This is a genomic window from Halarcobacter sp. (assembly GCF_963675975.1).
Taxonomy (GTDB): Bacteria; Campylobacterota; Campylobacteria; order Campylobacterales; family Arcobacteraceae; genus Halarcobacter.
This window is the reverse complement of sequence record NZ_OY780939.1, coordinates 2,883,576-2,941,246: the sequence shown is the minus strand read 5'-3', so window position 1 is coordinate 2,941,246 and position 57,671 is coordinate 2,883,576. Positions and strand designations below refer to the sequence as shown.

Annotated in this window: 51 protein-coding genes and 1 pseudogene (1 of these 52 only partly in view); 43 read left to right on the top strand and 9 right to left on the bottom strand. The window is 27.3% G+C overall.

The window, feature by feature from the left end; translation table 11 throughout:
* The 8 genes in view from ACKU3H_RS14560 to ACKU3H_RS14525 are tightly spaced (at most 52 nt apart) and all read right to left on the bottom strand, a layout consistent with a single transcriptional unit that may run on beyond the window.
* Nucleotides 1–868: the 5' portion of a glycosyltransferase gene (locus tag ACKU3H_RS14560; RefSeq protein WP_320034596.1), read on the bottom strand. Its footprint begins 725 nt before the window's first position; only the first 868 of its 1,593 coding nucleotides appear in the window; its start codon is at nucleotides 866–868; its stop codon lies off the left edge, out of view.
* 9 nt (nucleotides 869–877) lie between these two features.
* The gene (locus ACKU3H_RS14555; protein ID WP_320034595.1) at nucleotides 878–1,804 is read right to left on the bottom strand and encodes a hypothetical protein; all 927 of its coding nucleotides are present in this window, start codon (nucleotides 1,802–1,804) and stop codon (nucleotides 878–880) included.
* Nucleotides 1,805–1,810: 6 nt separating this feature from the next.
* Nucleotides 1,811–2,869: a dTDP-glucose 4,6-dehydratase gene (gene rfbB, locus ACKU3H_RS14550; protein ID WP_320034594.1), complete on the bottom strand. Its 1,059-nt coding sequence runs from the start codon at nucleotides 2,867–2,869 to the stop codon at nucleotides 1,811–1,813.
* Nucleotides 2,866–3,657, bottom strand: a complete 792-nt coding sequence (locus ACKU3H_RS14545; RefSeq protein ID WP_320034593.1) for a hypothetical protein — start codon at nucleotides 3,655–3,657, stop codon at nucleotides 2,866–2,868. The genes rfbB and ACKU3H_RS14545 overlap by 4 nt, the downstream gene beginning before the upstream one ends.
* The gene (rfbD, locus tag ACKU3H_RS14540) at nucleotides 3,657–4,523 is read right to left on the bottom strand and encodes a dTDP-4-dehydrorhamnose reductase (protein WP_320034592.1); all 867 of its coding nucleotides are present in this window, start codon (nucleotides 4,521–4,523) and stop codon (nucleotides 3,657–3,659) included. Before rfbD ends, ACKU3H_RS14545 begins: the two co-directional genes overlap by 1 nt.
* A 52-nt stretch (nucleotides 4,524–4,575) precedes the next feature.
* Complete coding sequence (rfbC, locus tag ACKU3H_RS14535) at nucleotides 4,576–5,154, bottom strand: dTDP-4-dehydrorhamnose 3,5-epimerase (protein ID WP_320034591.1); 579 nt, start codon at nucleotides 5,152–5,154, stop codon at nucleotides 4,576–4,578.
* Entirely contained in the window at nucleotides 5,151–6,041 is an 891-nt protein-coding gene (gene rfbA / locus ACKU3H_RS14530) for a glucose-1-phosphate thymidylyltransferase RfbA (RefSeq protein WP_320034590.1), read from the bottom strand. The genes rfbC and rfbA overlap by 4 nt, the downstream gene beginning before the upstream one ends.
* Nucleotides 6,041–6,889 carry a glycosyltransferase gene (locus ACKU3H_RS14525; protein ID WP_320034589.1) on the bottom strand — a complete coding sequence of 283 codons (849 nt, stop codon included), beginning with the start codon at nucleotides 6,887–6,889 and terminating at the stop codon, nucleotides 6,041–6,043. Before ACKU3H_RS14525 ends, rfbA begins: the two co-directional genes overlap by 1 nt.
* 77 nt (nucleotides 6,890–6,966) lie before the next feature.
* Here ACKU3H_RS14525 and ACKU3H_RS14520 point away from each other — a divergent pair, with 77 nt between their 5' ends.
* The 39 genes and pseudogenes from ACKU3H_RS14520 (at nucleotide 6,967) to ACKU3H_RS14330 (ending at nucleotide 53,791) form a co-directional block, all read left to right on the top strand.
* A complete protein-coding gene (locus ACKU3H_RS14520; RefSeq protein WP_320034588.1) occupies nucleotides 6,967–7,875 on the top strand; it encodes a glycosyltransferase family 2 protein in 909 nt (302 codons plus the stop codon).
* Entirely contained in the window at nucleotides 7,868–8,602 is a 735-nt protein-coding gene (locus ACKU3H_RS14515; RefSeq protein ID WP_320034587.1) for a hypothetical protein, read from the top strand. The genes ACKU3H_RS14520 and ACKU3H_RS14515 overlap by 8 nt, the downstream gene beginning before the upstream one ends.
* Nucleotides 8,595–9,266 carry a GDSL-type esterase/lipase family protein gene (locus ACKU3H_RS14510; protein ID WP_320034586.1) on the top strand — a complete coding sequence of 224 codons (672 nt, stop codon included), beginning with the start codon at nucleotides 8,595–8,597 and terminating at the stop codon, nucleotides 9,264–9,266. The genes ACKU3H_RS14515 and ACKU3H_RS14510 overlap by 8 nt, the downstream gene beginning before the upstream one ends.
* The gene (locus tag ACKU3H_RS14505; protein ID WP_320034585.1) at nucleotides 9,267–10,025 is read left to right on the top strand and encodes a glycosyltransferase family 2 protein; all 759 of its coding nucleotides are present in this window, start codon (nucleotides 9,267–9,269) and stop codon (nucleotides 10,023–10,025) included. It begins immediately after the preceding gene.
* A complete protein-coding gene (locus ACKU3H_RS14500) occupies nucleotides 10,022–10,942 on the top strand; it encodes a glycosyltransferase family 9 protein (RefSeq protein WP_320034584.1) in 921 nt (306 codons plus the stop codon). Before ACKU3H_RS14505 ends, ACKU3H_RS14500 begins: the two co-directional genes overlap by 4 nt.
* Nucleotides 10,935–11,996 carry a hypothetical protein gene (locus ACKU3H_RS14495; protein WP_320034583.1) on the top strand — a complete coding sequence of 354 codons (1,062 nt, stop codon included), beginning with the start codon at nucleotides 10,935–10,937 and terminating at the stop codon, nucleotides 11,994–11,996. Before ACKU3H_RS14500 ends, ACKU3H_RS14495 begins: the two co-directional genes overlap by 8 nt.
* Entirely contained in the window at nucleotides 11,989–12,948 is a 960-nt protein-coding gene (gene waaF / locus ACKU3H_RS14490; RefSeq protein WP_320034582.1) for a lipopolysaccharide heptosyltransferase II, read from the top strand. The genes ACKU3H_RS14495 and waaF overlap by 8 nt, the downstream gene beginning before the upstream one ends.
* Nucleotides 12,926–14,143, top strand: a complete 1,218-nt coding sequence (locus tag ACKU3H_RS14485; RefSeq protein WP_320034581.1) for a nucleotide sugar dehydrogenase — start codon at nucleotides 12,926–12,928, stop codon at nucleotides 14,141–14,143. Before waaF ends, ACKU3H_RS14485 begins: the two co-directional genes overlap by 23 nt.
* Before the next feature lie 111 nt (nucleotides 14,144–14,254).
* Entirely contained in the window at nucleotides 14,255–15,964 is a 1,710-nt protein-coding gene (locus ACKU3H_RS14480) for an SLC13 family permease (RefSeq protein WP_320034580.1), read from the top strand.
* Nucleotides 15,965–16,049: 85 nt separating this feature from the next.
* Nucleotides 16,050–16,670: an adenylyl-sulfate kinase gene (cysC, locus tag ACKU3H_RS14475; protein WP_320036486.1), complete on the top strand. Its 621-nt coding sequence runs from the start codon at nucleotides 16,050–16,052 to the stop codon at nucleotides 16,668–16,670.
* Nucleotides 16,648–17,418, top strand: coding sequence for a 3'(2'),5'-bisphosphate nucleotidase CysQ (cysQ, locus tag ACKU3H_RS14470; protein WP_320034579.1), 771 nt, complete (start codon nucleotides 16,648–16,650; stop codon nucleotides 17,416–17,418). Before cysC ends, cysQ begins: the two co-directional genes overlap by 23 nt.
* Nucleotides 17,419–17,435: 17 nt before the next feature.
* A complete protein-coding gene (locus ACKU3H_RS14465) occupies nucleotides 17,436–18,815 on the top strand; it encodes a phosphomannomutase/phosphoglucomutase (RefSeq protein WP_320034578.1) in 1,380 nt (459 codons plus the stop codon).
* Between the two features lie 95 nt (nucleotides 18,816–18,910).
* Complete coding sequence (locus ACKU3H_RS14460; protein WP_320034577.1) at nucleotides 18,911–20,281, top strand: mannose-1-phosphate guanylyltransferase/mannose-6-phosphate isomerase; 1,371 nt, start codon at nucleotides 18,911–18,913, stop codon at nucleotides 20,279–20,281.
* 8 nt (nucleotides 20,282–20,289) lie between these two features.
* Nucleotides 20,290–21,327: a hypothetical protein gene (locus ACKU3H_RS14455; RefSeq protein WP_320034576.1), complete on the top strand. Its 1,038-nt coding sequence runs from the start codon at nucleotides 20,290–20,292 to the stop codon at nucleotides 21,325–21,327.
* Nucleotides 21,328–21,386: 59 nt separating this feature from the next.
* Complete coding sequence (locus ACKU3H_RS14450) at nucleotides 21,387–23,564, top strand: glycosyltransferase (RefSeq protein ID WP_320034575.1); 2,178 nt, start codon at nucleotides 21,387–21,389, stop codon at nucleotides 23,562–23,564.
* A gap of 7 nt (nucleotides 23,565–23,571) precedes the next feature.
* Nucleotides 23,572–24,426 carry a polysialyltransferase family glycosyltransferase gene (locus ACKU3H_RS14445; RefSeq protein ID WP_320034574.1) on the top strand — a complete coding sequence of 285 codons (855 nt, stop codon included), beginning with the start codon at nucleotides 23,572–23,574 and terminating at the stop codon, nucleotides 24,424–24,426.
* 2 nt (nucleotides 24,427–24,428) lie between these two features.
* On the top strand, nucleotides 24,429–25,580 hold the full coding sequence (locus ACKU3H_RS14440) for a glycosyltransferase (RefSeq protein ID WP_320034573.1): 1,152 nt from the start codon (nucleotides 24,429–24,431) through the stop codon (nucleotides 25,578–25,580).
* On the top strand, nucleotides 25,577–26,608 hold the full coding sequence (locus tag ACKU3H_RS14435) for a glycosyltransferase family 1 protein (RefSeq protein WP_320034572.1): 1,032 nt from the start codon (nucleotides 25,577–25,579) through the stop codon (nucleotides 26,606–26,608). The genes ACKU3H_RS14440 and ACKU3H_RS14435 overlap by 4 nt, the downstream gene beginning before the upstream one ends.
* The gene (locus ACKU3H_RS14430; protein WP_320034571.1) at nucleotides 26,598–27,371 is read left to right on the top strand and encodes an ABC transporter permease; all 774 of its coding nucleotides are present in this window, start codon (nucleotides 26,598–26,600) and stop codon (nucleotides 27,369–27,371) included. The genes ACKU3H_RS14435 and ACKU3H_RS14430 overlap by 11 nt, the downstream gene beginning before the upstream one ends.
* Complete coding sequence (locus ACKU3H_RS14425) at nucleotides 27,371–28,588, top strand: ABC transporter ATP-binding protein (RefSeq protein ID WP_320034570.1); 1,218 nt, start codon at nucleotides 27,371–27,373, stop codon at nucleotides 28,586–28,588. The genes ACKU3H_RS14430 and ACKU3H_RS14425 overlap by 1 nt, the downstream gene beginning before the upstream one ends.
* A gap of 292 nt (nucleotides 28,589–28,880) precedes the next feature.
* Nucleotides 28,881–28,997, top strand: a pseudogene (locus ACKU3H_RS14420) (DapH/DapD/GlmU-related protein); the annotation flags it as partial.
* A gap of 74 nt (nucleotides 28,998–29,071) precedes the next feature.
* Nucleotides 29,072–31,180: a glycosyltransferase gene (locus ACKU3H_RS14415; protein WP_320034568.1), complete on the top strand. Its 2,109-nt coding sequence runs from the start codon at nucleotides 29,072–29,074 to the stop codon at nucleotides 31,178–31,180.
* Nucleotides 31,181–31,496: 316 nt separating this feature from the next.
* Nucleotides 31,497–34,892, top strand: coding sequence for a DUF4214 domain-containing protein (locus tag ACKU3H_RS14410; protein ID WP_320034567.1), 3,396 nt, complete (start codon nucleotides 31,497–31,499; stop codon nucleotides 34,890–34,892).
* 130 nt (nucleotides 34,893–35,022) lie between these two features.
* Nucleotides 35,023–36,729 carry a sulfotransferase gene (locus tag ACKU3H_RS14405; RefSeq protein WP_320034566.1) on the top strand — a complete coding sequence of 569 codons (1,707 nt, stop codon included), beginning with the start codon at nucleotides 35,023–35,025 and terminating at the stop codon, nucleotides 36,727–36,729.
* A gap of 126 nt (nucleotides 36,730–36,855) precedes the next feature.
* Nucleotides 36,856–38,064: a trypsin-like serine protease gene (locus ACKU3H_RS14400; protein ID WP_320034565.1), complete on the top strand. Its 1,209-nt coding sequence runs from the start codon at nucleotides 36,856–36,858 to the stop codon at nucleotides 38,062–38,064.
* A 118-nt stretch (nucleotides 38,065–38,182) separates the two neighbouring features.
* Nucleotides 38,183–39,553 (top strand): SapC family protein, encoded by a 1,371-nt coding sequence (locus ACKU3H_RS14395; protein WP_320034564.1) that lies wholly within the window; start codon nucleotides 38,183–38,185, stop codon nucleotides 39,551–39,553.
* 11 nt (nucleotides 39,554–39,564) lie between these two features.
* Nucleotides 39,565–41,334, top strand: a complete 1,770-nt coding sequence (locus ACKU3H_RS14390) for a type I secretion system permease/ATPase (RefSeq protein ID WP_320034563.1) — start codon at nucleotides 39,565–39,567, stop codon at nucleotides 41,332–41,334.
* Nucleotides 41,335–41,336: 2 nt separating this feature from the next.
* Nucleotides 41,337–42,629: an HlyD family type I secretion periplasmic adaptor subunit gene (locus ACKU3H_RS14385; RefSeq protein WP_320034562.1), complete on the top strand. Its 1,293-nt coding sequence runs from the start codon at nucleotides 41,337–41,339 to the stop codon at nucleotides 42,627–42,629.
* Complete coding sequence (locus ACKU3H_RS14380) at nucleotides 42,619–43,920, top strand: TolC family protein (protein WP_320034561.1); 1,302 nt, start codon at nucleotides 42,619–42,621, stop codon at nucleotides 43,918–43,920. The genes ACKU3H_RS14385 and ACKU3H_RS14380 overlap by 11 nt, the downstream gene beginning before the upstream one ends.
* Nucleotides 43,921–43,931: 11 nt before the next feature.
* Nucleotides 43,932–45,023 (top strand): glycosyltransferase, encoded by a 1,092-nt coding sequence (locus tag ACKU3H_RS14375; RefSeq protein WP_320034560.1) that lies wholly within the window; start codon nucleotides 43,932–43,934, stop codon nucleotides 45,021–45,023.
* 25 nt (nucleotides 45,024–45,048) lie between these two features.
* Nucleotides 45,049–46,386, top strand: a complete 1,338-nt coding sequence (locus ACKU3H_RS14370; RefSeq protein ID WP_320034559.1) for a sugar transferase — start codon at nucleotides 45,049–45,051, stop codon at nucleotides 46,384–46,386.
* 72 nt (nucleotides 46,387–46,458) lie between these two features.
* Complete coding sequence (locus ACKU3H_RS14365) at nucleotides 46,459–46,941, top strand: hypothetical protein (protein ID WP_320034558.1); 483 nt, start codon at nucleotides 46,459–46,461, stop codon at nucleotides 46,939–46,941.
* Entirely contained in the window at nucleotides 46,938–47,228 is a 291-nt protein-coding gene (locus ACKU3H_RS14360) for a nucleotidyltransferase domain-containing protein (RefSeq protein ID WP_320034557.1), read from the top strand. Before ACKU3H_RS14365 ends, ACKU3H_RS14360 begins: the two co-directional genes overlap by 4 nt.
* Nucleotides 47,229–47,424: 196 nt before the next feature.
* Complete coding sequence (gene rfaD / locus ACKU3H_RS14355; protein WP_320034556.1) at nucleotides 47,425–48,438, top strand: ADP-glyceromanno-heptose 6-epimerase; 1,014 nt, start codon at nucleotides 47,425–47,427, stop codon at nucleotides 48,436–48,438.
* 66 nt (nucleotides 48,439–48,504) lie between these two features.
* A complete protein-coding gene (gene rfaE1, locus ACKU3H_RS14350; protein WP_320036485.1) occupies nucleotides 48,505–49,878 on the top strand; it encodes a D-glycero-beta-D-manno-heptose-7-phosphate kinase in 1,374 nt (457 codons plus the stop codon).
* A 26-nt stretch (nucleotides 49,879–49,904) separates the two neighbouring features.
* Nucleotides 49,905–51,359, top strand: coding sequence for an MBOAT family O-acyltransferase (locus ACKU3H_RS14345; protein ID WP_320034555.1), 1,455 nt, complete (start codon nucleotides 49,905–49,907; stop codon nucleotides 51,357–51,359).
* 9 nt (nucleotides 51,360–51,368) lie between these two features.
* Nucleotides 51,369–52,355, top strand: coding sequence for a hypothetical protein (locus tag ACKU3H_RS14340; RefSeq protein ID WP_320034554.1), 987 nt, complete (start codon nucleotides 51,369–51,371; stop codon nucleotides 52,353–52,355).
* Nucleotides 52,356–52,922, top strand: coding sequence for a D-sedoheptulose 7-phosphate isomerase (gmhA, locus tag ACKU3H_RS14335; RefSeq protein WP_320034553.1), 567 nt, complete (start codon nucleotides 52,356–52,358; stop codon nucleotides 52,920–52,922).
* Nucleotides 52,923–52,924: 2 nt separating this feature from the next.
* Nucleotides 52,925–53,791 (top strand): glycosyltransferase family 4 protein, encoded by an 867-nt coding sequence (locus tag ACKU3H_RS14330; RefSeq protein WP_320034552.1) that lies wholly within the window; start codon nucleotides 52,925–52,927, stop codon nucleotides 53,789–53,791.
* Here the strand turns inward: ACKU3H_RS14330 and ACKU3H_RS14325 are convergent.
* Entirely contained in the window at nucleotides 53,788–54,588 is an 801-nt protein-coding gene (locus ACKU3H_RS14325; RefSeq protein WP_320034551.1) for a DNA ligase, read from the bottom strand. The two genes, ACKU3H_RS14330 and ACKU3H_RS14325, sit on opposite strands and share 4 nt — an antisense overlap.
* Nucleotides 54,589–54,740: 152 nt before the next feature.
* Here ACKU3H_RS14325 and rpmB point away from each other — a divergent pair, with 152 nt between their 5' ends.
* The 4 genes from rpmB to ACKU3H_RS14305 all read left to right on the top strand — a co-directional run bounded on the left by rpmB (nucleotide 54,741) and on the right by ACKU3H_RS14305 (nucleotide 57,638).
* Nucleotides 54,741–54,929 (top strand): 50S ribosomal protein L28, encoded by a 189-nt coding sequence (gene rpmB / locus ACKU3H_RS14320; protein WP_320034550.1) that lies wholly within the window; start codon nucleotides 54,741–54,743, stop codon nucleotides 54,927–54,929.
* A gap of 27 nt (nucleotides 54,930–54,956) precedes the next feature.
* Nucleotides 54,957–56,078 (top strand): TrkA C-terminal domain-containing protein, encoded by a 1,122-nt coding sequence (locus ACKU3H_RS14315; RefSeq protein WP_320034549.1) that lies wholly within the window; start codon nucleotides 54,957–54,959, stop codon nucleotides 56,076–56,078.
* A 12-nt stretch (nucleotides 56,079–56,090) separates the two neighbouring features.
* The gene (gene argJ / locus ACKU3H_RS14310; protein ID WP_320034548.1) at nucleotides 56,091–57,272 is read left to right on the top strand and encodes a bifunctional glutamate N-acetyltransferase/amino-acid acetyltransferase ArgJ; all 1,182 of its coding nucleotides are present in this window, start codon (nucleotides 56,091–56,093) and stop codon (nucleotides 57,270–57,272) included.
* Nucleotides 57,273–57,416: 144 nt separating this feature from the next.
* Nucleotides 57,417–57,638, top strand: coding sequence for a DUF465 domain-containing protein (locus ACKU3H_RS14305; RefSeq protein WP_320034547.1), 222 nt, complete (start codon nucleotides 57,417–57,419; stop codon nucleotides 57,636–57,638).
* Nucleotides 57,639–57,671 lie beyond the last annotated feature (33 nt).

Below are 57,671 nucleotides of genomic sequence, written 5' to 3'. Positions count from 1 at the left end.
CTATAAATTTTATTCTTGAATCTTTTTGTTCAAATATTTCCATTTGTCTAAAAGTTTCTTTCTCTTTACTATTATTTGAAATACCAATTATTTCAAAATTCTCATAGCTAGATAAGTTAATAATAGAATTAAGACAAGTTTGAAGCAGTTTTCCTTGGTCTTTAAAGGGGATTATTATTGAAATTAGGGGTTTGTTTTTTATTAAATATTTAAGATGATATGAATTAGCTACTAACCCTTCTTTAATTTCTACATCAATCTTAGTTCTATTTATCATGTTTTCTAAAACTAAATTGTTCTCACTATTATGATTCTTTTTTAAATCTAAATTTTGATGAAACAAAACAGAATCAATAAAATGTATATTTGTTGTTGATTCAATAGCTTTTAAAACTAGATCATAAAATAGACTTTCAGTTGAATTATAAGCTTCAAAACCCTTGATTTTTTTTAAAAATGAAGTTTTTAGAATCAAAGATTTACCAATATAATTAAAACTATAAATAAGTTGTTTTGAAATATTTGATTTATATCTTACATCTATGAATTGATTGTTTTTTATAAAATCTTCATTTGTATAGATTAAATCATACTCTTGAGTATTTATTGCTTTTAAAACCTCATAAAAAAAAGAGTTTTCTATATATTCATACTCTTTTAGAAAAATTATATAGTCATTTTTTTCATTTTCTATAATTTCATTATAATGTTCAAAAGTTTCTTTATTTTTTTCTAAAACAATCAGATTGAAATTTTTTATCCATTGCTTATCTAATGATAATTTGAGTTTTTCCAAATCTTCAAGTTTGTACCCCTCTAAATCAAGAACAACTGTGAAGCTATATTGATAGTTAGAAATTTTATTCATGGATATAATTTATTTTCCTGAATTTCTTTTTAAAAAGTTCTTTATTTTTCTATGAAGTTTTTTATCTTTTATCTCTTTATTAAATTCATTATAATGGATAGTTTTAATTATACTATTAAAATAAGATTTAGATGTGATATTAAAATCATCAAATATTTCATCAAAATCTTTTTTAAACTCTTCTTTATAGCCATTTTCTATAATTTCTTTATATAATTTGATACATTTTTTAATATATGAAATCAATTTTATATCATTTAGTGTATCACTTTGAGAATTTTGTAATTTTTTATCAACAAAATTTAATAAACTTTTTTTGTCAATATTTTCATCATCAATATTAAAATTTTCTAATATCATTTTTAATACACTCTCTGGATCATTTAGTAATTGATTATAAGAAAGAAATATTCTTTTATGATTTCTTGAAAGTTTTTCTGCATAAATTGCATACTTTAACCATAATAGAATAGAATAATCATATTCAAAATAATCTCTTCTTTCTAAGGATTTAGCAATATCTAAAGGTTCTCTATAAAGTAAAATTGCATCAATTTCATAATTAAGTTCAGTTAATACTTTTTCCCAAAAATCAAATAAAAAGCACATTCTTGGATCTTTTATAGCAATAAGCTCATTATCTCCAAACTCTTGTATGATTAATGTTTTTGCTTTATTAATTAGGTGAGTATTATTTAAAAGCTCTTTATACAGTTCCTCGTTGACACCATTAGGGCTATACCATGTACTGTTTAATTCTTCTAATAATTTTTCATTAAAATTAACAATTTCAAGATTCTCAAAATGACCTTTCGCATTAAATTCAGATTCCCCCATGATATTATTTCCAAGTTTAATATCACAAATATCAAGAACTCCTGTTAAAGCTGAAGTACCACTTCTATGCATACCTAAAACAACAATACATTTTTTCATTATACTTTACCCTTTATATTTATTTAAATACCACTGAATAGTTTTTACAATACCTGTATCAAAATTTTCATCTGCTTTCCATCCAAGCTCATTTTCTAGCTTAGTTGCATCAATAGCATATCTTCTATCGTGTCCAGCTCTATCTTCTACAAAAGTAATTAACTCTTTATATGGTTTATTATGGAAGGAACTTAATTGTGTTTCTCCTCGTGACATTAAGTCACGACTGCGATACTCTTCTAATATTTCACATATTCTATTTACAATTTGAAGATTTGTTCTTTCGTTTCTCCCACCAATATTATATGTTTCACCTTTTTTCCCATTATGGTATACTAAATCAATACCTTTACAATGGTCAAGTACATATAACCAATCTCTAATGTTTTTACCATCTCCATAGATTGGAATAGGGTTCCCTTTTAGGGCATTTCTAATAATAGTTGGAATTAGTTTCTCATCATGTTGTTTTGGTCCATAGTTGTTTGAACAATTTGTAATAACACAATTCATTCCAAAAGTTTCAACATAAGCTCTTATAATCATATCAGATGATGCTTTAGAAGCAGAATATGGAGAGTTTGGAGCATAAGGAGTAGTTTCAGTAAATAAATCTTCTGGGTCTGAAGAAAGTGTTCCATAAACTTCATCTGTTGAGATATGGTGAAATCTACACTCTTTATATTCATCTTTATAAGTAAATGGTTTCTCCATCCAATATTTATATGCTACATCAACTAATGTATATGTACCATTTACGTTTGTTTCAACAAAAACACCAGGGTTTTTAATAGAATTATCAACATGTGATTCTGCAGCAAAGTGAATCACACCTCTAATATCATATTCTTTAAAAATAAACTCAATCAATTCTCTATTACAAATATCACCTTTAATAAACTTATATCTTGAATTATCTTCACACTCTTTTAGATTTTCTAAATCTCCTGCGTAAGTTAGTAAGTCAATGTTTATAATTTGATATTCTTCAAATTTTTCTAGAAAATATGGTACAAAATTGCTTCCTATAAATCCTGCACAACCTGTAACTAATATTGATTTCATTTCTTTCCTTTTATTTTATCAATTCTTTTTTTTATACTGTAAATAAATTTTTTATTCATAATTTTATTTAAAAACCCATTGTTTGAAATATAGATTATTGTACAAGGGGTTCTTACAAATCTACTTTTAAAAGCATTTGTATATTGTTTAACTAATCTATCTTTTGTGTCATAAAAACTTTTATTTGGGAAACCTCCACTTTTATGTCTTAGATGAAAATCTATAACATAAGTTGAGTACCCTTGGTTTTGGGCTTGAATACAAAGATCAGTACCATATAAATGATAGTGCCCAATATTTCTAGATAAAGTTAGGTTTGCATCATTTTTAACAACTAAAAAATTTTCATCCAAACTTCCAACTTTTGCAGGAAGTGGCCCTTCAAAAAGATTATCAACACCAGGGTCAGTTATTCTTGAATATCTTCTATTTATATTCTCTTTTGAAAATCCAAAATTACCTAAAATAGCCCAAGTTGGGTCAAGCTCATTCATCTGTTCTATTCTTTGCTTTAAAACTTCTACATTATCAAAATCAAGAAGTAAATCTTGATGGGCTAAGATGATGTATTCTCCTTTAGCTAGATTAAGAAATTTATTATAACCATCATAGGCATCATATTTATTTTTTGAAATATTATCTATATATAAATATTCGCTGTTTTCATCTGTAAATCCTGCTTCTTCAAAAGATTGGGTAACTGATTCAAGTTCATCTTGCCTTGCAGTTAAGATACAAATAGAAAATAGTTTTTCATATTTTAAACTATCTATCTCTTTTAATACCATTATTTTCTAACCTCTAATCTTCTAAGACAATCATCTAAACTATCTTTCCAATAAGGGATATTTATTTTAAAATCTTTTTTTATTTTTGCTTTATTTAAAAGGGAATAGTGTGGTCTTTTTGCTGGTGTTGGGTAATCTTTTGTTTCTAAAGGATTAATTTTACAATTTAGTTTTGCCATTTTCATAATCTCTTTAGCAAAATCATACCAAGATAAAACCCCTTCGTTTGAGTAATTATATATTTCAACTTTATCATTTTTAATAGTTGGGACAATATCTAAAATTGCTTTTGCTAAATCTTTTGCATAAGTTGGAGTTCCAACTTGGTCAAAAATAACTCCAAGAGAGTCTTTTTGTTCACCTAATCTAAGCATAGTTTTTACAAAGTTGTTTCCAAAATAAGAGTAAACCCAAGATGTTCTTATAATGATTGAGTTTAAAGGATTTACTTCAATCATAGTTTTTTCACCAGCTAGTTTAGTTTCTCCGTAAACACCTTTAGGACTTGTTTTATCATCTTCCACATAGGGTTTGAAGTTTTCACCATCAAATACATAATCTGTTGAGATATGGATAAATTTTATATCTTTCTCTTTTGAAATCTGAGCCAAGTTTTTAACTGCATTATTATTTATTCTATCTGCATTATCATAATCTTCTTCTGCTTTATCAACAGCAGTATATGCAGCACAGTTTATTATTACATTAAAATCATTTTTTTCAATCAATTGTGCCAATTCATCTTTATTTGAAATATCAAGTTTATCTTTAGAAGCAAAAAAGAAATTATAACTATAGTCTTTTGAAAGAGCTTTTATCTCACTTCCTAATTGTCCATTAGAACCCGTAACTAAAATATTTATCATTTTTATAAACCTTTTGTAAAATTATAACTATTAAAAACTAATGAATAATAAACTATTTTTTATAATAGTCTACGCTATATTCAAATAAATCACTAGTTTCATTAAATTTTGGCTGCTTTGTATCTTTGTCTGAAAGGCTTAATTTATCATGTGGAATTTGCCAATCTATATTAATATCTTTATCATCAAAAGCTATACCTCTGTCACATTCTGGACTATAATAGCTATCAACTTTATATGCAAAAGTTGCTTCTTCGCTTAGTACCACAAACCCATGGGCAAAACCTCTAGGTACTAGTAGTTGTCTTTTGTTTTCACTACTTAATTCAACAGCAACATATTTTCCAAAAGTAGGGCTACCTTTTCTTATATCAACTGCTACATCTAATACTTTCCCTGTAATAACTCTTACTAGTTTAGTTTGTGCATGAGGAGCTAATTGGTAGTGTAAACCTCTTAATACTCCGTATGAAGATTTACTTTCATTATCTTGACAAAAATCTATTTTAAATCCTAAAAACTCTTCAAGTTTATCTTCTCTAAATGTTTCTACAAAATAACCTCTATGGTCACCAAATACTTTAGGTTCACAAATAACTACATCTGGAATCTCTGTTCTTATAAAATTCATTTTGTCATTCTTCCTTCATTTGCTCTTTTAATCAGATATTGTCCATATTGGTTCTTTTTAAGTGGTTGAGCTAGTTCTATTAATTTTTCTTTTGAGATATAACCCATCTCATAAGCAATCTCTTCAAGACAAGCTACTTTTAATCCTTGTCTTTTTTCAATTGTTTGAATAAATGTTGAAGCTTCTAGCATACTTTCATGGGTTCCTGTATCAAGCCAAGCATATCCTCTACCCATAAGTTCTACTTTTAATCTTCCTTCATCTAAGAAATCTTGATTTAAAGTTGTGATTTCAAGTTCACCTCTTTCTGATGGTTTTACTTGTTTTGCTTTTTGTACCACATCTTTAGGATAAAAGTATAAACCAATCACTGCATAGTTTGATTTTGGCTCTTTTGGTTTTTCTTCTATTGAAGTTACATTTCCGTTTTCATCAAACTGCGCAACTCCATATCTTTCTGGGTCATTAACTCTATAACCAAAAACAGTAGCATTGTTATCTTCTTTTGCATTTTTAATTGAGTTTGCAAGAAGTTGAGGAATACCATGACCATAAAAGATATTATCACCTAAAATTAGACAAGCATCATCTCCAGCTAAAAACTCTTCACCTAAAATAAAAGCTTGAGCTAAGCCATCAGGGCTTGGTTGTTCTACATATGAAAACTTAATACCTAAATCTGAACCATCACCTAAAAGATCTTTAAATCTTGGTAAATCATGTGGAGTAGAGATTATTAAAATCTCTTTTATCCCTGCTAGCATTAAAACTGAAAGAGGATAATAAATCATCGGTTTATCATATATTGGAGTTAATTGTTTACTCACTCCTTTTGTAATTGGATATAGTCTTGTTCCACTACCTCCAGCTAAAATTATCCCTTTCATTAAGCTTTCTCCTTTTGTTTTTTTATTAATCCATTGTAACAAATAAACTCTTCATTGTCCCATTTCTGTTTCATGATTTTGTTGTTGTTATCAACTGCTTGTTTATTCCATGTTCTTGGGTGGTATAGATGAAAAGTATTAGCCAAATATCTAACTGATTTTGAATCAATATCAAAATGTTGAAATCTCCATGTTAAATCTATATCTTCACCAACTGACGGAGAAGTGTAATCCTCATCAAAACCATTAATAAACTCTAAATCTTTTTTGAAACATGAAAAGTTACAACCAATAATCATTGGTCTTTTTTTATTTAATTTTTTTTCCAAAGAAGAATCTTTTTTTAGTTTTAATCCCTCTTCAATATGCCTTGCTTTATCAAGTGCAAAAAATGGAAGAAACAGCCAATATAATTTTTCAACAATATAAGTGCTTAAATACCCTTTTCTTATAAGTTTACTAAAAAAACTTCCTAGTTCAACCCTTTTCCCACAAAGTATTCTGCTATGGGTTATATTTTGTTTATGTTTTTCCACAAAATCTCTATATGGAATTATATCTCCATCAATAAAAATAAGATATTCGCCTTTTGCCTGTCTAACTGCTTTATTTAGTGCAATATTCTTTTGCCAACCTTTATCTTCTTGATAAAGGTGAGTTATTCTTTTATTATCTTTATATTTTTCTAAATAAGTTTGCATTTCAGTTGATTGGCAATCTTCTGAAATAATAATTTCAAAATCATCAATTGTCTGATTTAGTAAACTATGTAAGATTAAATCTAGCGCTTCAGTATCTTTATATACAGAAACTATAACTGAAATCGTTATGTTATCGTAGTTGCTCATATGTGTAAGAAAGTTACCTTTTTATTTATATTTTATCATTTTGTAGTTAAAATGTAACTTTAAATATGGAGAAGTATATGTATGATGTGTCAATAATAACTGTTAATTATAATAGCTCAAATGACACCTTAAACATGATAGAAAGTGTTAAAAGTAAAACTACACTAAATTATGAAATTATTGTAGTAGATAATAATTCTTCGCTGGAAGAATATAAAAAATTAGAAGTAATAAAAAATATAGATAATATTAAACTTATTAGAAGCAGATTGAATTTAGGATTTGCTGGCGGAAATATGCTAGGCTTCAAAGAAGCAAAATCTGATTATATATTTTTTTTAAACAACGATACTTTACTTATAAATGGTGTTATAGATATATTATACAAAGATTGTAAAGATGATGATTCTATAGGTTTAATCTCCCCTCAACTTTTTGATGAAAATGCAAATAAAACAACTACATTTAGATATTTTCCAAGTGTAGCAGAAAAATTTTTTGGAAAAGGTTTTGCAAACTTTATAGCTACTAAAAAAAGATATAACAACAAAAAAGAGTATGAAAATATTATTGATGTTGAAGTAGTAAGTGGAGCTTCTATGTTTTTTCAAAGGGAATGTTTTGAAAATATAGGTGGATTTGATACAGATTTTTTCCTTTATTGTGAAGAGGAAGATTTATCAAAAAGAGTTAGTGATTCTGGTTTAAAAGTTTGTTTTGAACCAAATGCACATTTAATACATCTATGTGGGAAAAGTACTGGTAGAAACTTTAAAGTAGAAAGGGAATTTATAATCTCTTATTTTAGATTAGTAGATAAGCATTTTGGATTTATTAAAAAAAATCTACTTAAGTTACATATATTTCTAAAATATCTATTTAAAGCAAATAAGAATGAAACAAATAAAAAACTATTTGATTTCATATTAGAAAAAGATAAACAAAAATATAGTTTGAGAAATGAACAAAAGATGAGTGATGAGTAAAAGTGTAATCAATAATAGATATTTAAAGTTTTTAGAAAATATAAAAGATTTTTTTAAAAATTCAGAAACCTCTATACATAAAGCAAGAAATGAGATAAAAATTATAGATTTTGAAGGTGAAAAACTAGTAGTAAAATCTTTTAAAATACCTCACTTTCTAAACAAAATAATTTATAGTTTTTTTAGAGATAGTAAAGCAAAAAAATCTTATCAAAACTCTTTAAAAATCGGAAAGTTTGCTCCTAAAGCAATTGGATATATAGAGTTTAGAAAAAATTTTTTATTTGAAAAGAGTTTTTTTGTGAGTGAAAATTTTCAATATGACTTGACAATAAGGGAACCTTTATTGGACGAAAACTATCCAGATAAAAATAAAATTTTTGAAGAGTTTGCCAAGTTTACTTTTCATTTACACAATAATGGTATCTTTCATCAAGACTATTCCCCTGGAAATATATTAATAAAAAAAGATGAAAGTGGATATATCTTTAAAATAGTTGATATAAATAGGATGAAGTTTAAAAATTTAACTTTTGAGGAAAGAGTTAAAAATTTTTCAAAACTTTGGGCAAAAGATGAAGACTTGATTATTATATTAAAAGCATATTCAAAATATGTAGATTTTGATAAAAAAGAGATAATAAATAAGGGTTTATTTTTTAGTCAAAAACATAAAGATAAAAAGAATTTTAAGAAAAAATTGCGTGGAGAGAAGATAAATGATTAATTACAAGTATTTGATGTTTTTTATAATTTTTACAACAGGATTATTTGCAAATACACAACCAAAAATTTATTTTGAAGAGTATAAAACAAAAGAAGAATTACTAAAGAAATTACCAGATAATCATAGTTATAAAATTGCTATGTTAGGAGATTCTATAACAGCTGCTGCTAAATGGAAAAGTTTATTAAATAGAAACGATGTTTTAAATTTAGGTGTTGCTTCAGATGTTACAGATGTACAAATAAATGGTGATTCTTATGGTTTAATTAATAGAATTGAAAATTTAGATAAAAAGTTTGATGATGTTTTTTTAATGATTGGCGTAAATGATTTTTTATTTCAAAGAGATGTTTCTAATGTTTTTGAAAAATACAAAAATATTATTGAAAAACTTGAAAAAAAAGGTATAAAACCTATTATTCAATCAACTCTTTTTATTAGAAAAAATAATTATGGTTTTAGTGCAGAAGTTATGAATGAAAAGATTAAACAACTAGACATACTTTTACGTATTTATTGTGAGAAAAATAATCTTAAATATCTTAATTTAAATAAATACTTATCCCAAAATAATACTTTAATCAATGAATATACTTGGGATGGCATTCATCTAAATCAAAAAGGTTATAAAATTTGGGCAGATATTATTAAAAAGAAGATTTAGATGATAAATATTGAAAATATTTCCCTAGTAATTATTGCAAAAAATGCAGAATTGACAATAAAAAACACCCTAGAAAGTTTAAACGCATTTGATGATGTGGTTCTTTTTTTAAACGATACTAGTGATAAGACTATAGAAATTGCACAACAATTTACTAATGTAAATATTATTGAGGGTGAGTTCACTGGATTTGGTCCTACAAAAAACCAAGCTGCTTCATATGCTAAGAATGATTGGGTTTTATCACTAGATTCTGATGAGGTATTAGCTGAAGATTTTATTTTAAATTTATCAAAACTCTCTTTAGATGAGAGTTGTGTATATAAGATTTTAAGAAGCAATTATTATAAAAACCGTGAAGTTAAATATTGTTGGGGAAAAGATGAAATAGTTAGACTCTATAACAGAAAACTCACCTCATTTAATGATAATCAAGTACATGAATATGTATTAGAAAAAGATTTAACAGTAGAACTTCTAAGTGGAGAAGTAAAACACTATCCCTATTCAAATATTACAGATTTTATAATAAAGCTTGATAGATACTCAACTTTATTTGCTCAAGATAAAAAAGGGAAGAAAAAATCTTCACCAACAAAGGCTTTTTTCAATGGTGGATTTTCTTTTTTTAAAACATATTTTTTAAAAAGAGGTTTTATGGATGGTTATGCTGGACTTGTAATAGCATTTTCACATATGGCAACCAATTTTTACAAATATATAAAACTTTACGAAGCTAATAAAGAGTTAGAAAAATGAATTTACTAATAACAAGACATGATAAAATAGGGGACTTTGTTGTAACTTTACCTTTGTTTAAAGCTATTAAAGAGCAATATCCAAGTACAAATATTACAGCTTTAGTTTCAAAGATAAACTTTAATTTTGCAAAAGAGATTGATTTTATTGATGATGTTATTCTTTTTGATAAAGAAGATTTACTTGAAACAAAAAAACAGATAAGAAAAAGAAAATTTGATGCAAGTATCAGTGCCTATATTGATACTGATTTAGGGAAACTTTTATTTTTATCAAAAATCAAAAAAAGAGTAGCTCCAGCTACAAAAATTGCCCAACTTTTTTTTAATAAAAGAGTAACCCAAAGAAGAAGTAAAGTTGAAAAAACAGAATGGCAATACAATCTTGATTTGGCTTTAGCACTTTTCCCTGAAATAAAATTAGAGTTTTCAAAACCTTTATTAAATATTGAAAGCAAAAAAGAAAAAAGGGTTGTATTTCATCCAGGTTTTGGTGGAAGTAGCGATGGAAATTTGATTTTAGATGATTATTTAAGACTTGCTAAAAGTATAAAAGATAGTTCTTATGAGATAGTTTTCACTTTTGGACCAGATGATGAAAAAACAAAAGAGTATATCTCAAAAAATATAGACTTTGAAGCAAAACTTCTAGATTCAAAGATGTCATTAATTGAGTTTACAAAATACCTAAGTGCTACAGATGTTTTTGTTAGTACTTCTACAGGACCCATGCATTTAGCAGGTGCAGTTAATACAAAAACTATCTCATTTTTTGGAAATACAAAATTTGCTAGTTATGAAAGATGGGCAACTATTAGTGAAGTGGAAAATCAAAATAATTTTATTGTTCCAAAAGATTATATCAGTGAGGTTTATTTTAAAATTGAAAAAAAACTAAAAGAGTTAGTTAATGAATAATGCTCCATTTTTTTGGGATGGATACTCTGATCAACCTCATATTATAAAAGATAAACAATATAAAAAAAAGATGCGAAAAAAGTATCTTAAAGATTATATTAAAATGGTTTTATCTTCATTGTTTATTTTGCCTTTTGCTATTTTAGTGATGAAACTATTTAAAGGCAAAAAAACATTTGATAATAGTGATATTTATGGAATAGGGGTAAATCTTGATAAGGGTGATGCCCAACAAGAGTTGGTTGAAGAGTTAGGTGTTAAAAATCTTATTATTAGAGTTCCTTTATGGCAGATTGATAAAATAGATGAATATGTTGAATTTGTAAAAAGTTTTAATAACAAATCCTCAAAAAATATTTTAATAAACCTTATGCAAGATAGGGAAAATATTGAAGATTTGACACTTTTAAAAAACAATTTGGAAATAGTTTTTAAAAAATTTGAGAATATAGTTTTTGAATATCAAATAGCATCTACAATAAACAGAGCAAAATGGGGATTTTTTAGTGTTTCTGAGTATTTACAATTTTATAAATGTGCACAAGATTTAAGAGATGAAAAATACCCAGAAATTAGACTTTTAGGACCTAGCGTTATAGATTTTGAATATTATTACAATGTAAGTGCAATGTTTAATTTTCAAAATATTAAGTATGATATTGTAAGCTCTCTTCTTTATGTAGATAGAAGAGGTGCCCCATCAAATACTCAGTATGGTCTTTTTGATACAAAAAATAAAATAGATTTACTTTATAGTTTGGTTAAACTCTCTTCAAAATGTAGCAATGAAATATATATTACAGAAACAAATTGGCCTATTTCAAATACAGCTCCATATGCACCAACAAGTGAAAAAGAGTGTGTAAGTAATGAAGAGTATTCAAAATATATGTTAGAGTATTTTGATATAGCAAAGAAAAGTAAAAAGATAAAAAGAGTTTATTGGCATCAGTTAATTGCCCCAGGATATGGATTAGTTGATAACAGAGATGGTAAAATAGTTAAATACCCACAATTTTATGCATATAAAGAGATGATTAAAAACAATGGTTAAAAAAATATTTATTGAGATTCCAACTTGGTTGGGGGATGCTATTATGACAACTCCCGCTATTGAAAATATTATAAAAAGTTTTCCCGAAGCAAAGATTACACTTTTGGGTTCCTACGTATCTTTAGAAGCTTTAAAAAACTTTGACAATATAGAAAAAGTAATTGTTGATGATAGTAAAAAAGGTGGGAGTAGATATTTAAACCTAATTAAATTGGCTAAAAAAGTTGGAAAAGTTGATATTGCAATCTCTTTTAGAAGAAGTTTCTCTTCAAAGCTTATGATGTTTTTTATTAATAGTAAGAAAACATTTTCATATAAAAGATATACAAAAAAAGAGATTCATCAAGTACTTAGATACAACGATTTTATAAACAAAAAATTAAACTTAAAAAATGAAGCAGGAGATTTAAAACTAAATTTTACACCATTTTCATATAAAAAACCAACTTTAGGAATTAACCCTGGAGCAACATATGGAAGTGCTAAACGTTGGTATCCAGAACAGTTCGCTAAAGTTGCAACCAAATTGTCAAAGAACTATGATATTGTTTTATTTGGTGGACCAAATGAGACAGCTATTGCTTCTGATATAGAAAAAATATTGATTGAAAATAAAGTTACAAATTTTCAAAATTTAGCAGGAAAAACTTCAGTATCTGAATTAATAGAAAAAATAGCAGGACTTGATTTGTTTGTTACAAATGACAGTGGACCAATGCATATTGCAGCAGCTTTCAAAATAAAAACTGTAGCAATATTTGGACCAACAAAATTTACAGAAACAAATCAATGGAATAATCCAAATGAAACAATAATAACAAAAAATCTGGATTGTGCTCCCTGTATGAAAAGAAAATGTCCTTTAGGTCACCATGATTGTATGAAACAAATCAAAGCAGAAGATGTTTTAAAGACTTTGGGAGAAGAAAATGGTGGAAAAGAAAAGCTATAAAATAGCAATTGCAGGGACAGGATATGTTGGCTTATCAAACGGATTATTATTAGCTCAAAATAATGAAGTGATAGCTTTAGATATAATCCCTGAAAAAGTTCATTTAATAAATAAAAAAATCTCACCAATTGAAGACAAAGAGATACAAGAATATTTAGAAAAAAAAGATATAAATTTTAAAGCTACATTAGATAAAAAAGAAGCATATGAGAACGCTGATTTTGTAATTATATCAACACCTACTGATTATGACCCTGAAACAAACTATTTTAATACAAAATCAATTGAATATGTTATAAAAGATGTTTTAGATATTAATCCAAATACAGTTATGGTAATAAAATCAACAATTCCAGTAGGATATGTTGAAAAAATAAAAGAAGAGTTTAATTGCAAAAATATAATATTTTCTCCAGAATTTTTACGAGAAGGTAAAGCCCTACATGATAATTTGTATCCTAGTAGAATCATTGTAGGAGAAAAATCAAAAAGGGCAGAAATATTTGCAAATCTTTTAGCCCAAGGTGCAATAAAAAAAGATATATCTATTTTATATACTAACTCAACAGAAGCAGAAGCAATAAAACTTTTTGCTAATACTTATTTAGCAATGAGAGTTGCATATTTTAATGAATTAGACTCTTATGCACAAACACATAATTTAAACACAAAAGATATAATTGAAGGTGTAGGATTAGACCCAAGAATTGGGAATCATTATAATAATCCAAGCTTTGGATATGGAGGCTATTGTTTACCAAAAGATACAAGACAATTATTGGCTAACTATAAAGATGTTCCTTCAAATATAATAGAGGCCATAGTAAATGCAAATAATACAAGAAAAGATTTCATAGCTAAATCAATTATTGAGAAGTTAAATTTAACTACAAATGAAAATATGAATACTGATAAAGTCGTTGGCATATATAGACTTGTTATGAAAAGTGGAAGTGATAACTTTAGAAGTTCTGCAATTCAAGGAGTTATGAAAAGATTAAAAGCAAAAGGTATAAAAGTAATAATATTTGAACCAGCTTTAAATGACAATATTTTCTTTAATTCAAAAGTTATTAAAGATATAGAAAAATTCAAAAAAAAATCAGATATTATTGTTGCAAATCGAATTTCAGAAGAGATTATGGATGTGAAAAAGAAGGTTTATACAAGAGATATTTTTAATAGTGATAGTTAAATTCTGATAAACAAACTTTAGTATTTTTAGGGTACAATACAAGCTTCGATTATAATTACAAAAGTTTTAATTTAGAAGAAACTGCCCTGCGTAAGCTTGCAAGGAGATATAGTGCAGATACTTGTTGCTCTTTCAATAATAATACTATTAGTTTTATTGGCAAAAAATAGAATAAAACCAGCTTTATTATTTTTTGGTTTGGTTTTAATTTATTATTTTTTTGATTTAATTGAAGTAAAAAGTATGTTAAATAATTTTACAAATAAATCATTAGTTACACTTTTACTTTTATTACTTATTTCAATCGTATTTGAAAAAACAACATTTATAGCATCTCTTTCAAACAAGATTTTTTCAAAATCATACAATAAATCACTGATAAAAATGAGTTTTTTAGTCTCATTTTTCTCTGCATTTTTAAATAATACAGCTGTTGTAGCTTCAATGATAAGTGTAATTAGACAAAATAGATTTCATGCACCTTCAAAACTTTTATTACCCTTGTCTTATGCCGCAATATTTGGTGGTACAATCACTCTTGTAGGTACTTCAACAAATTTAATAGTAAATGGATTTGTAATAGAACAAGGCTTAGAGCCTTTAAAGCTTTTTGATTTTATTTATGTTGGCATTCCCATTGCTCTTATTGGTGGATTTGTATTACTTTTTATAGCAAGATTTTTACCTGAGACAAAAGATTTAAAAGAAGAGAAAAACTATTTTTTAGAAGCAAAAGTTGATAAAAACTCTAAACTTATTGGTAAATCAATTTTAGAAAATAAATTAAGAAACCTAGAACACCTATTTTTAAGTGAAATTATAAGAGATGGATATAATATCTCTCCTGTTAATCCAAATGAGATTATAAAAGCTAATGATATCTTAGTGTTTAGTGGAGATATTAAACATGTGGAGATATTAAACCATTTTGATGGTTTAATATTAGAACACAATAAACATGAAGCAAAAAACCTTGTTGAAGTTATTATCTCCCATGAATCAAACTTAATAGGTCAAAAAGTAAAAGAATCAAACTTTAGAACTAAGTTTGATGCTTCTATTGTGGCTGTAAAAAGGGGTAACGAAAGCTTATCATCTAAAATAGGGGATATCTCTTTAAAAATAGGAGATAATCTAATACTAGCAGTAGGAAATAACTTCTACAAAAGAGACAACTTAAAAAAGAATTTTTATATTTTAGGAGATATTGGAATACAGAAAAAACTTGATTTCAAACAAAGTATATTTGTTGTTGCGAGTTTTTTCACTGTACTGCTTTTTAGTCTAATAAATATTTTGCCCCTAATAAAAGGTCTTTTTATTTTGTTAGTTTTATATCTATTATTGGGCTTTTTAGATATTTCTGAAATAAAAAGAAGATTTCCTTATGAATTAGTTATTATAATTGGTTCTGCTTTGGGAATAGCTTCTGTTATGATAGATAGTGGAGTGGCTGATAGCTTGGCATATTTTTTAAATTCAAGTTTTGGTTCATTTGGTGTATATGGATCTTTTATCTCTATTTATTTATTAACTTTCATATTAACTGAAATCATTACAAATAATGCAGCAGCAGCCTTGAGTTTTCCAATAGCTTATGTTACTGCTACAAATTTAGGTGTAGATGTAACCCCTTTTATTTTTGCTGTAGCTTATGGAGCAAGTGCAAGTTTTATGACACCTTATGGTTATCAAACTAATCTTATGGTTTCTGCTGTAGGTGATTATAATTTTAAAACTTTTATTAAATCAGGATTTTTTGTATCTATATTCTACTCCTTATTGGTAGTGGGTTTGATTCCTATCTTTTTCCCATTTTAACAAAAGTGTAAAGTGATTTATTATAGTATAAATCTATTATAGCAATTAATTTATAGGAATAAATAAATATATGAAAAAACATGAATTGGAAGAAAATATTGTTTGGCATCAACAAAATGTTAATAAAGATGATAGAATCACACTTCTTTCCCAAAAGCCATGTATCCTTTGGTTTACAGGACTAAGTGGTTCAGGAAAGTCTACAATAGCTAATGCAGTTGAAAAACAACTATTTAATAGAGGTATAAAAACTTATCTTTTAGATGGTGATAATATAAGACATGGATTAAATAAAGATTTAGGTTTTAGTGAAACAGATAGAGTTGAAAATATCAGAAGAATAGGGGAAGTTAGTAAGCTTTTTGTAGATGCAGGTTTAATCACCCTAACAGCATTTATAAGCCCTTTTAAATCAGATAGACAAATAGCTAGATCTCTTGTTGGTTATGATGAATTTATTGAAGTATTTATTAATACCCCTTTAGAGATTTGTGAAAAAAGAGACCCAAAGGGTTTATATAAAAAAGCAAGAGATGGAGCTATAAAAAACTTTACAGGGATAGATTCCCCTTATGAAGCCCCTTTAGAGCCCCAAATATCAATAAATACTGATGCCTTAACAATAAATGAATCTGTAGACAAAATTATAAATTATCTAATAAAATATGGATATATTCAAGGAAATGAAAACGATTATGCAATTTGATGATATAAAAATAGAAGATATAAAAAACATAGCATTAAAAGCTGGTGATGTTATTATGGAAATATACAAAGAAGATTTTGAAGTGGAGTTTAAAGCTGACAATTCCCCTTTAACTAAAGCTGATAAGTTATCAAATGAACTCATTTGTTCAAGCTTAGAAAAACTTTATCCTCAAATTCCAATTATGTCAGAAGAAAATAAACAAGTAGAATATGAAGAAAGAAAAAATTGGGAATATTATTGGTGTATAGACCCAATAGATGGGACAAAAGAGTTTATCAAAAAAAATGGTGAATTTACAGTTAATATTGCACTTATTTATAAAAACAAACCAGTTTTAGGTGTAGTTTATGCTCCTGCTATTGAAGATTTATATTGGGCAAAGGAAAATGAAGGGGCCTTTAAAAATAATAAAAAACTACCATTTACAAAAAATAGTGATGAGAATTTTACAGTAGTTGCAAGTAAATCACACCTTTCAAAAGAAACACAAGAGTTTATAGATGAATTAACTAAAAAATACCCTCTTTTAACTACAAATTCTAAAGGCTCTAGCCTTAAGCTGTGCATGGTTGCAGAAGGTATAGCAGATATTTATCCAAGAATGGCGCCCACAATGGAATGGGATACAGCAGCAGCCGATGCTATAGTTAGAATAGCTGGGAAAATGACATACCAGTATGAAAAAAATATACCTTTAATGTATAATAAAGAAAATCTTCTAAACCCATGGTTCATAGTAAAATAAAAATTTAGGATAGATTTATGACAAAAAATATTTTTAGAGAATATGATATAAGAGGTATTTTTTCTACAGAATTAAATGAAAGTACTGTTAAAAAAATAGGTTTCTATTTTGCTTTAGAAGTAAAAGATAAAATCCCTGATGCAAAATATATCTCTGTAGGGTATGATGCTAGAACACATTCTCCACAATTAGAAAAATGGCTTATTAGCGGTATAAATGAAGCTAAATTAGAAGTTTTAACTATGGGCTTAGTTCCAACTCCTGTTAATTATTTTTCAAATTATACTAAATTTTTCACCCAAGAAGATACTAAAGAAAAACTTGTATCTGCTTCTATTATGATAACAGGTAGCCATAACCCACCTGAATATAATGGCTTTAAAATTACAATTGATAAACAACCTTTTTTTGGAGATAGTATTTATGCTTTAGGTGAAAAAGTATTAAATAGTGATATTCAAATACCTAATAATGAAAAAGATATAAAAATTGATGCAAAAAAACAATATATAAATTATCTAGTAGATGAATTTAAAGATTTAAATCTTACAAATAAAAAATTTATTTTTGATTGTGGAAATGGAGCAGCAGGCTCGCTTTTAAGAGAAGTACTTGAAAATCTAAATATAAATTCTAAAATAATATATGAAAAACCAGATGGAACTTTCCCGAATCATCACCCCGACCCAAGTGATGAAAAAAATTTAGAAGATATAAAAAAAGAATTAAAAAATGATAATTTTACTTTAGGTTTTGCATACGATGGTGATGCAGATAGAATAGCCGTATTATCCAACAAATACAACTTTAAAGGTGATGTTCTAGCTATCTTCTTTTCTAGATTTATCAAAAATCCTATAGTAGTAGGTGAAGTAAAATGTTCACAAATTATGTATGACACTATAAATAGTTATGGAAAAGCTATTATGTATAAAACAGGTCATAGTAATTTAAAAGTAAAAATCAAAGAAACAAATGCCTCTTTTGCTGCTGAAGTAAGTGGTCATATCTTTTTCAATGATAAATATTTTGGTTATGATGATGCTATTTATTCTACCCTTAGAGCTTTAGAGCTTGTATCAAATGGTTTTGATTATGACAAAGAGTATGAAAAATTGCCAAAACTTTACTCTACAGATGAAATTAATATAAATACAACAGAAGAGAAAAAGTTCGTTATAATCGATGAATTAAAAGAAAAACTAAAAAATCCCCCTTCAAATTTTCCAAAAATTAAAAACATAATTGATGTTGATGGAGTACGTGTAGTTTTTGAAGATGGTTGGGGTTTAATTAGAGCAAGTAATACTACACCAAAACTAGTTACCAGATTTGAAGCAGATACTAAAGAAAAAGCACTATTTTATCAAGAAAAATTGCTAAGTTTGACCTTTTGATAAAGAAAGGTTTATACAAACTATTAACCTCTCAAAAAGAAGTTTTTAGATATTATCTTTATATAATTAAACAATAAAAAACAGGTATATAATATATGACTAATATAATTTTATGTGGTGGAAATGGTACAAGGTTATGGCCTATTAGTAGAACTTTGATGCCTAAACAATTTGTAAAAATGTTTGACAATCAATCACTATTTCAATCAACCGTAAAAAGAAATAAAAGTTTATGTTCACAAACTTTTATTGTATCAAATTCTGAACAATATTTTTTAGCATTAGATCAATTAGAAGAATTAGATTTATCAAAAAACTCAAAATATCTTTTAGAGCCACTAGCTAGAAACACAGCACCTGCAATAGCTTTAGCTTGTTTTGCATTAGCTTATGATGAAATATTATTAGTAACCCCAAGTGATCATTTAATAAAAAATCAAAAAGAATATGAAAAAGTACTTCAATCAGGAAAAGAGTTAGCTTTACAAAATAACTTAGTAACTTTTGGAATAACTCCAACATACCCTGAAACAGGTTTTGGATATATAGAAGCAAATGATTTTGATGTAAAAGCTTTTCATGAAAAACCAGATGAAAAAACTGCAAATTTATATTTTGAACATGGCAACTATTTTTGGAATAGTGGTATGTTTTGTTTTAAAGCAGGAGTATTCTTAGATGAACTTAAAAAATACTCTCCAAAGGTTTATGAAGCCTCGTTAAAAGCATATGAAAATGCAAAAAATGATGAGATGATAAGAATTAAATTTGAAGATATGGAAAAAATACCTGAAGATAGTATAGATTATGCAGTTATGGAAAAAAGCTCAATAGTTAAAGTTATACCTTCCGATATACAATGGACAGATTTAGGAAGTTTTGATTCTTTGTATGATGAATTGCCAAAAGATGAATCTGGCAATACTCAAAATCCAAACCATATATCTTGTGATTCTAAAAATAATTTGATTTATGGAGTAGAAAGAAAAATTGCTACTATTGATGTAGATGATTTGATTATAGTTGATACAGCAGATGCTTTATTAGTCTCAAAAAGAGGAAGCTCTCAAAAAGTAAAAACAATTGTAAAAAAATTAAAAGATTTAGACCACACGCTTCAAAATATACATCTGAAAGTACATAGACCTTGGGGAACTTATACTGTTTTAGAAGATACTAAAGGGTATAAAATAAAAAAAATTGAAGTAAAACCAGGGAAAAGATTATCTTTACAAAAACACTACCATAGAAATGAACACTGGATAGTTGTAAGTGGTATAGCTACTGTTACAATTGGAGATAAAACAAGTTATTTAAAACCAAATGAATCAACATATATAAAAATGGGCGAAGTTCATAGATTAGCAAATGATGGTAAAATACCAATTATTCTTATAGAAGCACAAGTAGGTGAATATACCGGTGAAGATGATATAGTAAGACTTGATGATGATTTTAAAAGATAAAATATTTTATGAATGTACTTTATTTATGGAAAAAAGAATATAAAGCCTTATGTGATATTGATATATTTTTTAAGAAAAAATTTACTTTTAACGAATATGATTTAAATACGAAAAATATATTAGATTTTATAAAAACAAATAAAATAGATATTGTTGTTATTCAAAACCCTTTTCAAAATGAAAAAAGATTAAATATATATAAATATTTAAAAAAAAATAATATAAAACTTTTGATTTCTGATAGGGGAGCCTTACCAAACTCTTGGTTTTTTGATCCAAATGGATTTAATGCAGAAAGCACTTCCTATCACCCTAAATATTGGGATAAACCCCTATCTTTGTTAAAAAAGCAAAAAGTACAAGAATATATTCAAAATGAGATAAAAAGCGAAAGCTCTTTGGAAAAACAATCTAAAAGAATAGGCAAAGAAAAGTTAAGAAAAAAACTAAATATATCTTCAAATAAAAAAATACTTTTTGTTCCTTTACAAAGACCCTCAGACACCGTTATAAAATATTTTTCTAAAAATGTTAAAAAAATGGAAAACTTTCTTGAAAATATTATTGATATTCAAAATAAACTAAAAGATAATTGGCTTGTTTTAGTAAAGAAACACCCTTTGGAAACCCAAAGACTTTATGAAGACAAATTATTTTATGTTGATGATGACACCCATTTTAAAGATTTAATAGAACTTTGTGATTCTATTGTTTTAATAAATTCAGGAGTTGGACTCATCTCTATGATGTATTCAAAACCAGTTTACCATTTTGGAGATGCTTTTTATTCTCACCCCTCAATAAACAAAGAAGTAAAAACATCAAATGAAGTGGTTGATTTTCTAAAGAACAATCACTTAAAAGTTGATAAACAAAAAGTAGAAAGATTTATCTCATATTTAATTGATGAATTTTACTCTTTTGGAAAATTCTTTACAGAAGAAATAACATTAGAAGACAATTCAAAACGGACAATCACAACAAAAATAAATTTTTATAAAATAAATAATATCTCAAATTACATAAATACTGCTAAGTATATTTAAAATTAAGCTTTTTTGGATAAAATAATCCCCATCTTATTAAAATAGAGAATACTTTATATATGTACGAAATTCAAACTTACAATATTGAAAAAAAATTAAATAAAACAGCACTTTTAACAGTTATAATTCCTATACGTGCTACAAAAAATAGAGATATCTCAAGCAGACTTACATATTCTATATCTGATAACTTATTAGACAAACAAAAAGTTGACTTTTTAGTAGTTGATGATGGCTCAGAAGAAAAAGAGCATCTAAAGCATAAACAAATATGTGAAGAATCAAATATCAACTATATACATATCAAAAGTCAAAATTCTAATATCTGTATGTCAAGGGCAAGAAATATTGGTGCAATCCACTCTATATCAAAATATATAATGTTTATGGATGTAGATTTATATCCATACAATGGCTTTTATAATGATGTTTTAAATGAAATAAAAATTTCAAATTTAGATAAATATTCAAATGACTTTTTGATGTTTGGAGCAATATATTTAACTGAAAAATTAGGTAAAGAACTTTTTTTTAATACAAATGAAGATTTAAGAAAAAACCTTTTTCTTCAAAAACTATTCGAAGATGATAAAGATTATATTGAAAAGTTTTCAACAGGTACCTCTGTAAATGTATACAACAGACATGATTATCTTTCCCACGGAGGTTATGATGAAGATTTTGAAAAATGGGGATATGAAGATTTAGAATTTAACTGTAGAATGATCTATTCTTCAAAAAAATTCCCTATGCCTTCAAACCATTTTTTAGATTATCAAAATTTCCAAAATGTAGTTCAATATAAGGGTTGGAAAAGTATTTACAGACTTTATGGAGATATGAGTTTTCATAAAGGTATAGTTCTTTTTCATATTTGGCATGAAGTTGATGAACAATCTGATTATATACAAGGAAAAGAGAAAAACAAAGAGCTTTTTGAAAAAAAACAAAAAGACTTTTTTTATGATAAAAAAGAACCTGAACCTTTACCCTCTTTAGACAAAGGTTCAACCCTTTTATTTTCAAAAACTAACCCTTTTATATATAATAGGAAAGTTTTACCACTTTTAGGAAAAATCCACTATTTAGATGAAAATAATACAAGTGTAAGTTCAATTTTTAATTATATTCAAGAAAAAAATATCTCAAGAGTTTTGATGTTTAATCCTTATGGTACAGATAAGCGTTTAGAACTTTACAAATTATTAAAAAAAGAAAATATTGAAGTTATTATTGCAGAAAGAGGTGCTTTAAGAGATTCTGTATTTTTTGATTACAATGGGTTTAATGCAGAAAGTTCAAGTTACGATTCAATTCATTGGGATAAACCAATAAACAATGAACAAGAAAAAATAGTATTAGATTATATTGAAGAGGAAAAAGATTTAGATATATCTTTAGAAAAACAAAATGATAGAATCGGAAAAGAAAAATTAAAAAAAGAATTAAATATCAAAGCTTCCGAAAAAGTTCTTTTTGTACCATTACAAAGACCTTCAGATACAGTTATTACATATTTTTGTGGTTCTATTGGAACTTATGAAAATTTTATTAATCTTGTACAAGAAGTAGTAAACACCATAGATAATACTTGGAAAGTAGTTATAAAAAAGCATCCTTTAGAAGATGAAGCGTGGAAAATAGAAAATGCAATATACTCCTCTCATAATATTAAAGATCTCTTAGATGCAGCAGATGCAATCCTTTTGATAAATTCGGGAGTGGGTCTACTTGGTATGTTATGGGATAAACCAGTTTATTATTGTGGAGAAGTTTTTTATTCAGATAATAGAATAAATAAAAATATCACTTCTTCTAAACAACTTTTAGACTATTTAGACAATAATTTTAAGCCAGATACTAAAACAACTTATAGATTTTTGTATTATCTACTTGAAGAGTTTTACTCTTTTGGAACTTTTGGAACTAAAGAAGTAAGATGGAAAGATGGTGGAAGAATGACTGTAACAAATTCAATTGATTTTTATAAAATTCGAAATATAACAGATAGCAAAATCAACTATTATAATGGTGAAAAAGCTAGAATCTCACACCAATCTGTATTATTCGATAGATATAAATACCATTTAGATAGTTTATATGCAAAAAAAGATTTTTATTATTATTATAAAACATTAAATTTTCACAACAGTTCAAGTTTAAGAATAATTAAAAAAATACCTATTTTAGGTAAAATGCTTGTATTTATAAAACAAAAAATATTAAATTGGAAGTAGTTTTTGCATGAAGCATACATTATGGTTAAAGCAGTTGTTTTCAACTTTTATTTCAAATACAAATATAGATATATATTTTGAAGAAAAAGATAAATTAAAAGAAAAAAAACCTACTATAAATCTTTCTATTCATCCAATAAGATTTGCAGATGATATTTTTTTTAATTTTGAAACAAATGATGATAAAATAAAACAACGTCTAAAAAAATATGAAGTAGATTATAAAATTTTTTATTACTATGCTGATCTTGTAAAAGCAACATATCTCAAAACAGTAAAACATGATAAAATCAAAGAAAACTCTTTGTTATTAGTGGGTCAAACATCTATGGATAAAGTTATATTTGATGGAAAGAAATATCACTCAATAACTGATTATATTGATGAAATAAAATCAATTTCATCAAATTACACAAATATATATTTCAAACCCCACCCTTATGCAAAAAATAATAAAAAGGTGATTAAGATTTTAAAAAAGAATTTTCCCAATATTAAAATCACACTAGATAATATTTACCATCTTTTGGCAAATGATAAAATCAAACATGTAGTGGGCCTTAACTCTAGTGTTTTATATGAGGCTAAATATTTTAAAAAAGAGGTGACTTTTCTTTATAAACAATATTTTGATTTTGATACAAATGATATAGGGATATATGCAGATTATTTTGATTCAAAATTTTGGGCAGATATTTTAGATACAGATGACCAAAATATAAAATTACCTTTTGTACAAAATAGATTACGAAAATCATTAAATGATTTTTGGGGATACAATCAAATAAATGATGAAATAGTATTAAAAGATATAATAAAAACAAAAATTAAATATCTTATTTCAAAAATAAAAATAGGCTAAATTTGGAAAAAACATATAACATATTACTTATCACAGATGTAAACTATTGGAAACAAGAGATAGGAAGTCATCAAAGAGTATTTGCACTTATTGAATATCTAAAACATAATTATAAACTTACAATTGCATATACAAAAGAAAAAATAGAAGAAGATGATAAATATATTGAACTTTTAGATCACAATATAATATTTATAGAAAATCTTGAAGAATCAACATACAATCTAGAAGAAGTAAATAGTTTTTTAAGTGATAACCCAGTTATTGAACAGTTTCATAATAAAAAAACCGTATCAAAAACTCAGACACTACTAAACAAAAACAATTTTTCACATGTTATTGTAGAATATATAAAACTATCATATCTCTTGCCCTTATTAAAAAATTATATAACTATTTTAGATACCCATGACATAATGAATAAAAGAAATGAATCTTTTAAAAAAAACAATCAAAAACATTGGATAGATATAAGTGAAGAGCAAGAGCTAAAAATATTGGCTTGTTATGATAAAGTAATTTGTATCCAAAAAGTTGAGCACAAATATTTACTTGAAAAAAATATTAAAAGTATCTGTTGTCCACATCCTGTAAAAACAGAAAATCTACTTTTAAAATCACCAAAAAATAAAAATATAATTTTTATAGCAGGGTTTAGTATTGCAAATAATACTTCTATTAAATGGTTTATTGATAATGTTTGGATTTTTTTTGCAGATATAGAAAACTTATATTTAAATATATATGGAGAAGTATCAAAAGCTCTAAAACCATATGAAGAAAAATATACAAATATACTTTTACATGGGAAAATTGATAATCTAACAAAAGCTTATGAATCAGCTACAATAGCTATAAATCCAGTTCAAATGGGTGGTGGATTAAAAATAAAAAATATTGAAGCCTTGGCATATGGAATCCCTTTAATAACTACAAATGAAGGTTCAAAAGGATTAGAAAAGCAAATCAACAGCTCTTTTCTTTTGGCAAATACAAAAGATGAGTGGATAGAAAAAATATTATCATTAACTATCTCTGAAAACTTTAGAGAAAATCTATCAAAAAACTCTATAAACTACATATCAAAATATTTTAATAGTGAAATCTGTTTTAAAGATCTAATCTCATATATTGAAAAAAATAAAAAAATATGAAAATTTTAATAGACGCAAGGGTATTAACCCATGACCTAGCTACAGGTGTAGAAAACTATGCAAAATCTATAATAGCAAATATCCCAAACACTTGCAATATCACAATAGCTAAACCAAAATACAAAAACAAATATTATAGACATTTTTGGGAGCATTTTATTTTGCCCTTTAAAATATTTAATCACGATATCCTTTTTTGTCCAGCAAATATTGCACCAATTTTTTTACCTAATAAAATAAAATTAATACTAACTTTACATGATGTTTCATTCATCACATATAAAGATAGTTTTTCTTCGTTTTTTAGATTTTATTACAATTTTTTAGTACCATTTAACATAAAAAGAGCAAATAAAATTATAACCGTTTCAAACTATTCAAAAAATCAAATAACAAAATACTATCCAAATATAAAAAATAAAATTGAGGTTATCTACAATGGTGTTGACCCTATCTTTAAAGAAAATAAAAAAATAAAAAAACAAAACCAGATTTTATATGTAGGTAGTTTAAACAAAAGAAAAAATTTCAATAATTTAATTAAAGCTTTTATCTCACTAAATTCAAATACTCTAAAGTTAAAAATAGTAGGAAATTTTTCCTCAAATTTTAAACTAGATAAAAACACTTATGAGCTATTAAAACAAGCAAAATCAAATTCAAATATATATTTTTTAGAAAATGTTGACAACCAAAGCTTAGTTGAACTATATCAAAGCTCAAAGATATTTATCTACCCTTCATTTTATGAAGGTTTTGGTTTACCTATTTTAGAAAGCTTTTCTTGTATGACTCCTGTTATTTGCTCTAACACCTCCTCTTTAAAAGAAGTAGCACAAGACTCAGCTTTATATTGCAACCCTTATGATGTTGATGATATAAAAAACAAAATAAAAACACTATATGAAGATAATGCTTTACAAGAGTCTTTGGTAAATAAAGGTAAAATGCAATCTTCAAAATTTGACTGGCAAAACTCTGCATTGGAGCATATAAGTCTATTTAAAAAGGTAATAAGTGAAGCGTAATATTTTATTAGCATTTCAATTTGCAGCAAGAGATTTTAAAGAAAGGTATGTAGGTATGGGCTTAGGTCAACTATGGTTTATATTACATCCTATAATTATGATTGCAATTTATAGTATCATCTTTTCTGAGCTTATGAAACTAAAAGGAAATATTTACGATAATCCTTATGCTTATAGTGTATATGTGGTACCAGGTATTTTATCATGGACAGCATTTAGTACTGTTATAAACAGACAACACAATATTTTTACAGCAAGAGCAGGGCTTATAAAAAAAATAAATGTTCCTGCATACACTTACCAAATCAGTGTATTTATTACTGAGTTTTTGATATTTTGTATCTCTATGTGTTTAGGAATGATATTTTTACTAATAGTAGATTATCCTTTAAGTTGGAACTTTTTATGGTTATTACCTATTATGGTTTTACAAGTTATTTTTTCTTTTGGTTTTGGTGTAATTTTATCTTTATTTTCCCCTTTTATAAAAGACCTTAAAGTAGTTGTACCAATAGCATTGCAACTTTGGTTTTGGATGACACCTATTATTTATATGAAAGAGATTACCCAAGCAAAATATCCTTGGATACTTACATATAATCCTTTTTATCACTATGTACATTTATATCAAGATATATTTGTATATTCAAAAGCACCAGCATTAAGCTCTTTATTTATTATTACCCTTATATCTTTTAGCTCATTGTTTCTAGCAGGGATACTTTATAAAAAAATGGTAAGTAGTATTAAGGATATTATATAATGTCAAAGATTTTAGAAGTTAAAAATGTCACAAAAATATATAAAACATATAAAAGCAATATTGATAGACTAAAAGAGATATTTTTAAAAAAGAAATACCATAAAGAATTTATCTCAAACAAGAATATTAGTTTTGATCTTAATAGAGGTGAAACCTTAGGTATTATTGGAGTAAATGGTGCAGGAAAATCAACTATTCTAAAAATTATAGCTGGTGTTACTGACCCAACTTCAGGAAAAGTTATAAAAAGAGGTAGAGTAACAGCTCTTTTGGAACTTGGAACAGGATTTAATCAAGAACTAACAGGTTATCAAAATATATTTTTAAATGGAACTCTAATTGGTTTATCAAAAGAGGAGTGTAAGAAAAATTTAAAAAATATAATTGACTTTAGTGAATTGGGTGAATATATATATGAACCAATAAAAACCTACTCAAGTGGTATGAAAATGAGACTTGCTTTTTCTATAGCTATTTTTTCCCACCCTGAAGTTCTCATTGTAGATGAAGCTTTATCTGTAGGGGATGCTCACTTTAGTGCAAAATGCAAGACTGAACTAACAAAAAGAAAAAAACAAAATATGTCTATCATATATGTATCCCATGATTTAAACTCATTAAAAATTCTTTGTGATCGAGTTATACTTTTAAATAAAGGAAAACTAATAGAGCAAGGTGAACCTAAAGATGTAATTGCTAAATATAACTATTTAATAGCAGAATTAAATAATAAAGATAAAATAATATCTAAAACAAATAGTGTAAAAGGTTCATTTGGTAATTTTGATATATCAATAAAAGATGTAAAAATTATTGGTGTAGAGTCAAGTTCTAATAAAATAGTTTCAGGTGAAAAAGCAATTTTAGAAATATTATATTTTTCGAAAATAGATTTTAATAATATAAATATAGGGATACTCATTCGAGATAAGTTTGGACAAGATATATTTGGTACTTCATCTCAAGACCAGAATTTAGAAATAGATGTTGAAAAAAATAAAAAATACAAGTTATCTTGGGATATACCTTTAAATATAGGAGTTGGTAAGTATACAATTACTGTAGCAATAACAAATGGTGAGAATCATCTTGATAATTGTTTTCACTGGTTAGATGATGTTGAAGAATTTGAAATATCTGTTAATACTCTAGAAAAATTTATTGGTATATGTAAGTTAGAACCAAAAGTAAGTAATGAGGTGATAGTTAATGAATAAAGATATTGAAAAAATTAAAAACAAAGGTAAAGATATATACTACGAAGATGGTTTTTCTGTTTTTTATGGACATAATAATATTTTTTTGGGTTCAAATATTTATTTAGTGGATAGTTTAATAAATGCAGGTGATAGTATAGGAAAAGTTACAATAGAAGATAATGTTTTTTTTGGACATGGTGTAAAAATTCTTGCTAGAGGACATGATTATAAAAAATTTGATAGACAAAGACAAGCTAGTGTTACTGAAAAACCTATTCATATAAAACAAGGGGCATGGATAGCAAGTGGTGCCACAGTTTTAGGTGGTGTTACAATTGGTAAACACGCAGTTATAGGTGCAAATAGTGTTGTTACAAAAAGCGTTCCAGATTATGCTATAGTTGCTGGAAACCCATCAACTTTGATTAAATATATTAATCGTGAGTTAACACTATTTGAAAGAATAAAAAAATTTATAAAAAAAGCTATATAGGAGATATATTGAAAAATCTAAAAGAGTTTATAAAATCCCTTCCTTTTGTAGGTTGGTTTTCAAGATGGGTTTATAATATCTTAAGAATCAATAATACAAAACATAGACTTCATAGTTTAGAACAAAAGTTTCAAAAACTTTCACAAGCACATGAAACTCTCACATTAGAGCATAATAAATTAACTACAAGATTTAATGACCAAGAACAATTTGCTCAAGATTTAATAAGAAAACACATCACTTCACAACTTATTTATTTCAATGAAAAAATTGACACCTTTCTTAGTAATGAAAGTGTTGATAAAATAAAAGAATTAAAAAAAAGTATAGATAAAGATTTTTTAGACGAATATTATCTTCATTTTGAAAATAAATTCAGAGGAACAAGAGAAGAAATATATGAAAGCTATAAAGAATATTTAAAGTTTGTTCCTAATTTAAAATCATCAAAACTTAAATCTTTGGATATAGGATGTGGTAGAGCAGAATGGGTTGAATTAATGCAAAATCAAGGTTGTGATGCTTATGGAATAGACCTGAATCCACATATAGTTGATGTTGGAAAAAGACACAAGGTAAAAAATCTAGAAATTATAGATGCATTTGAATATTTTAAATCAACTCCTGATAACACATTTGATTTGGTGACTGCATTTCATATTATTGAACATATTCCATTTGAAAATTTAGTTAAGTTTTTATTAGAGATAAAGCGTATTGCAAAACCTGATGCTACAGTTCTATTAGAAACCCCCAATCCAAAAAATCCAAAAGTATCAGGCTTATGTTTTTATTTTGATTTAACACATCTTAATCCTTTGCCTAATCAAACTATAGAGTTTTTATTAGAATATTTAGGATTCAAAAATGTTAAGACAAATTTTCTTCATCCTATGAAAAATATGTCAAATATAGAACAATCAGCACAAGATTATTTAATAGTTGCAAAAAACTCTGATTTGATTGATAAAGATTTAACTGAGTTAGTAAAAAAAAAACAATCAAGTAAGCGAACAATTTTTGTAGATAAATCAGCTTTGAGAATTCATGATGGTAATTCGGGAATTCAAAGAGTTGTAAAAAAGCAGATACATTTTTTAAGTAAACTTTGTAACAATATTTATAATGTAGAAGCAGTATATTTAAAACAATTATCAAATGACAATTATGAATATTATTATGACACTTTAGAGATTCCTATAACTCTTAAAAGCAAAGATATTCTATATATACCCGACCTATCATATAGAAATGTTGAAGCAGCTTCTAAATATGGTCTTTTTGACAAGTATAAGCAACTAAATATAAAAATAGTTTTTTTAGTTCATGATATACTTCCCATTACCCATGAACACTTTTTTAAACACGATAATGCAAAACAAATTCACCATAAATATATTATGAATATTGCAAAGCATGGAGATCTTATAGTAAGTACTACTGAAGTAGGTAAAACAGATATAATAGATTATATAAATTCACAAGGTGAAGAGAGTCCCAAAATAGAAACTTTGCATTTGGGTTCAGACATAACTGTAAATAAATCTATATCAACTAAAATAAATAATCTTTCCAATACACAAACAAACTTTCTAATGGTAGGAACAATAGAACCAAGAAAAGCACACAAACAAGTAATCGAAGCTTTCGATATCTTATGGAAAGATAAAACATCAAATATAAAACTTATTCCAACTCTTACAATAATAGGTAAACAAGGCTGGCTTGTAGAAGATACTATAACTATGATAAAACAACACCCACTTCTAAATAAAAATCTCTTTTATATAGAAAAAGCAAGTGATGAAGAGCTACAAACTCACTACTTAAGTGCTAATGCAGTAATAATAGCATCATACGCAGAAGGATTTGGACTCCCTTTAGTTGAAGCAATACATCATAAAAAACCAATTATTGCAAGGGATATAAAAGTATTCCGTGAAATAGCCCATGACTATCCAACATACTTCAAAGATACAAAGGAGCCAGAAGATATAGCAATTGTATTAAACTCTTTTCTAAATGAAGAAGAAACAAATAAAAAAAATATAAGTATTAAACACCTAACTTGGGAACAACATACTAAACAATTAATTGATATTTTGAAAAAACTATAATAAAACTTTCATATAGTTTTTTCAAATAAATAATATTTATCTTAATTTAATTATAATCATTTAAAAAACTTAAATTATTATATAAAAGTTAGCTTAAATGAAAGAAAAATACTCAAAAGACCCTAAATTACAGATTGATTACAAAAAAAATGTGTAAAAAACAAAAAAAATTATAGAAACTTTAAGATTACAGTAGTTATAATTAACAAGTTTAATCCAGAATGCATGCATACATCTAGTCTTTGACGTAGATGTTAGAGTTAGATGAGTACTGGATGAAAACTTAATATTAAGTGAAAAACACTAAGGAGAACAAATGACAAACGAAATGAAGCATGTTGCGATTTATGAAGCATTTTCAGGTGACAATACACCTACTGCTGAAGAGATTTATGAGTATTACCAATTAGGGAACACTCAGGTAGCTCTTGTAAACATGATCGAAGACAGTGCGTATGGTACAGCATTTTTTGCTGACACGACTATCACTTCATTAAGTGATAAACTAGAAATTCTTTATAACCAAATTTTAGGTAGAGATTCTGATGCAGAAGGAAAAGCATATTGGTTAGGTTTACTTGAAGATGGTTCAGAAACTTTAACTTCAATTGCTTCAAGCTTCCTTGATGGTGCAGTAGCTAGTGGTGAGTTTGTTGAAGCTGATTATGAAGATTTAGCTGCTGATTTAGCTGCGTATGAGCCAGATACTACACCAGTAGAAGAAGAAGGTCAAACTTACGAATTAACTTCAGGTACTGATAAAGGTGCTGATTTTACAGGTACAGATGACAAAGATACATTTGATGCTTCAATTGTACAAAATGCATTTTCAGGTGGAGTTTCTAACTCATTATCATCTGCAGATAAATTAGACGGTGGAGCTGGAACTGATACACTTAATGCTGAATTAGTAGCAGAATTCGTTGGTTCTACATCTGATTACCAAATTGATGTTCAACCACAAACAAAAGACATCGAAATTGTAACTTTTGAAGCTAGAGATTCAGGTTCTAACGATACTGAAACAATTGTTACTAGTGATGCTAATGGTAACCTTACGTTCTCAGAAGTTAATGCTAATTCATTAATTACAGTAGATGCTAAATATATGACTGGTCTTGATAAAATTGGTTCATTAAATTCAGATGGTGATTTAATCATTGAAAATTTAACTACATTAGATGACAATGGAAATGCAAGAAATACTGAAGAATTAACTATCACTATGGATCATACTGATAACTTCAATTCTGATAGAGATGCTTCTGATTTAACAGTATATTTTGATGAAGATTATCTATTAACAGGTGAAACTACTCAAGGTGCATCTTTAACAATCAGATTATTAAATGCAGTACAAAATGAAGCTGGTAATAACCCAGTAGAAGGTTTCTCTGAAATCACATTTAATGTTGGTGATACTGAAGTTGCTGTTGATATTACAAGTGTATCAACAGATACAACTCAAGACTTTACAACTGCATACTCTGCAATTGTTAGTTTAATCAATGCTAAATTAGATGAATTAGGTTTTGATGATGTAAGAGCTTCTGCTCCTAATTTAGAAGATGCAGTATTCTCTATTCCTGTAGCTGGATTTACAACTGGTGATGATGCTGGTGATTACTATCCAATTATTGTTAAGAACTCAGGTTCTGAAGCACTAACTGGTGTTGATATTGCTACTTCTGCATTACAATATGATACTGACTTAAATAACTCATTTAGTACAGTAGCTCCTGAAACTAGTAATGACCCAGTTACTGTAAATGTTGAGTTAAACAAAGTTGGTAGAGAAGGTGAAGGTGGTGACCTTATCATTGGTGGTAAAGAATTAGATTCTAACACTCCAGATACAACTGAAGGTAACGGAATTGATACATTCAATATTACTGTATTAGGTAACGAATCTAAACTTTCTAACTTAGGAACAATTGATTCTACAAATGGTGCTTTAAGAACTGTAAATATTGCATCTGAAGCTAGAACAGATTCTTATGCTTCATTAACAATTAGAGATGCATTTGGTGGAACTTTAGATACATTAAACGCTAATAACTTTAAAGGTGATTTATTAATCGGTACTGATGCACCTGCAAGTATTAATTCAGCTGCACATAATATTGATACTTTCACAGCTACTGGTGGTGGTGATGTAACATTAAACGAAGTAATTAGTGCAGATGGAGCTGGAGCTGGTTCTTTCGAATCTTTAGATAACAACGCATACTCTGTAACTACTGCTGGTGGTTCTGATACTATTAATGTTGATGCAAATTCTGGTGCTCAATTAACTGTTTCAACTGGAGCAAATGATGACACTATTGCTGTATCTATTGATGGTCAAGATGATTCAGGAAGTACTTTAACAAAAGCATTTATCACTTCTACAAGTGGTGATAACAAAGTAGAAGTTACTTCTAGTGATTCAGCTCACGAAGCTGATATTACTTTAGGATCTGGTGCTGATACTGTTACTGGTAACACTGTAAATATTACAGTTAGTACTGGTGCTGGTAATGATACTATTTATACAAGTAACACAGCTCAAAAAGCAGTTATTGTAAATGCTGCAGCTGATAATACAATTACTGGTGCTACAACAATTGCTGGTAATACAGGTGCTACTCCAGATCAATCTGAGTTATTATACGGAAGATCTGTTGTTGTTACTTTAGCAACTGCTGGTGTTACTGCAAATGATTTTACACAAGGTTATGAGTCTATCTCTGTAGATATTGAAGCAAGTAATGGTTACTTAACAACTACTGCTGACTTACACAATGCAATTGCAGAAGCTATCAATACTGACCCAGTTCTTTCAGAATTAGCAGAAGCTACTGTTGATTCAAATGGTACTTTAGTAGTTTCTTACAAAATTGATGGTGCTATTGATGTTGTTGCTGCTCCAGCTATTGAGTATACAATCTCTGGAGATTGGGCAGACTTAGATCCTAATGAACAAAATGGTATTTTATCTCAATTAGAAGTAGATTATTCTGATTCTGATTTAGTATTTGAAATTGCAGATGGTGCTAACAGTTTAGAAGCTGCATATGCTACTGCAAACATTACTACAGCGCAAGCAATTGATGATAATGGTAATGGACAAAATGGTTTAGCTTCAGCTAGTGGTGATAACAATGTTGTTAATGCTGGTTTAGGTGATGATGTTATTGTATTAAGTTCTGATGACAATGCAACTGATACTATCGAAATCGATGCAAATGGATTTGGAAATGATGTAGTTGTACATTTTGAAGTTGGTGCTAATGGTGATGTTATTGATTTCGCTCACTTAGATAACGTTACTTCAGCGTCTGGTTCTTCTGTATCTGAAATTGATGTTGCTGGTACTGTTGTTGCTGCAACTGCAATCACAGCTAACTCAGTTGTAGCAGTTGCTCTTACAGATTTAACTGATAATGATGCAGGTGCAACAGCAGCAATGACTTTTGATTCACTTTCAAATTCTGGTGTATTAGCAGAAATTAATGCTGGTGCAGACTTTGGTGTATCTGGTACTCCAGCAGACTTTGTTGGTAATTTAGTTAACTCTGTTTTCATGGTTGAAGATGATACAAACGATGGTTACTACAAAGTATTTGAAGTAGTATATAACACTGATACTACTAAATTTACAGAAGCTACTTTAGTTGGTACTTTAGACTTCGAAGCTTCAGTAACATTAACTGATGATAATATTGCATAATAATTAATTAGTTTATACTAATAGTTTTAAAGCAATCGAAAAGCCAAGGGGTTTTCCCCTTGGCTTTTTTTTAATTTAAAGATATATTTATATTAAATTTAACTTTAAGTTAAAATTATTAAGGAAAATTTTGTCAAAAATAAAATTCATTACTGATCTAAAAAATAGTCAAAATGGTATTAAAATACCTGAAGCCTTGGGATTAGCCTCTAAATTAGATAAATTAGAAACTATAACTGATTTAAAAAAAAGACTTTGTATTAATGACCCTGTAGTAAGGGTTTTTATTTTTACTCAATTAGATAACTTTTCAAATGTAGATTTTGAAAATAGAATTTTAAATATAGCTTTAAAGTTAGCTAAACATAGTGAAGTACTTCGTACAATTTTGATTCAAAGGTTTTCAAGAGAATTAAAATTTGATTTATTAAATAAGATTTATGAATTAGAGGAAAAAGATTTAAATTCTGTATCAGAATTTAATAAACAACTTATTAATGCTGAATTAAATCTTGACTATAATAAAATGGTTGATATTTATCAAAACCTTTTTATTTATACAGGAAATATGAAGTATTTTCAATTTGCACTTGATATTGCAGCAGATAATTTAAGTGGGGATTTATACTTTAATTTACTTATTAAAAAACTTTTTATGGCAGAGGGAAATGAATTTTCTGTAGTATTTATTAATATTTTAAGAGCTTTAGAAAGGGAAGGTAAATTTGATTTAATTTATGATATTTCACTTATTACACAAGAGCTAGAAGAAGCAAAAATTTTAAGAGGTTACAATATTGCACTTAATATTTTTGCACAAAAAAATTATCAAAAATGTATTGATTTTATGACAACAACAATGTTAATCAAAGCAACAGAGAATAGCAATATGATTTTTCTTAATTTAGCTACTAAATGTTTTGAAAAATTAAAAGATTATAAAAAAGCTATAAAATATTATAAAAAACAGAATCTTTTACAAATTAATTCTGAATATAGCCTGTCAAAATACATATCTTGGGTAGACAAACTTGCTAGTTTTGAACCAAATGAAAAAATAGAGGATGAAGGACATGATAATTACTTTATTATGACAGGATTTCCCAGATCAGGAACTACCCTTTTAGAAAATGCATTAGCATCTCATCATGCCATAACTACTTGTGAAGAAACTTCATCTTTTATTACGGCATCAAATATATCTTTTAAATCACATGCTATTATTGATCCTTTTTATAAAAATATTGATTCAATAATTAAAGATACTCAAAAACTTTATTATAAAAATTTAAATAGATATATCAAAAATAAAAATTGTACTTGTATTATAGATAAAACACCAATTATGAGTTCAAATATAAGATATTTAGAAAAAGTATTTCCCAATAAAAAATATATTTTTTCAATTAGACATCCTTATGACGTTGTTATAAGTAATTATAAGCAAATTTATAAACCAAATATGGCTATGGCAGCTTTTAATGATTTTTATGATTCATGTGTTTTTTATAATAAAGTAATGACTGATTGGTTTAATGTTTTTCCTGAAGAAACGTCAAGAGTTCATTATATATATTATGATGATTTAGTTTTAAATTTTCAAAATGAGATGGAAAAAGTTTTAAATTTTTTAAAATTAGAATGGACCGATGAAGTATTAAATTTTGTTGAACATTCAAAAAAACGACCTGTTAAAACTCCAAGTTACGAAAATGTAAGAAAAGGTTTATCCCTAGGAGTTCAAAGTTCATGGAAAAACTATGAGTTTTTATTTGATAAAAAATGTAGAGCACTATTAGATCCATGGGTTGAAAAATTTGGATATAACAAAATATAGACAAAAATATAAAATATTACCTAGCCTATAAATAATAGTTTATAAATTAAGATTAATTAAGATATTGTTTTAAATAGATAATTAATATTTTAATATTCACTTATATTTATGGGGAGGAAAACCTATATGACTACTTACTTAGATGACTATACAAATTACATATACCAAACAGATTATGCAGATTTTTACAATGCTGTTGTAAGAGTATCAAACTCTGAAAGCTATGGAACAGGCGCATTGCTATATGATGGTAAATCAATCTTAACAGCAGCACATATTTTTGAAGATGCAAATACTGACAATATTACAGTTTATTTTGATACTAAGTTTGGTACACAAGCATATGGTGCAACTATTACTGTATATGAGGATTATGATACTATAAATTCAAATGGTGATTTAGCAATATTAACTTTAGATGAAAATCCATCCTCATTTTATGAAAGATATGACATCTATAGAGATTCTTTTGAAATAGGAAAAGATTTTACTATGGTGGGTTATGGTGCCTATGGTTCAGGAAGTACTGGTGAGTTATATTATGAAACAGATATTCTTAAACTAAAAACCACAAACACCTTTGATACTTTTTTTTCTATAATTGGCAATGATTCTAGCACAAATATAGCTTGGGACCCTTTACCTTATACTATTTTAGCAGCAGATTTTGATAGCAACAGTAGTCTAACCGATGCAATAGGATATATATTAAATATAAATAGTATTGCTACAAATTTAACAGAAGGTATGATTGCTAGTGGTGATAGTGGTGGACCAGCTTTTATAGATAATCTTATAGCAGGAGTAGCCTCTTATTCTGCTTCAATCTCTTCTTATTCATACAATACTGATATAAATAATTATGTTGATTCTAGTTTTGGAGAACTAGGAGGGTGGCAAAGAGTAAGTTCCTATGCAGAATGGATTGATAAAACAATACGAGCTGGATATGAAGATGCACCAAATTCAAAAGAGGAAGTGCAAAAAGCTATATATGAAGGGGATTCTGGCGAGATAAATTACACATACTTCTTACTAGAATATACAGAAGATAGAAGTGATGTTTTAGGTAATATTACTCTAAGCTATACCACAAGAGATGGCTCTGCAACTGCAGGGGAAGATTATATCTTTAGCTCAGGTATTATTACTTTATATAGTGATGAATCTTCTGTAATTATACCAGTGGAGATAATTGGTGATGATAATACCTACGAAGGTAATGAAACATTTTACCTAGATGTTACAAGCCCTTCTTTTGGAAGTTTTGGTGAGGGAGTAGATACTTTAACAGCTTCAAGAACAATTCTCAATGATGATTTCTTTATCGCATAAAATAAAAAATCACTCCGGTACCTAATTAATTTCATAAAAAAAGTATTGCGAGTGATTTAAACAACTTTAAAGCTTCTTTCCTATATTATTTCAATAATTTCAATCAAAAGAGTAATTATTGGCTAGAAAACAAAGAATATTTATAGAAAATATGACCTATCATGTTTTATTAAATTGTTTAGACCATATGGGAGTATTTGAAAAAAATGTTGACAAAGAGTTCTTCTTGGACCTTGTAGCTCAATACAGTCAAACATATGACGTACAAATACACTCTTATATTTTAGACAAAGAGTATTTTGAGTTTTTAGCTACTTCTAAGCTTGTAGATTCTATACCTAAGTTTATGCAAAGCTTAGGACGCCTATATGTTAACTATTATAATAAAAAATATGATAGAAGTGGTACATTATGGCAAGGTAGATACAAATCATCTTTAGTAGAATACAAAAATTACCTTTTTGATGTTATGTCTTTTATTGAAAGAAGAACAAAAACAAAATATTCAAGTTTAGATAAAAATCTTTTTGACAAAAAAAATCCTATCATTACTTATCATGACGAGTACAAAAAACTAGGATATACTCAAGAAGATAGAATCAAAAAATATAAAACATTTTTTGATGAAAATACAAAAGAAAAAGATGCTTTCATATTTGATTGTTTACAAAAACAAAAAATCACAGCATCAAAAGAGTTTATCAAAAAACTTGAAGATAGTTTAGGTTTAGCTCTTCATTCAAAAAAAAGAGGAAGACCAAAAAAAATAAAAAAGGATAAAAAAATGTATAAAAATTTACAAATTTTAGATAAAGAAAAGCACAAAAGTTTAAAAGTTTCAGATATGAATGATTTATTTTTTGCTAAAGACTTATCTATTTTACCAGTTACTTTAGGTGAAATTACAGCTGTAGGAAAAGTTTTTCCTATAGTTTTTGTAGATGGGAAAAATCCATCTCTATCTGCATTACTTTCATTAGGTGGAGAAAACTTAGCAATAAACAGTGAAGGTAAATGGATTACAAACTATGTACCATTAGCTTTAAGAAAATATCCATTTTCTGTAGCATCAGTAAAAGATAATGTAGACCAAAAAATAATTATGATAGATGAAGATTCATCTTTAGTTTCAAAATCAAAAGGGAAACTTTTATTTAAAAAAGATGGTTCACAATCTGAACTTTTAGAAAATGCAATAAAATTTTTAATGGACAATGAAAAACATGTTCAAATAACAAAAAAAATGGTAAAAGAGATAGTTGATAGTGGTATCTTAGAAGAAAGAGAAGTTGCTATAGGTGAAGGTGATGAAAAGAAAGTTTTAGTTAATGGTTTTAAAGTAGTTGATAGAGAAAAACTTAATAAACTAAGTGATGATATCTTAGCTTCATGGGCTAGAAGAGGTATTATATTAATTATTGAAGAGCACCTAAAAACATTAGACAATATAAATACGTTGTTTGAACTTGCAAATCAAAGACAACAATAAAGGCAAAAATTATGGCATCGCCAAAAAATATTTTAAATGAAAAAGAAAAAACAAACGAGATTAAAAACGCAATTTTTGAGTCAAAAAAGACTATCATAATTGCAGGTGTTTTTAGTTTTTTTATTAACTTACTTATGTTAGTTCCACCTTTATATATGTTGCAATTATATGATAGAGTTATTACAAGTAGAAGTGAAGAAACCTTGATAATGCTTACCTCTTTAGTGATAGTATTATTTATAACTTTAGCACTTTTAGAGATAGTTAGGTCAAAATTATTAATAAAAGTAGGAAATAAACTTGATAGTTTATTAAGTCAAAGGATATTTGATACTCTATTTGAACTTGCAAATAAAGCACCTGGAAAAGCTAGTTCTATGCCCTTGTCTGATTTAACACAAATCAGACAGTTTATGAGTGGAAATGGTCTATTTGCGTTTTTTGATGCTCCATGGATACCAATCTATATTGGTGTACTTTTTATATTTCATACATATTTTGGTGTTTTTGCAATATTTGCAGCTATTGTTTTATTATGTTTTACTATTGTAAATGAATACTCAACAAAAGAGAAGCTATCAGAAGCAAACTCTTTAAACAGAGAAGCAACTATGTATGTAGATGCAAATCTAAGAAATGCCGAAGTAGTAAATGCTATGGGTATGAGAAATGCTATTAGAAAAAACTGGCAAGAAAAATACTTTGGGTTTTTAAGTGCTCAAGATGAAGCTAGTAATAAAGCTGGAGTTTGGTCAAACACTTCAAAAATTACAAGAATGATGTTTCAATCTATGATTTTAGGTTTAGGTGGCTATTTAGCTATTCAACTTGAATTAAGTGCTGGTATGATGATTGCAGGTTCTATTCTTTTAGGTAGAGCCTTAGCTCCTCTTGATTTATTAATCAATACTTGGAAAGGTTTTAGTAGTACTAGAACTTCTTATCAAAGATTAAACGAATTATTAGAAGACTTCCCAAAAGAAAAAGAGTATATGGAACTTCCTGCACCAAAAGGAGAACTATTTTTAGAGCAAGTTGCTTTAATGCCTCCCGGATCAAAAATTCCATCTATTGCTGGTATTACTATGAAAATAGATAAAGGGGATGTATTAGGTATAATAGGACCAAGTGCAGCAGGAAAATCATCTTTAGCAAGGGCAATATTAGGTTTATGGCCACTACTTCAAGGAAAAGTTAGACTTGATGGTGCAGATATTCATCAATGGGATAAAGAAAGACTTGGAAAATATATAGGATATCTTCCTCAAGATATTGAACTATTTGAAGGAACTATTGCACAAAATATTGCAAGATTTAATGAAGTAGATTCAGCAAAAGTTGTAGAAGCTGCTATGAAAGCAGGAGTTCATGAATTGATTTTAAAACTTCCTGAAGGTTATGATACAAAAATAGGAGCTGGTGGAGTATCTTTATCAGGTGGACAAAGACAAAGAATAGGTTTCGCTAGAGCATTATACGATAACCCTGTTTTAGTAGTACTTGATGAACCAAACTCAAATCTAGATGAGCAAGGGGAACAATCTCTTCTTGATGCAATAAATTCATTAAAAGAAAATGAAACAACAGTAATCATAATAACACATAGACCAGCTATTCTACAAGTTACAAATAAAATAGCATTGATGAAAAATGGAACTTTAGAAACTATGGGTGATACAAAAGAGATTTTAGCAAAAGTATTTGGACAAAAACCAAAAATAGAACAAAAACCAAAAAACAATTTACAACAAAAAATTTCAATTAGTAAGCCAGGGAGTTAAATATGAGTACAAATGCAAAAATGCCATCACATGATGCTTCAAAAATAATAACTTTCGGTTTAAGTGTAATATTTGTAGTTTTTGGGATTTTAGGAGGTTGGATGTTTTTTGCTCCTCTAGCTGCTTCTTCTGTAGCTATGGGTACAGTTTCAGCAGACCTAAATAAAAAAGTAATACAACACTTAGAAGGTGGTATAGTTAAAGAAATCTTAGTAAAAGATGGTGATAAAGTAAAAAAAGGTGATTTACTTATTAAGCTAGATGATATTCAATATAAATCACAATTAAATATTTTAAAATCGAAATATCAAGATGCTTTAGGAGCTTATGCTAGAACAGTAGCTTTAGAAAATGGAAAAAATGAAATAGTTTTCCCTGAAGAATTAACTGATCAAAATGTAATCACAAACCAGAGAAATATTTTTGAAACTTTAAGTAAATCACAAAAAGAACAAAAAGATATAAGTAAAAATAGAATTATTCAATTACAAAAACAAATTGATGGTTCCTTATCTGAATTAAAAAGTAAAAAGCAAAGATTTGAATCAATATCTGATGAGATAGAAGAGTGGGAAGAGCTTTTAAGACAAAAATTAATTGATAAGTTAAAAGTAAGAGAATTAAAAAGAGAGAAAAACTCTTTAGAAGGTGATGTTGCAAAATTAAACTCTGAAATTGCAAGATTAAGAGAACAAATAGAAGAAGTAAAAATTCAACAACTAGTTAGTGAAAAAGATTTTAGAAATCAAAATTTAGATTCTTTATTAAAAGCAAAATCAGAGTTAGAAGATTTAAAATCAAAAATTCAAGCAACTGAAGATAAACTAGAAAGAACAAACATATACTCTCCTATAAATGGAGTTGTTGTAGGCTTAAAAATACATACTTTAGGTGCAGTAATTGCTCCTGGTGATAATATTTTAGAAGTTGTTCCAGAAGATAGTAAACTAATAGTTGTAGCACAAGTAAAAACAACTGATATTGATAAAGTAAAAGTTGGTTTACATGCAGATATCAGATTTTCAGCATTTAATCTAAAAACAGCCCATGTAATTGATGGTCAAGTTATTCATGTATCAGCAGATAGTTTCACAAATCAAGAAACAGGAGACTCATATTATGAAGCAAAAATTGAGGTAACAAAACAAGGTGTAAAAGATTTACAAAACTATGGGTTTACTTTAGTTTCAGGTATGCCAGCTGAAGTTATGATAAACATAGGTGAAAGAACTGCATTTAGCTATTTACTTAAACCAATTACAGATATGTTTACAAGGGGATTTAATGAAGAATAAGTTTTTTGTATTTTTAGTTTGTACATTATTTACAAGTTTATATGCCGAAAGTTTAACTTTTTCACAAACTTATAATTTGGCTTTAGATAAATCAAATGAGATTTTATCTTCAAAATATGTATACCAATCAAGAAAAGAGGATATAAATCAAGTTAAGGCAAACTTGTATCCTCAACTTTCTGGTAAAGTATCCTACTCAAATATGTATAGTCAATTAAATGAACTATTAGAAAGAGATGATGATAAAGAAAGAGAAAGAAACTTAGAATACAACATCTCTTTGAGACAAAATATTTATGACCCTGAATTATATTCTAAAATTAGAATGGAAAGAAAAAGGGTTAAACTTTCAGAAATAACTTATGAAAAAAATAAGCAAGAGTTATTTAATACAACTTTTGAATCTTATATCAAGATTTTTAAACTACAAAATAGAATATCATTGTTAGAATCAAAAACAAAATATTATGGATATTTAAATGATGCTGCAAAAAAGAAATACAAATTAAGTTTGATGAGTAGAATGGATATGCTTGAAGCAGAAGTAGATTATAATACTTCTAAAATCGAGTTAAAAAAAGAGAAACAACTTTTAGTTACTGCAAAAAATGATTTAGCTCAGCTAATTGAAATTTCAGATTTTACTCTACCTGAAATATCTTATAATATAGGTTCTGAAAAATTAAATCAATTAAAAGCTATTTTAGAAAATGAAGAGGCATATTTAAATAGTTTAGAAGTACAAGAAGCAAAAATCTCAAAAGAATATTCTAAAGAAGCCCTTGATAACGCTTTTGATGCCCATCTTCCAAAACTATCTTTTGATGCAAGTTATTCAAAATATTATTCTCCAGATATTGCTTCTGATTATGAAAATACCTCTAGATATATGGTAGCTTTAACTATACCAATTTACCAAGGTGGTGCCGTAAACTCAAGAGTAAAATCATCAAGATTAAAATATAATTCCACTTTAGAAGATTTAAAATTATCACAAAAGAAATCAAAAACTGAATTTTTAGAAAATAAAAGTGAATTTGAAGCTGCACTTGAATCTTTAGAACTATATAACACCTCTTTAAAATCTGCCAATCTATATTTAGAATCTATAGAAAAAGCATATGAAAAAGATTTAAAAAGTATTATTGATTTGTATGAAGCAAAAACAAAATTGGATGAACTAAAATTCTCTTATATCGATACTATATCAAACCTTATAACAGCATATGCAAATCTATTAAGAGTTACAAACAATTTTGAAAAAATCGAATTAATTGATGATGTGATTTAAAATTTAATTATATGAAAAAAATTGCAATAGTTCATGACTGGCTGGTTACAAATGCAGGAGCTGAAAAAGTCTTAAAGAATATATCTGATATTTATCCCAATGCAGATATATTCTCTTTAGTAGATTTTTTAGATAAAAAAGATAGAAAAAATATAATAAATGATAAATTTGCAAAAACTTCATTTATTCAAAAACTACCTTTTTCTAAAAAATATTTTAGAAACTATTTGCCCCTTTTCCCAAAAGCAATAGAGAGTTTAGATTTAAAAAATTATGATTTGATTATAAGCTCCTCTTGGGCAGTTGCAAAGGGTATAAAAAAGCATAAAAATCAAATCCATATTTGTTATTGTCATACTCCTATTCGATATGCATGGGATTTATACGATGAATATACAAATACACTAACCCAACCTAAAAAATTTCTAGTAGAGTTAAGTTTAAAATATATCAGAAAATGGGATATTCAAACTTTGAATAGGGTAGACTATTTTATAGCAAATTCAAATTTTGTTCAAGAAAGAATAAAAAGAATATATAAAAAAGACAGCACTGTAATCTATCCTCCTGTAAACACCCACAATTTTCCATTGGAAGAAAATAAAGATGATTTTTATTTAACAGCTAGTAGATTAGTATCTTATAAGAAAACAAAACTTATTGTTGAAGCTTTTAATAAAATGCCAGATAAAACTTTAGTTGTTATTGGTCATGGTGAAGAGTATGATGATATAAAAAAAATAGCAAATAAAAATATCAAAGTTTTAGGATATCAAGAAGATTTTGTATTGATTGAATATATGCAAAAAGCACAAGCCTTTATATATGCTGCAGTTGAAGATTTTGGAATAGTTCCTCTAGAAGCCATGTCTTGTGGTACACCTGTTATTGCCTTAAATGCAGGAGGAACCGCAGAAACAGTTATAGATGGATTGACTGGAATCCATTTTGAAAAACAAACAAAAGAAGATATCATAAAAGCAGTACAAAAATTTGAAATTACAGTTTTTGATAAGCAGCTAATTTCACAAAAAGTTAAACAATTTAACGAAGATAGATTTAAAAACGAATTTTACGATTTTGTATTATCAAAAATAGTATAAAAGAGAAAAAGTTGTATAATCACATATGAAAAACAAATTTAATCTTTCAAATACTCTTTATATTGTTATTCTAATCACATCTGATTTATTTTTTTTATTAATATCTTTAAAGATTGCATTTTATTTAAGATCAAACTATTTAGCAGATTTTTTCCCTTTTTTAGATTCTTCTACATTTCCTAGATACTATTGGGTTGTATTTTTATCATTTGTTATATTTTTATTTGAAAAGATATATTTTGTTCGATACGATTTTTGGAGTGATACAAAAAAGGTTTTAAAAGGTTTGTTATTGTCATTTGTTATTGTATTTACAGTAATAACATTAACCAAAATTTCACACGATTATTCCAGAGCTTTTATCACTTTGTTTTTTATTACAGCCTCTTTTATTATCCCTTTTTCTAAAAGATATTTGAAAAAAGTTTTATTTAAATTTAATTTTTTTAGAGAGAAAGTTAGGGTAGTAGGAAAGTCTTATTTAGTTGATAGGATGAAAAAAGAGTTAGAAGAAAACTGGTATTTAGGATATAAATTATCAAAAAAAAGATTCAATGTTGTTATTCTAATATCTAAAAATTTTACAACAGAACAATCAAAAAGATTAATTAGAATCTATTCTAAAAAGACTAAAAATATTTATGTAGTACCATATATGTATCATATCGATTTTACCCATGCGAATATTGTAGATTATTTTAATATCCGATTATCAGCAATTTCTATTGAAAACAAACTTTTAGATTATGGAAATCTTTTTATTAAATATTTTTCTGAAAAATTATTAGTTTTATCAATACTACCTTTTTCTCTTTTTGTTCATCTGATTATTTTATTTCTAATAAAAAATGATTCCAAAGGGAAAATATTTTTCAAACAAAAAAGAATGGGAATAAAAGGGCAAGAGTTTAGTTGTTATAAATATAGAACTATGTATGAAGATGGAGATAAGTTATTAGAAAAATATTTGGAAAACAATCCCGAAGAAGTAGAGTATTATTCTATATATCACAAATATAAAAATGATCCACGTATTACAAAAGTTGGTAGATTTTTAAGAGCTACATCCTTAGATGAGTTTCCTCAATTTTTCAATGTTTTAAGAGGAGATATGAATCTAATAGGTCCAAGACCTTATATGATAAATGAAAAAGAAAAAATAGGTAAATATAATAAAAATATTATATTAGAAGTAAAACCTGGAATAACTGGACTTTGGCAAGTAAGTGGAAGAAACAATCTAACTTTTGAAGAAAGAATTGAATTGGACAAATGGTATATACAAAATTGGTCTTTATGGATTGACTTTGTAATTTTTATGAAAACTATAAAAGTAGTACTTGGCAAAATAGGTGCTAGATAAAAAAGTTTCTAAGAAAATTTATTTATATTTGGTATAATTATTCCAAATATATCTATGATAAGTTGGTGGATTATGAAACAAAGTGATACAAAGTTAATACTTCAAAAAAGATTTAATAAACTAACAAAACATTATGAGGCTTTAAAGGATTATAATGCTTGGATAGATGAACTTTTAAAAAATAAAAATATCTATGAACAATTTACATTTAATACATTGAAAACACAAGAAAAAGCTGTTTTAGATGCCTATTTAAAAAGATTTAGTTCTGTTCAAGATTTTTTAGGTGCAAAAATATTTCCTCTTCTTTTGGATGTTGCTGGTATTAATAGTTCAAAAATGAGTGAAGTTTTATATTATATAGAAAAAGAAGATATTATTGATAGTCTAGATAATTGGATAGAACTTAGAGAAGTTAGAAATGAGTTAGAACATGATTATCCTGAAGAACTTGAAGAAGCTTTAAAAGATTTAAAGTTTTGTATTGATAGTTTTGATAAAATTGAGAGCTATTATTTAAATTCACTAAATTTTGCAAATAAGTATATAAAATGAGATTAAAAAAAGTAATTGTAGATAAAATAAAAGATGCAATTTTAAATAGTTTTGGTGATGTAAATATATATATTTTCGGTAGTCGTGTTGATGATTCAAAAAGAGGTGGAGATATAGATATAGCTATTGATTCTAATTTTGGAAGAGAAGAATTTCGTAAAAGAAAAATAAAATTAATAAGCAATCTTTTGAGAAAAGATTTTGATTTGAAAATAGATATAGTCAATTATAATACAAATGATGAGTTTTTGAAAAAACAAATAGTAAAAAACTGTATTAAAATCTAACAATTATGGAACCAGTAACTTGTTGATAGCAAAGAAATCTATAAGTTTTTCTAGACTGATAATATATTTTAAACCATAGAGCCCTGAATAAGATAGGCTTAGGATATATTGTTTTAAAAAGTTTGGGTTATTGTAGTTTCACTTTCTAATCAAAATTTTGTTAAAATATTACCTTTTAAATAAATAGGAATTTTTTATGAAATATACAGATATAGACTTTAATAATAAAAATATTTTAATTACAGGTGCCGCAGGTTTTATAGGTTCAAATCTTTGTTTTTATTTTCAAGAAAACTATCCAGAGGCTAATATTATAGCTCTTGATTGTTTTAGAAGTGGAGAAACTTTTTCAAACGGGAACTTAAAAAGCTTTGGTCACTTTAAAAACCTTATAGGTTTTAAGGGACAAATAATAAGTGGAGATATAAATGATTCTGCACTTTTAGAACACTTAGAAAACTCATACAACTTTGATTATATCTTCCATCAAGCAGCTATTTCAGATACTACAGCTTTAGAGCAAGATATTATGATTAAAACAAATGTAAATGCCTATGAAGAGCTACTAAAAATTGCTATAAAACACAAAGCAAATATGATTTATGCAAGTTCAGCTGCAACTTACGGAGACAGTGATAGATTTGAGATTGGATATGAATCACCAAACAATGTATATGGTTTTTCAAAAGTTATGATGGACAATATCACATACAAATATTTAAAACAAGGTGTTGATATCTCTATTGTGGGACTTAAATATTTTAATGTATATGGACCAAGAGAGTTTTACAAAAATAAAACAGCTTCAATGGTGGTTCAATTTGGTCATCAGATTTTAAAAGGTGATACTCCAAGACTTTTTGAAGGAAGTGATAAAATCCTAAGAGATTTTATATATATAGAAGATGTAGTTCAAGCAAATATAAAAGCTTGTAACCCTAAAAAAAGTGGTGTTTACAACGTAGGTACAGGAAAAGCTAGAAGCTTTGAAGATATAGTAAATATTTTACAAAAAGAGCTAAATATTGACAATGGAAAAGAGTATATTCCAAATCCATTTGTAGGTTCATATCAGTTTTTTACCCAAGCAAATATCGATTCTTCAAAAGAAAATTTAGATTATGAACCAAGATTTTCTATGGAAGAGGGGATAAAAGCATATATTCCACAAATAAAAGAATTATTTGAAACAGAAGTTAAAAAAGGATAAAGATTGCAAACTGTTCAAAATTTAGCTTTAAAAACACAGCCAAAGATATTAGTAATTGGCGATTTGATGATAGATGAATATCTTTGGGGAAATTGTGAAAGAATCTCTCCTGAAGCTCCTGTTCAAATAGTTGATATAAAAAAGGAAACAACAGTTTTAGGTGGAGCAGGAAATGTAATAAGCAATCTTCTAGCTCTTGGAGCTAGTGTTGAGGTTTTATCTGTTGTAGGTGATGATGAAGTTGGTTTATTAGTAAAAGCTATGTTAACAAAGCAAGGAGCTAAAGCTTCACTAATAGAGCAAAAAGGAAGAAAAACTTCAAGAAAAACTAGACTTATGGCTTCCCATTCACAAGTTGTAAGATATGATAAAGAGAGTAAAAACAATATTTCAGTTCAAAGTGTAAAATCTCTTTATGAAAAATTTCAAGAGAAAATAAACAGTTATGATATTGTGCTTCTTTCTGATTACAACAAAGGTGTACTTACAAATGACCTTCTTGATAAGATAATATCTTACTCAAATAAAAAAGGCAAAAAAGTATTAGTTGATCCAAAAGGAAGTGATTTTACAAAATACAAAGGCGCTTATCTTTTAACTCCAAATAAAAAAGAAGCAGAACTAGCTTCAGGTATAAAAATAGAGAGTGATATAGATTTAAAAGATGCTCTTTTTAAACTTAAAGATGAGGTTTCTTTAGCAGTTTCTGTTATTACTCTAAGTGAAAATGGTATTGCTATTTTAGAAGATGACAAGGTATGTGTAAAACCAACTGTTGCAAGGGAAGTTTATGACGTAACAGGAGCAGGGGATACGGTACTTGCTTCTTTAGGTTTTGCTTTATCTTTAGGGTGTGATATTAGCACTTCTGTTGAGTTTGCCAATCTAGCTGCAGGAGTTGTTGTAGGGAAAATTGGTAGTGCAACAGCTTCTTTAGATGAGATAGAAGAGTATCAAGCATCATTACATAAAAGTTCAATTGAACTACATATTAAATCATTTGAACAAATAGAAAAAATATCAAATAGAATTAAATCACAAAATAAAAAAGTGGTATTTACAAATGGATGTTTTGATATTTTACATAAAGGACATGTTAGTTATCTAAATACAGCAAAATCTTTTGGTGATGTATTGATTTTAGGATTAAATTCAGATGCCAGTGTAAAAAGATTAAAAGGTGAAACTAGACCTATAAATACTCAAGATGACAGAGCATATATCCTTTCAGCTTTAGAGTGTGTAGATTATGTAGTGATTTTTGATGAAGATACCCCTTATGAACTTATCAAATTAGTGCAACCTGATATTTTAGTAAAAGGTGCTGATTATGAAGGTAAAGAAGTAGTAGGTTCAGATATAGCAAAAGAGACAAAACTTGTTACTTTTGTAGATGGAAAAAGTACTACAAAAACAATAGAAAAAATTCAAAAAAGTTAAAAAATTATAAAAAAAGGCATATACAAATGTTATTCAACAGTTACGAGTTTATATTTGTATTTATGCCAATCACGTTTTTTGTATATTACTTTTTGCTAAGTAAAAGACTAGTAGTAGGAGCAAAAGGGTTTCTAGTATTCGCGAGTTTGTTTTTCTATAGCTGGTGGAATCCAATATATTTGCCCTTAATATTAAGCTCAATGCTGTTTAACTATGTAATAGGGAACTCCTTAAATGAGAACTTTAAAAAGATAAAAATAACAAAGAAGACCTTACTAACAATAGGAGTAATAGCAAACCTAGCTTTACTAGGATACTTTAAATACGCAGACTTTTTTATAAATAATATAAATATGGTAACAAATGGAAGTGTAGAACTACTACACCTAGCCTTGCCATTAGCAATCTCTTTCTTTACCTTCCAACAAATAGCATACCTAGTAGATAGCTATAGAGGAGAGACAAGTGAATATGATTTTCTAAACTACGCACTGTTTGTAACATTTTTTCCCCAATTAATAGCAGGACCAATTGTACACCATAAAGAGATGATGCCACAGTTTGCAAGTAGATGGAATCTGGTAAAAAATTATAAACATATAGCAATGGGATTGTTTATATTCTCAATAGGATTGTTTAAAAAAGTAATAATAGCAGACCAATTTGCAATCTGGGCAACAGCAGGATTTGATAATGCTGTAACATTAGAACTGTTTGAAGCATGGGCAACATCACTTTCTTATACCTTCCAATTGTACTTTGACTTTAGTGGATACTGTGATATGGCAGTGGGAGCAGCACTGCTGTTTAATATAAAACTTCCAATAAACTTTAACTCGCCATATAAATCTTTGGATATACAAGACTTCTGGAGAAGATGGCATGTAACTTTAGGAAGATTTATGAGAGATTATATCTATATCCCATTGGGTGGAAATAGAAAAGGAAATATAAGAGGATATACAAACCTGTTTACAGTAGCAGTAGTGTCAGGGTTTTGGCATGGAGCAGGATGGACATTTATAGCTTGGGGAGCCTTGCATGGTATAGCTTTAGTAACACATAGAATCTGGAAAGACTTTGGCTTTAATATGAATAAATACCTAGCCTGGTTTATTACCTTTAACTTCATAAATATAACATGGGTATTCTTTAGAGCATTAAGCTGGGAAGATGCAGTAAAAGTGTTAAAAGGTATGGTAGGCTTAAATGGAATAGTAATGTCAGATAAATATGCCCAGAAGTTAGAGTTTTTAAAAGAGCATGGAGTAGAGTTTGGACAATGGCTAATTCATATAGATGGCAATAAGAGTTTTACTTGGATTGCTGTTGCATTATTTATTGTTTTATATTTTCAAAATTCAAATTTTTTATATAAAAAATCACCTAAGTTACTATATTTATCTGTGGTATTGTTTTTAACTTCAATCTATTTTGGTATTGTTAATCAATCTTCAGAATTTATATATTTTAATTTTTAAAGAAAAAATATGAGTATTTATAAAAAAATTGTAAAGTTTAATCTCTTATCGACGTTGATAGTTTTGATTTTAGTTTTAGGGGCTTTATTTGTAGTGTATTTTAAACTATTACCTTCAAAAATATTTTTTGAAGATAAAAAATTTAAGTCTATTCATATGGATAAGTTTGTAGAAAATAAAGATTTGGATATTATCTTTATTGGAAGTAGTAGAACTCAAAATCAATTAAGTTCAAATTTGTTTGAAAAAAATGGATTTAGTGTATATAATTATGGTGTACCGGGTATGAAAATATCAGATTTCCCTTTTGCTGTTTATAAAGCAGTTGAGAAAAAGCCTAAATATATATTTTTAAATATAGAATTAAACGACTTTTATGAAGAAGTAAATACTATGTTTCCAACATATATTGATAGAGAGTTTTTTAATAGTGATTTTAAATATATTAGTTCAAATGATTATTTAAATGAAAACTTTAGAATAAAAGATATATTTAGACAAATAAAAACATATTATAAAAATCATGAGATTAATAAATTTTTGAATTCATATCAAAAAAGTTATATAGCTGGTATTGATTGCAATGCAATATACTGGAGAGGAAATATCTTAGATAGAAGCGTTCTTTTCTGTGATAATGGTGATGGAATAATATTCAATAAACAAAAACTTAAAACAGAAAAAAAAGATATTGATTTAAAAATAAAAAAAATTAATGATGAAAAAATCAATATCTTAAATAGATTAATATTTACAATAAAATCAAATGGTATAATTCCAATTGTATTACTTGAACCAATTAGTTATAATACATTTTATAAATACAATAAAGAGTATTTTAATAGAGTAATCGATTCCAAGATTATATATCTATTAGATTTTCAAGTAAATAATGCTAATTTATGGGCAGATATAAATCATTTTAATGTAATTGGAAGAAAAATCTATTCTGAAAAAATATTAAATGAATTTAAAGAGATACAAAAGGTTAAATAATTGAAAAGTGTAATTGAAAAAGAGTTTTTAGGTCACCTAGAAACTATTCAAAAAGTTATGGAAACTATGGCTGAGCCTTTACAAGAGGCAGCAGCATTAGCAGTAGATACATTAAAAAATGGAAATAAAATTCTACTTTTTGGAAATGGTGGAAGTGCGGCAGATGCACAACATATTGCAGCAGAACTTACAGGAAGATATAAAACTGAAAGAAGAGGACTACCTGGTATTGCCCTTACAACAGATACTTCAGCTTTAACAGCTATTGGAAACGATTATGGTTATGATAGAGTTTTTGATAGACAAGTTGAATCTTTGGCTGTAAAAGGGGACTTACTTATTGGAATCTCAACTTCAGGAAACTCAGGCAATGTAATAAATGCTTTTAAAGTTGGTCAAGAACTTGGATGTAAAATTGTAGGTTTAAGTGGTAGAGATGGTGGAGCTATGAATGACTTATGTGATATAAATCTTGTAGTTCCTTCAAATGATACTCCTAGAATACAAGAGATGCATATACTTTTTGGTCATACAATTTGCCAAATCATAGACAATGAGCTAAGTTAAATATGAGCCATACAATAAGTTTCAAAGCAAAAAATAGACTTATAGAAGAGTTATTAAAACAAGACAATATCTCTTTAGTTTCAAAAAGCTCTTTTATGGATAAATTATTATTCAAGAAAAAAGAGTATGCTAAAGTATATTTTCATACAGGAACAATTGATAATATTGCTAGTGAAAATATAAAAAATGCAAAGAAAATTATTGTTAACTCAAAAACTTCAAAAGAGGAGATCTCACAAAAATTTAATATAGATGAAAACTCTATTGAAGTTATTTATCCAGCTGTAGATATTGAGTATAAAAAACCCAAAGAGGTGAAAACACAGTTTTGTGAAAAATTTAATATCGACCCAAAAAAGAAAATCATCTTTTTTACAGGAAGAAATCTAAAAGCTTCAGGTGTTATTGAATTTATAAATATAGTGATGCAATTAGCAAATAATAATTTCTTTGCCCTTGTAGCTGGAGAGAAAAAACAGATTACTAATTTGAAGTTTCAGTTATCAAAGTTTAATTTAGAAGATAAACTTTTACTTCTTGAAGATTATGAAGATGTGGATGAACTATTTTTAGCTTCAGATATTTTTCTTCTTCCAACACATACAAAAAGTTTTGCACTAAATGTTCTAAAAGCTATGTTTTGTAAAAGTGTAGTTTTTACTACAGTAAACAATGCTTCAAAAGAGTTGATTGATGTATTCTCAACAATGGAATCACCAAATGACAGAAGTATGCAATTTAAACTTGAAGCGATATTACAAAATAAAGATGATATGAAACTTATTAAAAAACAAAATAGAAAAATAGCCAAAAACTATACTTTGGAAAAGCAGTTAGAAAAGATAAACTCTATATTAGAAACAATCTAATCTTTTCTAATATGCAAAAATGAAGCAAACTTAGGTTTGCCATTTTTTGTAAAACCATAATATTTAAATGTAACTATATCACCTATTTTGGCTGGATATTTTCTTTGTTTATCTGTAAAACCAGTTCCAAGGTTAAAGGTTATTCCATTTTCAAGTTTTATTACTAAACTTTTCAAAACCTTAGTTTTTTGAGATATATTTATCCCTATAACCACACCTTCCATATCTTTGGCTTTTTTTACTTTTAAAATAAAAGGTGACCTTCCTGTATGATACTCTTTACTTGGGTCTTTTATAATAACACCTTCACCTTTTTTATTTATAATCTCTTCTAAATATTTATTTAGATTCTCTTTATTTACAACTTTTTCTTGTTTTATTATTTGTACATGGCTATTTTTATTTTTTATAAACCACTTGTTGGCTTTTTCTAATCTTTTTATAAAATCTGCTTTTGCATTTGGTACTTCAAAGATATTATAAGTTATTTGCTTCCATTCTAAGCTAGGAGTTTTATCCATCACAATACTTTGGATATTTTCAAAGTCGTCTCTTTTTGTCCAAAGTTCACCATCAAGTTCAAAATCTGGAAAGTTTTTCGTAAACCAGCTTGGGGCATAGATTTTTTTACCTTTTCGTGTAAGTAACTCTTTCCCATCCCAATAGGCTCTAATCCCATCGAGTTTCTCACTCATAAGCCAAGAGTTTATATTTTCATCACCTTGATAGCTTTGAGGCTTTTGAATCTCAATCGCAAAAGTAAAAATAGATAATAAACATAGTATAATAATCTTCACAATATGCCTTTGTAATAAATAATGCAAAATATTATCATATTAAAGATAAAAAGAATTATTTTAAAAAAAACTCTTAAATTTAACTTTAACTTAAGAATTGCAAGGTATAATACGCGAATATTTTTCACTATAAAAAAATTGAAGGAACTAAAATGTCAAGAAGATGTGCGATTTCAGGAAAAGGACCTATGGTTGGTAACAACGTAAGTCACGCAAAAAACAGAACTAAGAGAAGATTTGTACCAAACTTAAGAACTGTAAGAGTTACTTTAGAAGATGGAACTACACAAAAAATCAGAATCTCAGCTAAAGAGTTAAGAACTCTTAAAAAACACTCATAAGAGAGCACTTTAGAGTAAAGTGCTTTCATGAGCATCTTTAGAAGAATAAAAAAATCCCTTGGGTGGGAATTTCGTTCAGCTAAGCCTGAATACGATCTTAATCCATTAATTTACTCACAATTAAAACCTTTTAGAGTACCATTAGTTCTAGTTCAAGTAGTAATGATCATAGGAACAATGGGATATATCCTAATTGATGATTTTCCAATTTTAGATGCAATCTACCAAACAGGTATTACATTTACAACTGTAGGTTTTGGAGAAGTTGCTCCAATCTCTCCTGCTGGAAGATTTTTTACTATTACACTTATTATTTTTGGATTTGCTTTGTTTACACTTTCAACTGCAATCTTGATTGATGCAGTTATCAAAGGTAGATTATTTGATCTTTATAAGGAAAGAAATATGCTTTATAAAATAGCTAGACTTAGAAAACACTTTGTATTATTCTATCACAATGAATATACTGCCCAATTAGCAAAGCAGTTTAACCAAAACCATGTGCCATTTGTAGTAGTTGACCCAAGTGATGATATTGAGCAGATTGCAAAAGAGTGCAACTATCCTTATTATGTAAAAGAGGAACCTTTTAAAGAGACTGCCTTTTTAAAATCACACTTAAGTTCAGCTAAGGGTGCAATATCTTTATCTAAAAATATCTCAAACAATATTACTCTTATTGCGTCTGTTAGACTATATGAAAAAGAGTTAGGTAGAAGCCCATTTCTAATCATTGCAAATGCAGAAAGTCATAATGAAAAAATTAGACTTATGAAACTTGGAGCAGATAAAGTTGTTGCAACTCCATCACTTATGGCAAAAAGAGTTTCAGCTATGGCAATAAGACCAGATATGGAAAATGTACTTGAAGAGTTTTTATATAAACCTGATACTCCAATTGATATGGAAGAAGCCTTTGTAAATGAAGAATCTTGGGCTGTAAATAAAGAGATAAAAGACTTAAAACTTAGGGATAAATTTAAAGTTTCTATTATAGGGATTACTGAAAGGAAAGGCAGGTTTATCCAAATGCCAAAAGGTAATGTAATAATTACTCCAGGATGTAAGCTTCTTTTAGTTGGTAACCAAAGAGGGATTACAAGAGCTAGAAGAATAGTTGCTTTAAGAAACAAACCAAAAGATTTATAAGGAATTTAAAAAATGTTTACAATTTTACCTATAAAAGGTTTTATAGACCAAATAGATGGTTTTTACTGTGATGGAATACATGCAGGATTAAAACCAAATGGAAATTTTGATTTAGGATTTATATATAGTGATATAGCTTGTGATGTAGAAGCTGTATTTACATTAAACAAATTTCAAGCTGCACCATTAAAACATTATCAAAGATATGAAAAAGATTTTAAAACAAATTTTGTATTAGTAAACTCAAAAAATGCAAATGCATTAACAGGAGAAAAAGGTATAGAAGATATCAATACTATATTCTCTTCATTAGATTTTGATTTAATCAATCCTATTATGAGTAGTACAGGAGTTATTGGTAATCCTCTTCCTATTGAAAAAATAGTAAAAGGTGCAAATAGTTTTGATTTAAGCTCAAAAGGTGGAGAAAATCTAAGTCGTGCTATTATGACAACTGATGCATATCCTAAAACTTCACTTTATGAAGTAAAACTTGAAGATGGAACTTCTTTTAAAATAGGTTCAGTTGCAAAAGGTGCAGGGATGATAAATCCAAATCTTGCAACAATGCTTTGTTTTATTTGTACGGATGCTGCTATTCCTAAAGAGGATATGAAAGAGTTACTTGAAATAAACTCTCATAGTACTTTTAATGCTATCTCAGTAGATGGTGATACTTCTACAAATGATACAGTATTGCTTTTAACAAATAAAAAATCAAATGCATACGATAAAGAAGCTTTCAAAGAGGCTCTTAGACTTGTGATGCATGATATGGCTATGTTAATGGTAGCAGATGGTGAAGGTGCTAAAAAAGCAGTTGCATTTGAGGTTATAAATGCAGCAAGCAATGAAGAGGCTGAAACTGCAGCAAAAGCACTTTCAAATTCACTTTTAGTAAAAACTGCACTTTATGGAGAAGATCCAAACTTTGGAAGAATAGCTTCAACTATTGGAGCTAGCCGTGTAACTTGTGATGAAACAAAACTTGTAATCTCTTATAATGATGTAGTTGTATTCAACAAAGGTGAGATTTGTTTTGATAAAGAACAAGAAGCAAAAGCCAGTGAAGTTCTTAAAAATGACAAATATAAAGTTATCTGTGATTTAGGAGTAGGTGAGGGAAAATTTACAGCCTATGGTTGTGACCTTGGTTATAAATATATCGAAATAAACGCAGACTACAGAACTTAAAATATCAAATAAAAGTGGTTTTTACCACTTTTATACCTCCATAACTTATTTATAAAACATATAATTTAAATCCTTTTCAACACTTTTTATTAAGTCTCATATTGTTATAATGAATTAACTTTTTAAATAAGAGAGGTATAAAAAATGTTTCATGAACATAGAGAAGTTATCGCTGAATTAAAACAGAGTGATGGTCATTTTGTAAAAGTTTTTGAAAGACATAATGACTTAGATGAAGAGATTGCTCAAATGGAAAAAGACCTTGCTGATCAATTTGAAATTGAAAAGAAGAAAAAAGAGAAGTTAAAACTAAAAGATGAAGTATATAATATGATTATTAAATACAAAAACGAGGCTTTGGTTTAAAAAAAACCTCCAATATTAAAAGGGATAAAAGTA

Bases quoted from the DNA above. Each gene is read 5' to 3' on its own strand.
- ACKU3H_RS14515 (WP_320034587.1), top strand. From the start codon at position 7,868: ATGAGTAAAAGTGTAATCAATAATAGATATTTAAAGTTTTTAGAAAAT.
- ACKU3H_RS14360 (WP_320034557.1), top strand. From the start codon at position 46,938: ATGAGATTAAAAAAAGTAATTGTAGATAAAATAAAAGATGCAATTTTA.
- ACKU3H_RS14390 (WP_320034563.1), top strand. From the start codon at position 39,565: ATGGCATCGCCAAAAAATATTTTAAATGAAAAAGAAAAAACAAACGAG.
- ACKU3H_RS14465 (WP_320034578.1), top strand. From the start codon at position 17,436: ATGACAAAAAATATTTTTAGAGAATATGATATAAGAGGTATTTTTTCT.
- rfbB (WP_320034594.1), bottom strand. From the start codon at position 2,869: ATGAAATCAATATTAGTTACAGGTTGTGCAGGATTTATAGGAAGCAAT.
- ACKU3H_RS14330 (WP_320034552.1), top strand. From the start codon at position 52,925: ATGAGCCATACAATAAGTTTCAAAGCAAAAAATAGACTTATAGAAGAG.
- ACKU3H_RS14410 (WP_320034567.1), top strand. From the start codon at position 31,497: ATGACAAACGAAATGAAGCATGTTGCGATTTATGAAGCATTTTCAGGT.
- rfbA (WP_320034590.1), bottom strand. From the start codon at position 6,041: ATGAAAGGGATAATTTTAGCTGGAGGTAGTGGAACAAGACTATATCCA.
- ACKU3H_RS14525 (WP_320034589.1), bottom strand. From the start codon at position 6,889: ATGAGCAACTACGATAACATAACGATTTCAGTTATAGTTTCTGTATAT.
- rfaD (WP_320034556.1), top strand. From the start codon at position 47,425: ATGAAATATACAGATATAGACTTTAATAATAAAAATATTTTAATTACA.
- argJ (WP_320034548.1), top strand. From the start codon at position 56,091: ATGTTTACAATTTTACCTATAAAAGGTTTTATAGACCAAATAGATGGT.
- ACKU3H_RS14340 (WP_320034554.1), top strand. From the start codon at position 51,369: ATGAGTATTTATAAAAAAATTGTAAAGTTTAATCTCTTATCGACGTTG.
- ACKU3H_RS14505 (WP_320034585.1), top strand. From the start codon at position 9,267: ATGATAAATATTGAAAATATTTCCCTAGTAATTATTGCAAAAAATGCA.
- ACKU3H_RS14305 (WP_320034547.1), top strand. From the start codon at position 57,417: ATGTTTCATGAACATAGAGAAGTTATCGCTGAATTAAAACAGAGTGAT.
- rfaE1 (WP_320036485.1), top strand. From the start codon at position 48,505: ATGATAGATGAATATCTTTGGGGAAATTGTGAAAGAATCTCTCCTGAA.
- ACKU3H_RS14445 (WP_320034574.1), top strand. From the start codon at position 23,572: ATGAAGCATACATTATGGTTAAAGCAGTTGTTTTCAACTTTTATTTCA.
- rpmB (WP_320034550.1), top strand. From the start codon at position 54,741: ATGTCAAGAAGATGTGCGATTTCAGGAAAAGGACCTATGGTTGGTAAC.
- ACKU3H_RS14495 (WP_320034583.1), top strand. From the start codon at position 10,935: ATGAATAATGCTCCATTTTTTTGGGATGGATACTCTGATCAACCTCAT.
- ACKU3H_RS14375 (WP_320034560.1), top strand. From the start codon at position 43,932: ATGAAAAAAATTGCAATAGTTCATGACTGGCTGGTTACAAATGCAGGA.
- ACKU3H_RS14500 (WP_320034584.1), top strand. From the start codon at position 10,022: ATGAATTTACTAATAACAAGACATGATAAAATAGGGGACTTTGTTGTA.
- ACKU3H_RS14450 (WP_320034575.1), top strand. From the start codon at position 21,387: ATGTACGAAATTCAAACTTACAATATTGAAAAAAAATTAAATAAAACA.
- ACKU3H_RS14315 (WP_320034549.1), top strand. From the start codon at position 54,957: ATGAGCATCTTTAGAAGAATAAAAAAATCCCTTGGGTGGGAATTTCGT.
- rfbD (WP_320034592.1), bottom strand. From the start codon at position 4,523: ATGATAAATATTTTAGTTACGGGTTCTAATGGACAATTAGGAAGTGAG.
- ACKU3H_RS14555 (WP_320034595.1), bottom strand. From the start codon at position 1,804: ATGAAAAAATGTATTGTTGTTTTAGGTATGCATAGAAGTGGTACTTCA.
- ACKU3H_RS14345 (WP_320034555.1), top strand. From the start codon at position 49,905: ATGTTATTCAACAGTTACGAGTTTATATTTGTATTTATGCCAATCACG.
- ACKU3H_RS14460 (WP_320034577.1), top strand. From the start codon at position 18,911: ATGACTAATATAATTTTATGTGGTGGAAATGGTACAAGGTTATGGCCT.
- ACKU3H_RS14485 (WP_320034581.1), top strand. From the start codon at position 12,926: ATGGTGGAAAAGAAAAGCTATAAAATAGCAATTGCAGGGACAGGATAT.
- waaF (WP_320034582.1), top strand. From the start codon at position 11,989: ATGGTTAAAAAAATATTTATTGAGATTCCAACTTGGTTGGGGGATGCT.
- cysQ (WP_320034579.1), top strand. From the start codon at position 16,648: ATGAAAACGATTATGCAATTTGATGATATAAAAATAGAAGATATAAAA.
- ACKU3H_RS14425 (WP_320034570.1), top strand. From the start codon at position 27,371: ATGTCAAAGATTTTAGAAGTTAAAAATGTCACAAAAATATATAAAACA.
- ACKU3H_RS14385 (WP_320034562.1), top strand. From the start codon at position 41,337: ATGAGTACAAATGCAAAAATGCCATCACATGATGCTTCAAAAATAATA.
- ACKU3H_RS14520 (WP_320034588.1), top strand. From the start codon at position 6,967: ATGTATGATGTGTCAATAATAACTGTTAATTATAATAGCTCAAATGAC.
- ACKU3H_RS14455 (WP_320034576.1), top strand. From the start codon at position 20,290: ATGAATGTACTTTATTTATGGAAAAAAGAATATAAAGCCTTATGTGAT.
- ACKU3H_RS14370 (WP_320034559.1), top strand. From the start codon at position 45,049: ATGAAAAACAAATTTAATCTTTCAAATACTCTTTATATTGTTATTCTA.
- rfbC (WP_320034591.1), bottom strand. From the start codon at position 5,154: ATGAATTTTATAAGAACAGAGATTCCAGATGTAGTTATTTGTGAACCT.
- ACKU3H_RS14400 (WP_320034565.1), top strand. From the start codon at position 36,856: ATGACTACTTACTTAGATGACTATACAAATTACATATACCAAACAGAT.
- ACKU3H_RS14380 (WP_320034561.1), top strand. From the start codon at position 42,619: ATGAAGAATAAGTTTTTTGTATTTTTAGTTTGTACATTATTTACAAGT.
- ACKU3H_RS14545 (WP_320034593.1), bottom strand. From the start codon at position 3,657: ATGGTATTAAAAGAGATAGATAGTTTAAAATATGAAAAACTATTTTCT.
- ACKU3H_RS14510 (WP_320034586.1), top strand. From the start codon at position 8,595: ATGATTAATTACAAGTATTTGATGTTTTTTATAATTTTTACAACAGGA.
- ACKU3H_RS14435 (WP_320034572.1), top strand. From the start codon at position 25,577: ATGAAAATTTTAATAGACGCAAGGGTATTAACCCATGACCTAGCTACA.
- ACKU3H_RS14365 (WP_320034558.1), top strand. From the start codon at position 46,459: ATGAAACAAAGTGATACAAAGTTAATACTTCAAAAAAGATTTAATAAA.